This window comes from Pseudomonas sp. GW823-FHT02E01, assembly GCF_058797535.1.
Window position 1 is genome coordinate 1 of the sequence record NZ_JBXAJS010000007.1, and the last position, 56035, is coordinate 56035.

Here is a 56035-nt window from a genome sequence, read left to right on the forward strand (position 1 = left end):
ATGTGAGAGTAGGTCATCGTCAAGATTAAATTCCGAAACCCCTATCTGCGTATGCAGGTAGGGGTTTTGTTTTTGTCCGCGGGAAAGTCACGGCTACTGGATTTCTATGCAATCGCTCGGTGCGTGGCTATCATGCGGGCCTCATTGTGAGGCGAGACCTGCATGCTGACGTTGTTAAAGCTTCTTAAAGATGGCCGATTCCATTCGGGTCAAGCATTGGGTGCTGCCCTGGGCGTCAGCCGTAGTGCTGTGTGGAAGCAGCTTCAGCATTTGGAAGCTGAGCTGGGTTTGTCTATTCATAAGGTTCGTGGGCGCGGCTATCAATTGTCCGCGCCATTGGCGCTGCTCGATCCTGCCGAGATAAGCGCTCAGGCGCTTTCTTGCAACTGGCCCGTCCGGGTTTACGATTCAATCGACTCCACTAATGCCGAGGCGCTGCGCGCTATTGAGCGTGGGCAAGCGGCGCCGTTTGTGGTGGTTTCGGAGCGGCAGACAGCCGGGCGTGGGCGACGTGGTCGCAAGTGGGTTAGTCCATTCGCAGAAAACGTCTATTACAGCCTGGTGCTGCGCATTGATGGTGGGATGCGTCAGTTGGAGGGCTTGAGTCTCGTCGTTGGGCTCGCTGTCTTGCAGACGTTGCGTGAACTCGGTATTGCAGCCGCTGGATTGAAATGGCCTAACGATGTCCTTGTAGGTCAGAAAAAAATCGCGGGGATACTGCTCGAGTTGGTTGGTGATCCTGCAGATGTGTGTCACGTGGTCCTGGGAGTGGGAATCAATGTGAACATGCAGTCCGCTGACGAAGTGGACCAGCAATGGACATCCCTGCGGCTCGAGTCAGGCAAATTGTTTGATCGCAACCAATTGGTCGCGGTGTTGGGGGAGATGCTGCAGCGATACCTGGCTCGTCACCAGGCAGGTGGTTTTTTGGCCATCCAGTCGGAGTGGGAGCAAAATCATCTGTGGCAGGGGCGAAGCGTGTCGTTGATTGCCGGTGTCAATCAAATTGATGGTGAGGTACTTGGTATCGATGGCCAGGGCGCCTTGCGCCTGAAGGTGGATGGTGTGGAGAAAGTCTTCAGTGGTGGTGAGTTGAGCCTGAGGTTGCGTGATGATTCTTGAGCTCGATTGTGGGAATAGTTTCATCAAGTGGCGTGTGCTTGCCGTTGATGCCGGGCAGGTGCTTGGTGAGGGAGTCGTCGATTCCAATCTCGCATTGCTGGAGGGGTTGGGGGGGCTCAAAGGGCTTACCCTCACGTTTTGCCGGCTGGTGAGCGTCAGGACCGCGGAGGAAACCGCTGCGCTTACGTCTTTGCTCAGGGATACCTTTGATGTGCCGGTTGTGTGCGCAACGCCAGCGCGCGAAATGTCAGGTGTGCGCAATGGGTATGAGGAGTTTGAGCGGCTGGGTCTGGACCGGTGGCTTGCAATGCTCGGAGGCTTTCATCTGGCTTCGGGTGCGTGCCTGGTGCTCGACTTCGGTACGGCGGTGACTGCTGACTTTATTGCGGCGGATGGAGAGCACCTGGGTGGTTTCATCTGTCCGGGGATGCCGTTGATGCGAAACCAATTGCGCACCCACACTCGCAAAATTCGTTATGGGGATCTGGCGGCCGAGCAGGCTCTGGAAAGTCTTGTCCCGGGGCGCGCGACTGTCGAGGCTGTAGAGCGTGGCTGTCTGTTGATGTTGCGCGGCTTCGTAATGACTCAGCTTGAGTTGGCGCGCAGCTATTGGGGTGAGGACTTTGTCGTATTCCTCACCGGGGGGGATGCGAGCCTGGTTACTGAGGCCGTGCCTCAGGCCAGGGTTGTTCCGGACTTGGTGTTTGTCGGATTGGCCATGGCCTGTCCCTTGTCCTGAGGTTTTTATGCGTTGGTTGTTTCTGCTGCTGCTTGTCCTCAATGGCTTCTACTACATCTGGCATCAACAAGAGGCTCCTCTGCGCGCGAAGGATGTCACGCCTTTGAGTCTGTATCGCGGGTCTCAACAAGATATCCGCTTGTTGAGCGAAGCAGGTGACGTCTCCAAGGATAAGGGTAAGGCTGTCTCGACAGACAATGGCTGCCTTTATCTGGGTGGCTATACGCGCCAGGAGGCCGCGCAGGCGGTTGAGCGTCGTTTGAGCGGGATGGAGGTCAAGTATCAGTCCCTGCCGAAAGCTGCGACCGAAGGGGCAGGGTATTGGGTGCGTATCGCGCCGGAAAGCCGGCGTTGGCTGGACGATTTGCAGCTGATAAACCTTTCTAAAGAATTCAATGAGTTAAAACATAAAATAATGCCGTGCGAGGGGGTTGCACCCATCGAATAGTTTGCATAGAATGGCGCCCGCTCCACAGCGAACACCGGAAACGGTTAGCGGTGTGAAGCGAGGTCAACGCAGCTAAGCTCAGGTTTTTAATGAGAAAAATGCTTGACAGAAGGCTGGCATGATGTAGAATGCCGGCTCGCTTAGGAGGGGTTCCCGAGCGGCCAAAGGGATCAGACTGTAAATCTGACGTCTACGACTTCGAAGGTTCGAATCCTTCCCCCTCCACCATTTTTAGCGAGAGCTGTAAGCCTCGCGGGTATAGTTTAGTGGTAGAACCTCAGCCTTCCAAGCTGATGATGCGGGTTCGATTCCCGCTACCCGCTCCAAGTTTACAGATTTTGCACAGTGTTACGCTCTTGTAGCTCAGTTGGTAGAGCACACCCTTGGTAAGGGTGAGGTCAGCGGTTCAAATCCGCTCAAGAGCTCCATATAACAAGGCAGATATGAAAATATCTGCCTTTGTTTTAGGTGGTAGTGGTTGCACCTGATTGTGTTTCTGAAGGTTGCCGGTGTCGAGAATGCCGGTGTTGCAACCAGGATTGCCTGGTAAGTGTTGTAAAGTCTTTTTCGGGTCGGCATAATGGTCGGCCTGATTTTGTTTTAGGTCAGTAGCTCAATTGGCAGAGCGACGGTCTCCAAAACCGTAGGTTGGGGGTTCGATTCCCTCCTGACCTGCCAGATTCACTCGGTGTGTCTGGCTTTCTTTTCACAGGATCTTCATAGATGACTCCTAAAGCTGAAGCTCAAGGCTCTCGTTTCGACCTCCTCAAGTGGCTTGTAGTAGTCGCTCTGGTGGTTGTTGGCGTTGTTGGCAATCAGTACTTTTCTGCTTCGCCGATCCTGTACCGCGTACTCGCATTGCTTGCTATTGCTGCTGTAGCTGCCTTTGTAGGCCTGCAGACGGTCAAGGGCAAGTCTTTCTTTGTACTGGTTAAGGAAGCGCGCACCGAAATTCGTAAAGTCGTTTGGCCAACTCGCCAAGAAACCACGCAGACCACGTTGATCGTTGTGGCTGTTGTCCTGGTTATGGCGTTGCTGTTGTGGGGGCTTGATTCCCTGCTCGGCTGGCTTGTTTCCTTGATCGTCGGCTAAGGGTGTCCCGTGGCTAAGCGTTGGTATGTTGTGCATGCTTACTCCGGTTACGAGAAGCATGTAATGCGCTCGCTGATCGAGCGCGTAAAGCTGGCCGGTATGGAAGATGGCTTCGGCGAGATTCTGGTTCCCACTGAAGAAGTGGTTGAAATGCGCAATGGCCAGAAGCGCAAAAGCGAACGCAAATTCTTCCCTGGCTATGTGCTGGTGCAGATGGATATGAACGAGGGTACTTGGCACTTGGTCAAGGATACTCCTCGGGTGATGGGTTTCATCGGCGGTACTGCTGATAAGCCTGCGCCAATCACCGATAAAGAAGCAGAAGCCATTCTGCGTCGCGTTGCCGATGGTAGCGACAAGCCGAAGCCGAAGACGTTGTTCGAGCCGGGTGAGTCGGTGCGCGTCAACGACGGTCCGTTTGCGGACTTTACCGGTGTTGTTGAAGAAGTTAACTACGAAAAGAGCCGGATTCAGGTCGCAGTGCTCATTTTCGGTCGCTCTACTCCGGTGGAGCTCGAGTTCAGCCAGGTCGAAAAGGTCTAGTTGAACAAAAATCCCAACCCCGCAGCCGTAGGCTGTGGGGTTTTGTCGTCACTGGGATAAACGCGCAAGTAACCGGGGAGCCTCTCGAGGCGTTCGAACCCGTAATTGGAGTGCCTCATGGCCAAGAAGATTACCGCTTACATCAAGCTGCAAGTGAAGGCCGCTCAGGCTAACCCAAGCCCACCTGTTGGTCCTGCTCTGGGTCAGCACGGCGTGAACATCATGGAATTCTGCAAGGCTTTCAACGCCCGTACTCAGGGTCTTGAGCCAGGTCTGCCGACTCCAGTGATCATCACTGTCTACAGCGACCGTAGCTTCACTTTCGAAACCAAATCCACCCCTGCTTCGGTTCTGCTGAAGAAGGCGGCCGGTCTGACCAGCGGTTCCGCTCGTCCGAACACCGTTAAGGTTGGCACCGTGACCCGTGCTCAGCTGGAAGAAATCGCGAAAACCAAAAACGCGGATCTGACTGCAGCTGATATGGAAGCAGCCGTGCGTACCATCGCCGGTTCTGCTCGTAGCATGGGCCTTAACGTGGAGGGTGTGTAATGGCTAAGCTGACCAAGCGTCAAAAGGCTATCGCCGGCAAAATCGAAGCAGGCAAGGCCTACAACTTTGTAGACGCTGCTGCCCTGCTGGCCGAGCTGTCGACTGTCAAGTTCAGCGAGTCGTTTGACGTAGCTGTAAACCTGGGTGTTGACCCGCGTAAATCCGACCAGGTCGTTCGTAGCGCTACTGTGCTGCCACACGGCACTGGCAAGACCGTTCGCGTTGCTGTGTTCACCCAGGGTCCAGCTGCTGAAGCCGCTCTGGCTGCCGGCGCTGACCGCGTAGGCATGGACGACCTGGCTGCCGAAATGAAAGGCGGCGACCTGAACTATGACGTAGTGATCGCATCCCCGGATGCAATGCGCGTTGTAGGTCAGTTGGGTCAGATCCTCGGTCCACGTGGCCTGATGCCTAACCCTAAAGTCGGTACCGTAACCCCAGACGTAGCTACCGCGGTTAAAAACGCCAAGGCTGGTCAGGTTCGTTATCGCACCGACAAAAACGGCATCATCCACACTTCCGTTGGCAAGATCGGCTTCGACGCCGTCAAGCTGAAGGAAAACGTTGAAGCCCTGATCGCTGATCTGAAGCGTATCAAGCCAGCTTCCTCGAAAGGCATTTACGTCAAGCGCGTTACCCTGAGCACCACTATGGGCCCAGGTCTGGTCATCGACCAAAGCTCGCTCGACGCGTAAGACGCAGATTGGTGCAAGCGATTGCGCCAATTGAAAAATTGGGGTCCCTGCCTGGCGGGGGCTATCCAAGACCGTAGGCGACGCAAGTCTTAAACCACAAGCCTACGCAGATGGTGCTCCCGGTTCCTTACCGAATCAGACACCAAAACGACATCCGGTTTCGACCAGATGAAACGGTAACAAGCAGGAGTTAAACCCGTGGCAATTAAACTCGAAGACAAGAAGGCCATCGTCGCTGAAGTCAACGAGGCTGCCAAAGTCGCTCTGTCCGCTGTCGTGGCTGATGCCCGTGGCGTAACAGTAGGCGCGATGACCGGACTCCGTAAAGAGGCTCGTGAAGCTGGCGTTTACGTACGTGTTGTACGTAACACCCTGCTCAAGCGCGCTGTTGCTGACACTGAATTCAGTGTCCTCAACGACGTGTTCACTGGCCCTACCCTGATTGCGTTCTCCAAAGAACATCCAGGCGCTGCTGCCCGGATCTTCAAGGAATTCGCAAAGGGTCAGGACAAGTTCGAGATCAAGGCAGCTGCGTTCGAGGGCAAGTTCCTCGCAGCTAACCAAATCGACGTACTGGCAACTCTGCCGACCCGTGACGAAGCAATTTCTCAGCTGATGAGCGTGATTCAAGGCGCTACCAGCAAGTTGGCTCGTACTCTGGCGGCAATTCGCGACCAGAAAGAAGCTGCTGCAGCCTAAGGCTCGTCAACTTCTCGCGTTTTTTGTTTTTTTCGATGGTCGCGTAGGCCGTCCCCAATATCAGGAATTAGATTCATGTCTATCTCTCAGAACGATATCCTTGAAGCAGTTGGCAACATGTCCGTAATGGAAGTTGTTGAGCTGATCAAAGCTTTCGAAGAAAAATTCGGCGTTACCGCTGCTGCTGCATCGGCTGGTCCAGCTGTTGCTGCTGCCGTTGCTGAAGAGCAAACCGAATTCAACGTCATGCTGACCGAAGCTGGCGAGAAGAAAGTTAACGTGATCAAGGCTGTACGTGAACTGACCGGTCTGGGCTTGAAAGAAGCCAAGGCTGTAGTTGACGGCGCACCTGCCATGGTTCTGGAAGCTGTTGCCAAAGACGCAGCTGACAAAGCCAAAGCAGCTCTGGAAGAAGCAGGCGCTAAAGTCGAGCTGAAGTAAGCATCGACTTTGCTCCTCCAGCCCGAGCGTTAAGCGACAGGCTGATGGCTGGTGGCTCTTGCCACCGGCCTTTTTCCGTTATTGGCAGCCGACTGGGTCGGTGCTGATAACGTGCTGTAACCACCCGATGCGGTGGCGCAAACCATGGGGTTTGCACGATTTTCTGGCTGCTCCCGTCGGGAGGGGCCAAACAAGCAGGTGACCAAGCTGGGGAACGCTGATGGCTTACTCATATACTGAGAAAAAACGTATCCGCAAGGACTTTAGCAAGTTGCCGGACGTCATGGATGTGCCGTACCTCCTGGCCATCCAGCTGGATTCGTATCGTGAATTCTTGCAAGCGGGAGCGACTAAAGATCAGTTCCGCGACGTGGGCCTGCATGCGGCCTTCAAATCCGTTTTCCCGATCATCAGCTACTCCGGCAATGCTGCGCTGGAGTACGTCGGTTATCGCCTGGGCGAACCGGCATTTGATGTCAAAGAATGCGTATTGCGCGGTGTAACTTACGCCGTACCTTTGCGGGTAAAAGTGCGCCTGATCATTTTCGACAAAGAGTCGTCGAACAAAGCGATCAAGGACATCAAAGAGCAAGAAGTCTACATGGGTGAAATCCCCCTGATGACTGAGAACGGTACCTTCGTAATCAACGGTACCGAGCGTGTAATCGTTTCCCAGCTGCACCGTTCCCCGGGCGTGTTCTTCGACCACGACCGTGGCAAGACGCACAGCTCCGGTAAACTGCTGTACTCCGCGCGCATCATCCCTTACCGCGGTTCGTGGCTGGACTTCGAGTTCGACCCGAAAGACTGCGTATTCGTGCGTATCGACCGTCGTCGCAAGCTGCCTGCCTCGGTACTGCTGCGCGCGCTGGGCTATACCACTGAAGAAGTGCTGGACGCGTTCTATACCACCAACGTATTCCACGTGAAGGGCGAGACCCTGAGCCTGGAACTGGTGCCTCAGCGCCTGCGCGGTGAAATCGCTGTCCTCGATATTCAGGATGACAAAGGCAAGGTTATTGTCGAGCAGGGTCGTCGTATCACTGCTCGCCACATCAACCAGCTGGAAAAGGCCGGGATCAAAGAGCTGGATGTGCCTCTGGACTACGTCCTGGGTCGCACAACCGCCAAGGTCATCGTGCATCCGGCAACCGGCGAAATCCTGGCAGAGTGCAACACCGAGCTGAACACCGAGATCCTGGCCAAAATCGCCAAGGCTCAGGTTGTTCGCATCGAAACTCTGTACACCAACGATATCGACTGCGGTCCGTTCGTCTCCGACACCCTGAAGATCGACTCCACCAGCAACCAATTGGAAGCGCTGGTAGAGATCTATCGCATGATGCGTCCTGGCGAGCCGCCAACCAAGGACGCTGCCGAGACCCTGTTCAACAACCTGTTCTTCAGCCCTGAGCGCTATGACCTGTCTGCGGTCGGCCGGATGAAGTTCAACCGTCGTATCGGTCGTACCGAGATCGAAGGTTCGGGCGTGCTGTGCAAGGAAGACATCGTCGCGGTACTGAAGACCCTGGTCGACATCCGTAACGGTAAAGGCATCGTCGATGACATCGACCACCTGGGTAACCGTCGTGTTCGCTGCGTAGGCGAAATGGCCGAGAACCAGTTCCGCGTTGGCCTGGTACGTGTTGAGCGTGCGGTCAAAGAGCGTCTGTCGATGGCTGAAAGCGAAGGCCTGATGCCGCAAGACCTGATCAACGCCAAGCCAGTGGCTGCGGCGGTGAAGGAGTTCTTCGGTTCCAGCCAGCTGTCCCAGTTCATGGACCAGAACAACCCGCTGTCCGAGATCACCCACAAGCGTCGTGTTTCTGCACTCGGCCCTGGCGGTCTGACTCGTGAGCGTGCCGGCTTTGAAGTGCGTGACGTACACCCGACTCACTACGGTCGTGTATGCCCGATTGAAACGCCGGAAGGTCCGAACATCGGTCTGATCAACTCCCTGGCCGCTTATGCGCGCACCAACCAGTACGGCTTCCTCGAGAGCCCGTACCGTGTGGTGAAAGACGCCCTGGTCACCGACGAGATCGTGTTCCTGTCCGCCATCGAAGAAGCCGATCACGTGATCGCTCAGGCCTCGGCCACGATGAACGACAAGAAAGTCCTGATCGACGAGCTGGTAGCTGTTCGTCACTTGAACGAATTCACCGTCAAGGCGCCGGAAGACGTCACCTTGATGGACGTATCGCCGAAGCAGGTAGTTTCGGTTGCTGCGTCGCTGATTCCGTTCCTCGAGCACGACGACGCCAACCGTGCGTTGATGGGTTCGAACATGCAGCGTCAAGCTGTACCAACCCTGCGCGCTGACAAGCCGCTGGTAGGTACCGGCATGGAGCGTAACGTAGCCCGTGACTCCGGCGTTTGCGTCGTGGCTCGTCGTGGCGGCGTGATCGACTCCGTCGACGCCAGCCGTATCGTGGTTCGTGTTGCCGATGACGAAGTTGAAACCGGTGAAGCCGGTGTCGACATCTACAACCTGACCAAGTACACCCGCTCCAACCAGAACACCTGCATCAACCAGCGTCCGCTGGTGCGTAAGGGTGATCGGGTTCAGCGTAGCGACATCATGGCCGACGGCCCGTCCACCGACATGGGTGAACTGGCACTGGGTCAGAACATGCGCATCGCGTTCATGGCATGGAACGGCTTCAACTTCGAAGACTCCATCTGCCTGTCCGAGCGTGTTGTTCAGGAAGACCGTTTCACCACGATCCACATCCAGGAACTGACCTGTGTGGCCCGTGACACCAAGCTTGGCCCAGAGGAAATCACTGCCGACATCCCGAACGTGGGTGAAGCGGCTCTGAACAAGCTGGACGAAGCCGGTATCGTTTACGTAGGTGCTGAAGTTGGCGCAGGCGACATCCTGGTCGGTAAGGTCACTCCGAAAGGCGAGACCCAGCTGACTCCGGAAGAAAAACTGCTGCGTGCGATCTTCGGTGAAAAAGCCAGCGACGTTAAAGACACCTCCCTGCGTGTACCTACCGGTACCAAAGGTACTGTCATCGACGTACAGGTCTTCACCCGCGACGGCGTTGAGCGTGATGCTCGTGCCCTGTCGATCGAGAAGTCCCAGCTGGACGAGATCCGCAAGGACCTGAACGAAGAGTTCCGCATCGTTGAAGGTGCTACTTTCGAACGTCTGCGTTCCGCTCTGGTCGGCCACAAAGCCGAAGGCGGCGCCGGTCTGAAGAAAGGCCAGGACATCACCGACGAAGTTCTCGACGGTCTTGAGCACGGCCAGTGGTTCAAACTGCGCATGGCTGAAGATGCTCTGAACGAGCAGCTCGAGAAGGCCCAGGCCTACATCGTTGATCGTCGCCGTCTGCTGGACGACAAGTTCGAAGACAAGAAGCGCAAACTGCAGCAGGGCGATGACCTGGCTCCAGGCGTGCTGAAAATCGTCAAGGTTTACCTGGCAATCCGTCGTCGCATCCAGCCGGGCGACAAGATGGCCGGTCGTCACGGTAACAAGGGTGTGGTCTCCGTGATCATGCCGGTTGAAGACATGCCGCACGATGCCAATGGCACCCCGGTCGACGTCGTCCTCAACCCGTTGGGCGTACCTTCGCGTATGAACGTCGGTCAGATCCTTGAAACCCACCTGGGCCTCGCGGCCAAAGGTCTGGGCGAGAAGATCAACCGCATGGTTGAAGAGCAGCGCAAGGTCGCCGAGCTTCGCAAGTTCCTGCACGAGATCTATAACGAGATCGGCGGTCGTCAGGAAAGCCTCGATGACTTCTCGGATCAGGAAATCCTGGATCTGGCTCAAAACCTGCGTGGCGGCGTTCCAATGGCCACTCCAGTGTTCGACGGTGCCAAGGAAAGCGAAATCAAGGCCATGCTGAAACTGGCGGACCTGCCAGAAAGCGGCCAGATGCAGCTGACCGACGGCCGTACCGGCAACAAGTTCGAGCGCCCGGTTACCGTTGGCTACATGTACATGCTGAAGCTGAACCACTTGGTAGACGACAAGATGCACGCTCGTTCTACCGGTTCGTACAGCCTGGTTACCCAGCAGCCGCTGGGTGGTAAGGCGCAGTTCGGTGGTCAGCGTTTCGGGGAGATGGAGGTCTGGGCACTGGAAGCATACGGTGCCGCTTACACTCTGCAAGAAATGCTCACAGTGAAGTCGGACGATGTGAACGGCCGTACCAAGATGTACAAGAACATCGTGGATGGCGATCACCGTATGGAGCCGGGCATGCCCGAGTCCTTCAACGTGTTGATCAAGGAAATTCGTTCCCTCGGCATCGATATCGATCTGGAAACCGAATAACACGTGACGCGAATCGAGAGCGGGGCAGGATTGCCCGCTCTCTGCTCCGCCAGGAGGAAAGGCCTTGAAAGACCTACTGAATTTGCTGAAAAACCAGGGTCAAGTCGAAGAGTTCGACGCCATCCGTATCGGATTGGCATCGCCTGAGATGATCCGTTCGTGGTCGTTCGGTGAAGTTAAAAAGCCGGAAACCATCAACTACCGTACGTTCAAACCTGAGCGTGACGGCCTGTTCTGCGCCAAGATCTTTGGCCCGGTAAAGGATTACGAGTGCCTGTGCGGTAAGTACAAGCGCTTGAAGCACCGTGGTGTGATCTGCGAGAAGTGCGGCGTTGAAGTCGCGCTGGCAAAAGTTCGTCGTGAGCGCATGGCGCACATCGAACTGGCCTCGCCAGTTGCCCACATCTGGTTCCTGAAATCGCTGCCGTCCCGTATCGGCTTGCTGATGGACATGACCCTGCGTGATATCGAACGCGTTCTCTACTTCGAGAGCTATGTCGTTATCGATCCAGGCATGACCACCCTTGAAAAAGGTCAGCTGCTCAACGACGAGCAGTACTTCGAAGCGCTGGAAGAGTTCGGCGACGATTTCGATGCCCGCATGGGTGCCGAAGCTGTCCGCGAACTGCTGCACGCTATCGACCTGGAGCACGAGATTGGCCGTCTGCGTGAAGAGATTCCGCAAACCAACTCCGAAACCAAGATCAAGAAGCTGTCCAAGCGTCTGAAGTTGATGGAAGCCTTCCAGGGTTCCGGCAACCTGCCAGAGTGGATGGTGCTGACCGTTCTGCCGGTTCTGCCGCCAGATCTGCGTCCACTGGTCCCGCTGGATGGCGGTCGCTTCGCGACTTCCGACCTCAACGATCTGTATCGTCGAGTGATCAACCGTAACAACCGCTTGAAGCGCCTGCTGGATCTGTCCGCTCCGGACATCATCGTGCGCAACGAAAAGCGTATGTTGCAGGAAGCCGTCGACGCACTGCTCGACAACGGTCGTCGTGGCCGCGCTATCACCGGTTCCAACAAGCGTCCTCTGAAATCCCTGGCTGACATGATCAAGGGTAAACAGGGTCGTTTCCGTCAGAACTTGCTCGGTAAGCGTGTTGACTACTCCGGCCGTTCGGTAATTACCGTAGGTCCGACCCTGCGTCTGCACCAGTGCGGTCTGCCGAAGAAAATGGCTCTCGAGCTGTTCAAGCCGTTCATTTTCGGCAAGCTTGAAATGCGTGGTCTCGCTACCACCATCAAGGCTGCCAAGAAGATGGTCGAGCGCGAACTGCCAGAGGTTTGGGACGTTCTCGCTGAAGTGATTCGCGAACACCCGGTTCTTCTCAACCGTGCACCGACTCTTCACCGTCTGGGTATCCAGGCGTTTGAACCGGTACTGATCGAAGGTAAGGCTATCCAGCTGCACCCTCTGGTCTGCGCCGCGTACAACGCCGACTTCGACGGCGACCAAATGGCCGTGCACGTACCGCTGACTCTGGAAGCCCAGCTCGAAGCGCGTGCGTTGATGATGTCGACCAACAACATTCTGTCGCCAGCCAACGGTGAGCCAATCATCGTTCCGTCGCAGGACGTTGTATTGGGTCTGTACTACATGACTCGTGAAGCGATCAACGCCAAGGGCGAAGGTCGTGTGTTCGCGGATCTGCAGGAAGTTGACCGTGTGTTCCGTGCCGGCGAAGCCGCACTGCACGCCAAGGTCAAGGTGCGGATCAACGAAACCGTCAACGACCGTGATGGCGGCAGCGTGACCAACACCCGTATCGTCGACACCACTGTCGGCCGTGCGCTGCTGTTCCAGGTTGTGCCAAAAGGTCTGTCGTACGACGTCGTCAACCTGCCGATGAAGAAAAAGGCGATCTCCAAGCTGATCAACCAGTGCTACCGCGTGGTTGGTCTGAAAGAGACCGTGATCTTCGCTGACCAGTTGATGTACACCGGTTTTGCCTATTCGACCATTTCCGGCGTTTCCATCGGTGTTAACGACTTCGTTATCCCGGACGAAAAAGCCCGCATCATCGGTGCAGCCACCGACGAAGTGAAAGAGATCGAAAGTCAGTACGCCTCCGGCCTGGTAACCCAGGGCGAGAAGTACAACAAAGTGATCGACCTTTGGTCCAAGGCGAACGACGAAGTTTCCAAGGCGATGATGGCTAACCTCTCGAAAGAGAAAGTCATCGACCGTCATGGCGTCGAAGTCGACCAAGAGTCTTTCAACTCGATGTACATGATGGCCGACTCGGGTGCGCGGGGTTCCGCAGCACAGATTCGTCAGCTGGCCGGTATGCGTGGCCTGATGGCCAAGCCGGACGGTTCCATCATTGAAACGCCGATTACTGCGAACTTCCGTGAAGGTTTGAGCGTACTCCAGTACTTCATCTCCACTCACGGTGCTCGTAAAGGTCTGGCGGATACCGCGTTGAAAACGGCGAACTCGGGTTATCTGACTCGTCGTCTGGTAGACGTGGCGCAGGATCTGGTTGTAACCGAGATCGATTGCGGCACCGAACACGGTCTGCTGATGACTCCGCACATTGAAGGCGGTGACGTTGTAGAGCCGCTGGGTGAGCGCGTATTGGGTCGAGTTATCGCCCGTGACGTATTCAAGCCAGGTACCGAGGACGTCATCGTTCCTGCCGGCACTCTGGTAGACGAGAAGTGGGTCGAGTTCATCGAGCTGAACAGCATCGACGAAGTGATCGTGCGTTCGCCGATCAGCTGCGAAACCCGTTTCGGTATTTGCGCCAAGTGCTACGGTCGCGATCTGGCTCGTGGTCACCAGGTGAACATCGGTGAAGCGGTCGGCGTTATCGCTGCCCAGTCCATCGGTGAGCCGGGTACCCAGCTGACGATGCGTACGTTCCACATCGGTGGTGCGGCAAGCCGGACCTCCGCAGCCGACAGCGTTCAGGTGAAGAATGGCGGTACCGTCCGTCTGCACAACCTGAAGCATGTTGAGCGAGTGGATGGTCACCTGGTTGCCGTGTCCCGTTCCGGTGAGCTGGCCATCGCTGATGACTTCGGTCGTGAGCGTGAGCGTTACAAGCTGCCGTACGGTGCCGTGATTTCGGTTAAAGAAGGTGACAAGGTCGAAGCTGGCGCCATCGTGGCCAAGTGGGATCCGCACACTCACCCGATCGTTACCGAAATGAAAGGTACCGTGACCTACGTGGGCATGGAAGAAGGCATCACGATCAAGCGTCAGACTGACGAATTGACCGGTATGACCAACATTGAAGTACTCGACGCCAAAGATCGTCCAGCTGCCGGTAAAGACATCCGTCCTGCCGTGAAGATGGTCGACGACAACGGCAAGGATCTGTTGCTGCCAGGCACTGACGTTATCGCTCAGTACTTCCTGCCAGCCAACGCCCTGGTCGGTGTAGCGGATGGTGCGAAGATCGCGATCGGTGATGTTATCGCTCGTATCCCGCAAGAGACTTCGAAAACTCGAGACATCACCGGTGGTCTGCCGCGTGTTGCCGACTTGTTCGAAGCCCGTCGTCCGAAAGAAGCGTCGATTCTGGCTGAAGTCAGCGGCACCATCGCGTTCGGTAAAGAGACCAAGGGCAAGCGCCGTCTGGTTATCACCCCGAACGACGGTAGCGATCCGTACGAAGAGCTGATTCCGAAGTGGCGTCACCTGAACGTGTTCGAAGGCGAACAGGTAAACCGCGGCGAAGTTATCTCCGACGGTCCGAGCGATCCACACGACATCCTGCGTCTGCTGGGTGTGAGTGCGCTGGCCAAGTACATCGTCAACGAGATCCAGGACGTTTACCGTCTGCAAGGCGTGAAGATCAACGACAAGCACATCGAGACCATCCTGCGTCAGATGCTGCGTAAAGTTGAGATCGCTGAATCCGGCGATTCCAGTTTCATCAAGGGCGACCAGATGGAATTGACTCACGTACTGGTAGAGAACGAGCGTCTGAGCGGCGAAGACAAGTTTGTCTCCAAGTTCACTCGTGTTCTGCTGGGTATCACCAAGGCGTCGTTGTCCACCGAATCGTTCATCTCGGCGGCTTCCTTCCAGGAAACCACTCGCGTACTGACCGAAGCGGCGGTAACCGGCAAGCGCGATTACCTGCGCGGCCTGAAAGAAAACGTGGTCGTGGGTCGTCTGATCCCGGCCGGTACCGGCCTGGCTTATCACAGCGAGCGTAAGCGCCGCCGTGATGCAGACAAGCCGTTGCGCGTCAGCGCCAGTGAAGTGGAAGCTGCACTGACCGAAGCGCTGAACTCGAGCGGTAACTGAGTTCTGCGGTAAATGAGTGTGAGGCCCTGGTCACTCCGTTCATCGAATCGAGACAAATTGTCGAGATTGGATGAGCGGGGAGGGCGGGGCCTTGCCTTGACTGGGGACAAGATCCTCTTTAGACTCTTGTACCCCTAAATTTGGCGGGAACTCGTTCCTGCCATTTTGCTTTTCTTGCAAGACAATAGCGTCGCAAGACAACAGTGGAGCTAGTAGATGGCAACTATCAACCAGCTGGTACGTCAGCCGCGTAAGCGTATCGTCGAGAAATCCGACGTGCCTGCGCTGCAGAACTGCCCGCAACGCCGTGGCGTGTGCACCCGTGTGTACACCACCACGCCGAAAAAACCTAACTCGGCACTGCGTAAAGTATGCCGTGTGCGCCTGACCAACGGTTTCGAGGTTTCCTCGTACATCGGCGGTGAAGGCCACAACCTGCAAGAGCACAGCGTGGTACTGATCCGCGGCGGTCGTGTAAAAGACTTGCCAGGTGTTCGTTACCACACCGTTCGCGGTTCGTTGGATACTTCCGGTGTTAAAGGTCGTAACCAGGGTCGTTCGAAGTACGGTACCAAGCGTCCGAAGTAATCGGCCGTTTTGCAGTTTTTCATTTTATTGAGTCGATAAGAGTAAGGTCGGGCACGCATCCATAGGAGCTGTCCCGGGCTAACCTGAAGACCGTTTGAGGGCTTATCAATGCCAAGACGTCGCGTAGCAGCCAAGCGTGAGATTCTGGACGATCCGAAATACGGAAGCCAAATCCTCGCCAAATTCATGAACCACGTAATGGAAAGCGGCAAGAAAGCCGTTGCCGAGCGTATCGTTTATGGTGCCCTGGATACCGTGAAGGCTCGTAAGGCCGGCACCGATCCCCTGGAACTCTTCGAAAAAGCACTCGACGCCATCGCTCCGCTGGTCGAAGTGAAGTCGCGCCGCGTTGGTGGTGCTACTTACCAGGTTCCGGTCGAGGTTCGTCCTTCCCGTCGTAACGCTCTGGCAATGCGCTGGTTGGTAGACTACGCCCGCAAGCGCGGCGAGAAGTCTATGGCTCTGCGTTTGGCTGGCGAACTGTTGGACGCTGCCGAAGGTAAAGGTGCTGCAGTTAAGAAGCGTGAAGACGTTCACCGTATGGCTGAAGCCAACAAGGCTTTCTCGCACTACCGCTTCTAATTTTAGCGTCACTAATTTTGCGAGGGCTTTATGGCTCGTACAACACCGATTAATCGCTACCGTAACATTGGTATCGTTGCACACGTGGATGCTGGTAAAACCACCACCACTGAGCGCGTCCTTTTTTACACTGGCAAAAGTCACAAAATGGGCGAGGTGCATGACGGCGCCGCGACCACAGACTGGATGGTGCAGGAGCAGGAGCGTGGTATTACCATTACTTCTGCTGCCATTACCGCCTTCTGGCAGGGTTCCGCCAAGCAGCACAAAGACCAGTACCGTTTCAACGTCATCGATACCCCGGGCCACGTAGACTTCACCATTGAAGTTGAACGTTCCCTGCGTGTACTCGACGGCGCGGTCGTTGTGTTCTGCGGTACTTCCGGCGTTGAGCCTCAGTCCGAAACCGTATGGCGTCAAGCCAACAAGTACGGTGTTCCACGTATCGTTTACGTGAACAAGATGGACCGTGCCGGTGCGAACTTCCTGCGCGTGATCGCTCAGATCAAGCAGCGTCTGGGTCACACTCCGGTGCCTATCCAGCTGGCTATCGGTTCCGAGGACAACTTCCAGGGTCAGATCGATCTGATGACCATGGAAGCCGTTTACTGGAACGATGCCGACAAGGGTATGACCCCTCGTCGTGAAGCCATCCCTGCTGAATTGCAGGAACTGGCTGAAGAGTGGCGCAACAACATGGTTGAGGCTGCGGCCGAGGCCAGCGAAGAGCTGATGAACAAGTACCTTGAGGGTGAAGAACTCACCGTCGAGGAAATCAAGGGTGCTCTGCGTCAGCGTACTATCGCTGGTGAGATCGTTCTGGCTGTTTGCGGTTCTTCCTTCAAGAACAAGGGTGTTCCCCTGGTTCTCGACGCCGTTATCGACTACCTGCCGGCTCCAACCGACATTCCTGCCATCAAGGGTACTGACCCGGATGACGAGGAAAAGCAGATGGAGCGTCATGCAGACGACAACGAGCCGTTCTCGGCTCTGGCGTTCAAGATCGCTACCGACCCATTCGTGGGTACCTTGACTTTCGTCCGTGTTTACTCGGGCGTGTTGGCCTCCGGCGACGGCGTGATCAACTCGGTCAAAGGCAAGAAAGAGCGCGTGGGTCGTATGGTGCAAATGCACGCAAACGCCCGTGAAGAGATCAAGGAAGTACGCGCTGGTGACATCGCGGCCCTGATCGGCATGAAGGACGTCACCACTGGTGAAACCTTGTGCAACGCTGACAAGCCAATCATCCTGGTTCGCATGGACTTCCCGGAGCCGGTTATTTCGGTTGCCGTAGAGCCTAAGACCAAGGATGACCAGGAAAAAATGGGTATCGCTCTGGGCAAACTTGCTCAGGAAGACCCGTCTTTCCGCGTCAAGACTGATGAAGAGACTGGTCAAACGATCATCTCTGGCATGGGCGAGTTGCACCTGGACATCCTGGTTGACCGGATGCGCCGTGAGTTCAACGTCGAAGCCAACATCGGTAAGCCTCAGGTTTCGTATCGTGAGCGCATCACGAAGAATTGCGAAATCGAAGGCAAGTTCGTTCGTCAGTCCGGCGGTCGTGGCCAGTTCGGCCATTGCTGGATCCGTTTTGCTCCTGCTGACGAAGGTCAGGAAGGTCTGCAATTCGTGAACGAAGTAGTGGGTGGTGTGGTTCCTAAGGAATACATCCCGGCTATCCAGAAGGGTATCGAAGAGCAGATGAAGAACGGCGTAGTTGCCGGCTATCCGCTGATCGGCCTGAAGGCTACCGTGTTTGATGGTTCTTACCACGACGTCGACTCGAACGAGATGGCGTTTAAGGTGGCTGCTTCCATGGCGACCAAGCAACTGGCCCAGAAGGGCGGTGGTGAGTTGCTCGAGCCGATCATGGCGGTAGAGGTTGTTACGCCTGAAGACTATATGGGTGACGTGATGGGCGACCTTAACCGTCGTCGCGGCATGATTCTGGGTATGGAAGACACGGTCTCCGGTAAGGTGATCCGTGCTGAAGTTCCGTTGGGCGAGATGTTCGGTTATGCGACCGACGTTCGTTCGATGTCTCAGGGTCGCGCAAGCTACTCTATGGAATTCAAAAAATACAATACAGCTCCGTCGCACATCGTCGAAACTGTAACCAAAAAACAAGGCTGATTCAGTCCTTTAGGCAAGGAGTTAATTGTCGTGGCTAAAGAAAAATTTGATCGTTCCCTACCGCACGTCAACGTTGGCACCATCGGTCACGTTGACCACGGTAAAACCACTCTGACCGCAGCTCTGACTCGCGTTTGCTCCGAAGTTTTCGGTTCCGCAATCGTTGATTTCGATAAAATCGACAGCGCGCCAGAAGAAAAAGCTCGTGGTATCACCATCAACACCGCGCACGTCGAGTACAACTCGAAGATCCGTCACTACGCTCACGTTGACTGCCCAGGTCACGCTGACTATGTGAAGAACATGATCACCGGTGCTGCCCAGATGGACGGCGCGATCCTGGTTTGCTCGGCCGCTGATGGTCCGATGCCACAAACCCGTGAGCACATCCTGCTGTCCCGTCAGGTAGGCGTTCCGTACATCGTGGTTTTCCTGAACAAGGCTGACCTGGTAGACGACGCTGAGCTGCTGGAACTGGTCGAGATGGAAGTTCGCGACCTGCTGTCCACCTACGACTTCCCGGGCGATGACACTCCAATCATCATCGGTTCGGCTCGTATGGCGCTGGAAGGCAAAGACGACAACGAAATGGGCACCACTGCCGTTCGTAAACTGGTTGAAACCCTGGACAGCTACATCCCAGAACCAGAGCGTGCTATCGACAAGCCATTCCTGATGCCAATCGAAGACGTATTCTCGATCTCGGGTCGTGGTACTGTTGTGACTGGTCGTATCGAGCGCGGTATCGTTCGCGTTCAAGATGCACTGGAAATCGTTGGTCTGCGTGACACCACCACCACCACCTGCACCGGTGTTGAAATGTTCCGCAAGCTGCTCGACGAAGGTCGTGCTGGCGAGAACTGCGGCGTTCTGCTGCGTGGTACCAAGCGTGACGACGTTGAGCGTGGCCAGGTTCTGGTTAAGCCAGGTTCGGTTAAGCCGCACACCAAGTTCACCGCAGAAGTTTACGTTCTGAGCAAGGAAGAAGGCGGTCGTCACACTCCGTTCTTCAAAGGCTACCGTCCACAGTTCTACTTCCGTACTACTGACGTGACTGGTAACTGCCAGCTGCCAGAAGGCGTTGAAATGGTAATGCCAGGTGACAACATCCAGATGGAAGTTACCCTGATCAAGACCATCGCAATGGAAGACGGCCTGCGTTTCGCTATCCGTGAAGGCGGTCGTACCGTCGGCGCTGGCGTCGTAGCCAAAATCATCGAGTAAGCATCTCTTTTGAGATAGCTTCGATGCTTTGAAAGGCCCCCGCTCAGCGGGGGCTTTTTTATTGGGTTGACACCCATCTGGGGCGTCTATAGAATTGCGCCTCCTTTTAACGGGCGTATTGCGCCCGGTGGGAATAGCAGCCGGAGTCTGAAATCCAATGCAAAATCAGCAAATCCGTATCAGGTTGAAGGCTTTCGACCATCGCCTGATCGACCAATCAACCCAGGAAATCGTGGAAACCGCGAAACGTACTGGTGCTCAAGTGCGTGGTCCAATTCCACTGCCTACCCGTAAAGAGCGGTTCACCGTTCTGGTCTCCCCGCACGTCAACAAAGACGCGCGTGACCAGTACGAGATCCGTACTCATAAGCGTGTTCTGGACATCGTCCAGCCAACGGATAAAACCGTTGATGCTCTTATGAAGCTTGATCTTGCGGCCGGTGTGGAAGTGCAGATCAGCCTCGGCTAAGACTCGGTCTTAGTCGTGTAACGCTCTGAAATGGGCGGCCATAGCGGGTGAAAGCCCCGTACACTCATGAGGTTTACAACATGACTATTGGTGTAGTCGGTCGTAAAGCGGGTATGACCCGTATTTTCACCGAAGAAGGTGTCTCCATTCCGGTCACGGTCATTGAGATCGAACCGAATCGCGTCACCCAGTTCAAAACTGAAGAGACCGATGGCTATCGTGCAGTGCAAGTCACTGTCGGCGAGCGTCGTGCTTCGCGTGTAACAGCAGCTCAGGCTGGCCACTTCGCTAAAGCGAACGTTGCCGCTGGTCGTACCGTAATGGAATTCCGCCTTGAAGAAGGCGAGTACCAGGCCGGCGATCTGATCAACGCTGAAATCTTCGCCGCTGGTCAACTGGTTGATGTAACCGGTCAGTCCAAGGGTAAAGGCTTCCAGGGTACGATCAAGCGTTGGAATTTCCGCGGGCAAGATAACACCCACGGTAACTCCGTATCCCACCGCGTTCCAGGCTCTATCGGCCAGTGCCAGACTCCTGGTCGTGTATTCAAGGGCAAAAAAATGTCCGGTCATATGGGCGCTGAGCGCGTGACCGTGCAGTCCCTCGAAGTAGTGCGCGTGGACGCTGAACGCAATCTGTTGTTGGTCAAGGGCGCTGTTCCTGGCGCTACTGGCGGCAACTTGGTTGTACGTCCAGCAGCCAAGGCTCGCGGTTAAGGGGAAGCTGACATGCAATTAAATGTAAATGACGCTCAAGCGATCGAAGTTTCCGAACTGACATTTGGCGGCGAATTCAACGAGACGCTGGTTCACCAAGCAGTCGTAGCCTACATGGCTGGCGGTCGTCAGGGTTCCAAGCAGCAAAAGACCCGTTCCGACGTTCGTGGTGGCGGTAAGCGCCCATGGCGTCAGAAAGGTACTGGCCGTGCTCGTGCCGGTACTATCCGTAGCCCAATCTGGCGTGGCGGCGGTACCACTTTCGCAGCTCGTCCTCAGGATCACTCCCAGAAGCTGAACAAGAAGATGTACCGCGCAGCAATGCGTTCCATCCTTGCTGAGCTGGTGCGTACTGATCGTCTGGTCGTGGTTCAGGATTTCGCCGTTGAAACGCCGAAAACCAAAGACCTGCTGGGCAAACTGAACAACATGAGCCTGACCGACGTTCTGATCGTGTCCGACGCTGTTGATCAGAACCTGTACCTGGCTGCTCGTAACCTGCCACACGTAGATGTACGTGACGTGCAAGGTTCCGATCCAGTTAGTCTGATCGCATACGACAAGGTGTTGATCACCGTGTCGGCCGTGAAGAAATTCGAGGAGCTGCTGGGATGAACCAGGAACGCGTATTTAAAGTTCTGCTTGGCCCGCACGTTTCCGAGAAGGCTACGGTTCTGGCAGACAAGAAAGGCCAGTTCGTTTTCAAGGTTGCTACCGACGCAACCAAGCTGGAAATCAAGAAGGCCGTCGAAAGCCTGTTCAGCGTGAAAGTAGAGCGTGTTACTACCCTGAATGTTCTGGGTAAGAGCAAGCGCACTGCTCGCGGTCTGGGCAAGCGTAATGACTGGAAGAAGGCAGTTATCTCCCTTCAGCCAGGCCAAGATCTCGATTTCAGCAGCAGTGCTGAGTAAGGAAGGGGTGCATCATGGCAATCGTTAAATGCAAACCGACTTCCCCTGGCCGCCGTTTTGTGGTCAAGGTGGTCAACCAGGAGCTGCATAAAGGCGCTCCTCACGCACCGCTGCTCGAGAAGAAATCGAAGACTGGTGGTCGTAACAACAATGGCCGTATTACCACTCGTCACATCGGTGGTGGTCATAAGCAGCATTACCGTATGGTCGATTTCCGTCGCAACGACAAAGATGGCATCGTCGCCACTGTCGAGCGTATCGAATACGATCCAAACCGTACTGCTCACATCGCACTGCTCTGCTACGCAGACGGCGAGCGCCGCTACATCATCGCCCCTAAAGGCGTGAGTGCTGGCGACACGCTGATCGCAGGCGCTCTGGCTCCAATCAAGCCAGGTAACGCTCTGCAACTGCGCAACATTCCAGTCGGTTCTACCGTACACGGCATCGAACTGAAGCCAGGTAAAGGCGCACAGATCGCTCGTTCCGCTGGTGCTTCGGCTCAGCTGATCGCTCGTGAAGGCGTGTACGTTACCCTGCGTCTGCGTTCCGGTGAAATGCGTAAAGTCCTGGCTGAATGCCGTGCGACCCTGGGCGAAGTCTCGAACTCCGAGCACAGCCTGCGTTCGCTGGGTAAAGCTGGTGCCAAACGCTGGCGTGGCGTTCGCCCAACCGTTCGTGGTGTTGCCATGAACCCGGTTGACCACCCACATGGTGGTGGTGAAGGTCGTACCTCTGGTGGTCGTCATCCGGTATCGCCATGGGGCTTCCCGACTAAGGGCGCGAAGACTCGTGGTAATAAGCGTACCGACAAAATGATCGTCCGTCGTCGCAAGTAAATAGAGGGATACGACAGTGCCACGTTCTCTGAAAAAAGGTCCTTTTATCGATCTTCACCTACTGAAGAAGATCGAAGTGGCGGCGGAAAAGAACGATCGCAAACCGGTGAAAACCTGGTCGCGTCGTTCGATGATCCTGCCACAAATGGTCGGTCTGACCATCGCAGTACACAACGGTCGTCAGCACGTCCCAGTTCTCGTGAACGAAGACATGGTCGGCCACAAACTGGGCGAGTTCGCCGGTACCCGCACTTATCGCGGGCACGTGGCAGACAAGAAAGCCAAGCGTTAAGGGGTTAGGAAATGGAAGTAGCCGCTAAGTTGTCGGGCGCTCGAATCTCCGCCCAGAAAGCCCGCTTGGTCGCCGACCAGATCCGCGGGAAGAAGGTGGGCGAAGCGCTCAACCTGTTGGCTTTCAGCAGTAAGAAAGCCGCCGAGATCATGAAGAAAGTGCTGGAGTCGGCCGTAGCCAACGCCGAGCATAACGAAGGCGCAGACGTTGATGACCTGAAGGTCAGCACTGTTTTCGTCAACGAAGGGCGTTCGCTGAAGCGCATCATGCCACGTGCCAAAGGCCGTGCTGATCGCATCGTCAAGCGGTCTTGCCATATCACTGTCAAGGTTGCTGACAAGTAACGGAGTCGAAGAGATGGGTCAGAAAGTACATCCCATTGGCATTCGCCTGGGAATCGTCAAGGAGCACACCTCCGTCTGGTACGCAGACGGTCGGACTTATGCGGACTATTTGCTCGCAGATCTGAATGTGCGTGAGTACCTCCAAGACAAACTAAAAAGCGCGTCCGTAAGCCGTATCGATATCCATCGTCCGGCCCAAACTGCACGCATCACCATCCACACCGCTCGTCCAGGTATCGTTATCGGGAAGAAAGGTGAAGATGTTGAGAAACTGCGTCAGGACCTGACCAAGCAAATGGGTGTGCCTGTGCACATCAATATCGAAGAGATCCGCAAGCCGGAGCTCGACGGTATGCTGGTTGCGCAGAGCGTAGCTCAGCAGCTGGAGCGTCGCGTAATGTTCCGTCGCGCTATGAAGCGCGCAGTACAGAACGCCATGCGCATTGGTGCCAAAGGCATCAAAATCCAAGTGAGCGGTCGTCTCGGCGGTGCTGAAATCGCACGTACTGAATGGTATCGCGAAGGTCGTGTGCCATTGCACACCCTGCGTGCCGACATCGACTATGCCAACTACGAAGCTCACACCACTTACGGTGTGATCGGTGTAAAGGTTTGGATCTTCAAAGGCGAAGTAATTGGTGGTCGCCAAGAAGAACTGAAACCACAAGCACCAGCGCCTCGTAAAAAAGCTGCTAAGTAAGGGGTACGCCAAATGTTGCAACCAAAGCGTACGAAGTTCCGCAAGCAGATGACTGGTCACAACCGTGGCCTGGCATTGCGCGGTAGCAAAGTCAGCTTCGGCGAGTTCGCGCTGAAGTCTGTTGCTCGTGGTCGTCTCACCGCTCGTCAGATCGAGTCAGCGCGTCGTGCTCTGACCCGTCACGTAAAACGTGGCGGCAAGATCTGGATCCGTGTATTCCCGGACAAGCCGATCTCCAAAAAGCCTCTCGAGGTTCGGATGGGTAAAGGTAAGGGTAACGTGGAATACTGGGTTGCCCAGATTCAGCCAGGCAAAGTCCTGTATGAAATCGAGGGTGTTTCTGAAGAGCTGGCGCGTGAGGCTTTCGCCCTGGCTGCTGCAAAGCTGCCGCTCGCCACCTCCTTTGTTAAACGGACGGTGATGTGATGAAAGCGAATGAACTTCGTGAAAAATCCGCACAGCAGCTGAACGAGCAACTGCTCGGCCTGCTGCGCGACCAGTTCAATCTGCGTATGCAGAAAGCAACTGGCCAGTTGGGGCAGTCTCATCTGCTCTCGCAAGTTAAGCGTGACATCGCTCGCGTGAAGACTGTGCTCAACCAGCAGGCAGGTAAGTAATCATGGCTGAAGCCGAAAAAACTGTCCGTACGCTGACTGGCCGTGTTGTCAGCGACAAGATGGACAAAACCATCACCGTTCTGATCGAGCGTCGCGTTAAGCACCCGATCTACGGTAAATACGTTAAGCGTTCGACTAAGCTGCACGCGCACGACGAAACCAATCAGTGCCACATCGGCGACAAAGTCACTATTCGTGAAACTCGTCCTTTGGCCAAGACCAAGTCTTGGGCGCTGGTTGATGTTCTCGAACGCGCTGTGGAAGTCTAAGGACTAGGGGTCGGAGAAATTATATGATTCAGACTCAATCCATGCTCGATGTGGCCGATAACAGCGGCGCTCGCCGCGTTATGTGCATCAAGGTGCTGGGTGGCTCCCATCGTCGTTACGCTGGTATCGGTGACATCATCAAGGTTACCGTCAAGGAAGCAATTCCTCGCGGTAAAGTGAAAAAAGGCCAAGTGATGACTGCTGTTGTAGTCCGCACTCGTCACGGCGTACGTCGTGCTGATGGCTCCATTATCCGCTTTGATGGCAACGCTGCTGTTCTGTTGAACAACAAGCAAGAGCCGATCGGCACCCGTATCTTTGGGCCAGTGACCCGTGAACTTCGTACTGAGAAGTTCATGAAGATCGTCTCGCTCGCCCCAGAAGTGCTGTAAGGAGATCCGACATGCAAAAGATTCGTCGTGACGACGAGATCATCGTGATCGCCGGCAAAGACAAAGGTAAGCGCGGTAAGGTGCTTAAGGTTCTCGCTAACAACCGTTTGGTTATTGGTGGTCTGAACCTGGTCAAGCGTCATACCAAGCCTAACCCGATGTCGGGCGTGCAGGGCGGTATCGTCGAAAAAGAAGCTCCACTGGATGCTTCTAACGTCGCCATTTTCAACGGCGAAACCAACAAGGCTGACCGCGTTGGTTTCAAAGTAGAAGACGGCAAGAAAATTCGTGTCTTCAAGTCGACCCAAAAAGCGGTTGATGCTTGAACACTGCTAGGTAGATGAGACCATGGCACGACTAAAAGAGATTTACCGGAAGGAAATTGCTCCGAAACTTAAGGAAGAACTTAAGCTTTCGAACGTGATGGAAGTTCCGCGCGTTACCAAAATCACCCTGAACATGGGTCTGGGCGAAGCGATCGGCGACAAAAAAGTCATCGAGCACGCTGTTGCTGACCTGGAAAAGATCACCGGCCAGAAAGTCGTTGTGACCTACGCTCGCAAATCCATCGCTGGCTTTAAAGTCCGTGAAGGTTGGCCGATCGGCGTCAAAGTGACCCTGCGCCGTGAGCGTATGTACGAGTTCCTGGATCGTCTGCTGTCGATCTCCCTGCCTCGGGTTCGCGACTTCCGCGGCCTGAATGCCAAGTCCTTCGATGGTCGTGGCAACTACAGCATGGGCGTGAAAGAGCAGATCATCTTCCCGGAAATCGACTACGACAAGATCGATGCTCTCCGCGGTCTGGACATCACCCTGACCACCACTGCCAAGAACGATGATGAAGGCCGCGCTCTGCTGCGTGCGTTCAAATTCCCGTTCCGCAACTGATTGGAGTAGGACCATGGCCAAGATGAGCATGAAAAACCGCGAGCTGAAGCGTCAGCTCACGGTTGCCAAGTACGCCAAGAAGCGTGCAGCACTGAAAGCTATCATCGTTGATCTGAACGCAAGTCCAGAAGCGCGTTGGGAAGCTACAGTAGCCCTGCAGAAGCAGCCACGTGACGCAAGCGCTTCGCGCATGCGTAACCGCTGCCGCCTGACCGGTCGTCCACACGGCGTTTACCGCAAGTTCGGCCTCGGCCGTAACAAGCTGCGTGAAGCTGCCATGCGTGGTGACGTACCGGGTCTGGTTAAAGCCAGCTGGTAAGTACTGTCAAAGTCTCGGTGTCCAGGATCGCAAGATCCTGACCACCGGTGGCCTTGAATCTGGATCAAGCCCCTTTTGGGGCTTGATTCATTTCCGGGGTGTGTCTAGAATACCCGGCTCGCCTGAGCCCGTGTTTTTCATGCTCGGAGATTCTCGGCGACACGTAATAGCCGCAAGGCTAATTTTTTTGTATTAGGAGCGTCTAGCCCATGAGTATGCAGGACCCGTTAGCGGACATGCTAACTCGTATCCGTAATGCCCAGATGGCTGAAAAGTCCGTCGTAAGCATGCCATCTTCCACGTTGAAGGTAGCTGTTGCCAAAGTCCTGAAGGACGAAGGTTACATTGCGGGTTATCAGATCAGCAGCGAAATCAAACCACTGCTGTCCATCGAGCTGAAGTACTTCGAAGGCCGTCCGGTTATCGAAGAAGTGAAGCGCGTTAGCCGTCCAGGCCTGCGTCAGTACAAGTCCGTCGATGATCTGCCAAAAGTTCGTGGCGGTCTCGGTGTGTCTATCGTCTCCACCAACAAGGGTGTGATGACTGATCGTGCTGCGCGCGCTGCCGGTGTCGGCGGCGAAGTTCTTTGCACTGTGTTCTAAGGGGGGATAAGCATGTCTCGCGTCGCTAAGAACCCCGTTAAGCTGCCAGCCGGTGTCGAAGTAAAATTCGCAGGCCAACAGCTTTCGGTGAAGGGTGCCAAGGGCACTCTCGAACTGAACATCCACTCGTCCGTTGAGATCGTTGAAGAAGCTGGTGAGCTGCGTTTCGCTGCTCGCAATGGCGATCAACAGACTCGCGCGATGGCTGGTACCACTCGTGCGTTGGTAAACAACATGGTCCAGGGCGTAAGCCAAGGCTTCGAGCGCAAGCTCCAGCTGGTCGGTGTTGGTTACAAAGCGCAAGCAAAAGGCACAGTGCTGAACCTGGCTCTTGGCTTCTCGCACCCAGTGGATTACGAACTGCCGGAAGGCATCACCGCTGAGACTCCTAGCCAGACCGATATCCTGATCAAGGGCATCGACAAGCAGCTGGTAGGTCAAGTGGCCGCCGAGATCCGCGACTTCCGTCCACCAGAGCCGTACAAAGGCAAAGGTGTGCGCTACGCGGACGAAGTCGTCCGTCGTAAAGAAGCCAAGAAGAAGTAGGGCATAGCAAATGACCGACAAAAAAGTTACTCGACTGCGTCGCGCTCGCAAAGCACGCCTGAAAATGCACGAACTCGAAGTCGTGCGTCTCTGCGTGTTCCGCTCTTCGCAGCACATCTACGCCCAGGTCATTTCGGCCGACGGCAACAAAGTCCTGGCAAGCGCCTCGACTTTGGATAAAGAACTGCGTGATGGTGCCACCGGCAACATCGACGCGGCCACTAAGGTTGGCCAGCTGGTCGCTACGCGTGCTAAGGCCGCTGGCGTCTCGCAAGTGGCTTTCGACCGCTCTGGCTTCAAGTACCACGGCCGCGTTAAAGCGCTGGCTGATGCTGCTCGTGAAGCTGGGCTGGAGTTCTAAGTTATGTCAAATAACGACCAAAAGCGCGACGAAGGCTACATCGAGAAGCTGGTTCAAGTTAACCGCGTAGCCAAAACCGTTAAAGGCGGCCGTATCTTCACTTTCACCGCGTTGACCGTGGTTGGTGATGGTAAGGGCCGTGTTGGCTTCGGCCGTGGCAAGTCGCGTGAAGTGCCTGCTGCGATCCAGAAGGCAATGGAAGCTGCTCGCCGCAACATGATCCAGGTTGATCTGAACGGCACCACCCTGCAGTACGCAATGAAGTCCGCTCACGGCGCTTCGAAGGTGTACATGCAGCCTGCTTCTGAAGGTACCGGTATCATCGCTGGCGGCGCTATGCGTGCTGTCCTCGAAGTTGCTGGCGTTCAGAACGTTCTGGCCAAGTGCTACGGCTCGACTAACCCTGTAAACGTGGTTCACGCCACTTTCAAGGGTTTGAAAGCAATGCAGTCTCCTGAATCCATTGCCGCCAAGCGTGGCAAAAGCGTCAAGGAGATCTTCTGATCATGGCTACCGTAAAAGTAACGCTGATCAAAAGCATGACCGGCCGCATCCCTAACCACAAACTGTGCGTTAAGGGTCTGGGTCTGCGTCGCATCGGTCACACTGTAGAAGTCCAGGATACTCCCGAGAATCGCGGGATGATCAACAAGGCTTACTACATGCTGCGTGTCGAGGGTTAATCGATGAAACTCAATGATCTGAGTCCAGCGCCGGGTTCCCGTCGCGAAAAGCATCGTCCGGGCCGTGGTATCGGTAGCGGTTTGGGTAAGACTGGTGGCCGTGGTCACAAAGGTCAGACCTCCCGCTCCGGTGGCACCATTGCTCCAGGCTTTGAAGGCGGTCAACAGCCGCTGCATCGTCGCCTGCCGAAGTTCGGTTTCGTTTCCCTGAAAGCCATGGATCGCGCAGAAGTGCGTTTGTCCGAGCTGGCTAAAGTGGAAGGCGACATCGTCACCGTGCAGTCCCTGAAAGATGCCAACGTGATCAATGTCAACGTACAGCGTGTGAAAATCATGCTGTCCGGTGAAGTGACTCGCGCTGTCACTATCGGCAAGGGAATCGGCGCCACCAAGGGTGCGCGTGCGGCTATCGAAGCAGCTGGCGGCAAGTTCGAGGAATAAATGGCTAAGCAAGGTGCTCTCTCTGCGCTCGGCAAAGGCGGTATGTCTGAACTCTGGGCTCGTCTGCGTTTTCTGTTCCTGGCGATTATCGTCTACCGAATAGGCGCACACATCCCGGTTCCAGGTATCAACCCGGACCGACTCGCGGACCTGTTTCGACAGAATGAGGGGACCATTCTTAGCTTGTTCAACATGTTTTCCGGCGGCGCGCTGGAGCGGATGAGCATCTTTGCACTGGGGATCATGCCGTACATCTCGGCATCGATCATCATGCAACTGATGACCGCCGTCAGCCCGCAGCTGGAGCAGTTGAAGAAGGAAGGTGAAGCTGGCCGTCGCAAGATCAGCCAGTACACCCGCTACGGCACTGTCATCCTCGCCCTGGTTCAGGCTATCGGCATGTCCGTTGGCCTGGCGGGGCAGGGTGTTGCGTTCACTGGTGACTTTGGCTTCCATTTCGTCGCGGTATCCACATTTGTGGCTGGTGCGATGTTCATGATGTGGCTGGGTGAGCAGATTACTGAGCGTGGTGTTGGCAACGGTATCTCGATGTTGATTTTCGCAGGTATCGTCGCCGGTCTTCCGAGAGCGATCGGGCAGTCTTTCGAGTCTGCACGTCAGGGTGATATCAACATCTTCGCCCTGGTTGCCATCGGTTTGCTGGCAGTAGCGATTATCGGTTTCGTGGTGTTCATTGAGCGTGGTCAGCGTCGTATTGCTGTTCACTACGCCAAGCGTCAGCAGGGCCGCAAGGTCTTCGCTGCGCAGACCAGCCACTTGCCGCTGAAGGTGAACATGGCCGGTGTTATTCCGGCTATTTTCGCGAGCAGCATTTTGCTGTTCCCGGCTTCGTTGGGTGCCTGGTTCGGTCAGTCTGAAGGTATGGGCTGGTTGCAGGACATCTCGCAGTCGATCGCTCCTGGTCAGCCGTTGAATATTCTGCTGTTTAGTGCAGGGATTATTTTCTTCTGCTTCTTCTATACGGCGTTGATGTTCAATCCGAAAGACGTAGCGGAAAACCTGAAGAAGTCCGGTGCCTTTATTCCGGGCATCCGTCCAGGTGAGCAGTCTGCGCGCTACATTGATGGCGTTCTGACTCGCTTGACCATGTTCGGTGCTCTTTACATGACGGCCGTCTGCCTGTTGCCCCAGTTCCTGGTGGTTGCAGCCAACGTACCGTTCTACCTTGGCGGGACCTCGTTGCTGATCGTCGTCGTGGTTGTGATGGACTTCATGTCCCAAGTACAATCGCACCTCGTTTCGCACCAGTACGAATCCCTGATGAAGAAAGCCAACCTGAAGGGTTACGGCAGCGGCATGCTGCGCTGACCCATAAGGTTCGAGGAGTTGGTGATGAAAGTTCGTGCATCGGTGAAAAAGCTGTGCCGTAACTGCAAGATTATTCGCCGCGAAGGTGTTGTTCGAGTAATTTGCAGCGCGGAACCGCGTCACAAACAGCGCCAAGGCTGAGTGTGATTGTGCTTCAAGCCCGGCAGCTAGTGCGCTGCCGGGTTGATTATTTGTTATTACAGCGATATTATCTCGCGCCCTATTTCTTGGCTTCCGGGGCGTAGGTAGCTGTCAATTGGAGTCCCACTGAATGGCCCGTATTGCAGGCGTTAACATTCCAGATAACAAGCATACTGTTATCTCGCTGACCTACATCTATGGTGTTGGTCGCACTACTGCACAGAAAATTTGTGCAGAGACTGGGGTAAACCCAGCAGCAAAGATCAAAGATCTGAGCGACGAGCAAATTGAACAGCTGCGTGGCGAAGTGGCGAAGTTCACCACTGAAGGTGACCTGCGTCGCGAAATCAACATGAAAATCAAGCGCTTGATGGACCTCGGTTGCTATCGCGGTCTGCGTCATCGTCGCGGTCTTCCAGTACGCGGTCAGCGTACCAAGACCAACGCGCGTACCCGTAAAGGTCCGCGTAAGCCGATCCGCAAGTAATCGCCCCAGCGAATCGACAGGAATTTAATCATGGCAAAACCTGCTGCTCGTCCTCGTAAAAAAGTTAAAAAGACAGTGGTTGATGGCATCGCCCACATCCATGCATCTTTTAACAACACCATCGTGACCATCACCGACCGTCAAGGTAACGCTCTTTCCTGGGCTACCTCCGGTGGTTCGGGTTTCCGCGGTTCCCGCAAGTCCACCCCGTTTGCTGCTCAAGTAGCTGCTGAACGTGCTGGTCAAGCTGCGCTGGAATACGGCCTGAAAAACCTCGACGTCAACGTCAAAGGTCCAGGTCCAGGTCGTGAATCCGCAGTCCGCGCTTTGAACGGCTGTGGCTACAAGATCGCCAGCATCACCGACGTGACGCCAATCCCGCACAACGGGTGCCGTCCGCCGAAGAAGCGCCGCGTGTAATCCAGGAGATTGTAAAGAATGGCTCGTTACATTGGTCCAAAATGCAAACTCGCTCGTCGCGAAGGCACCGATCTCTTCCTGAAGAGCGGCGTGCGCGCGATCGAATCGAAGTGCAACATTGAAGCAGCACCTGGTATCCACGGCCAACGCCGCGGTCGCCAGTCCGACTACGGCACCCAACTGCGTGAAAAGCAGAAGGTCCGTCGTATCTACGGCGTTCTCGAGCGTCAATTCAGCGGCTACTACAAAGAAGCTGCTGGCAAGAAAGGTGCAACCGGTGAAAACCTGCTGCAACTGCTCGAATGCCGTCTGGACAACGTTGTATACCGTATGGGCTTTGGTTCGACTCGTGCCGAATCCCGTCAGCTGGTATCGCACAAGTCGATCAGCGTAAACGGTCAGACCGTTAACGTTCCGTCCTACCAGGTTCGTGCTGGTGACGTGGTTGCTGTTCGCGAGAAAGCAAAAAATCAACTTCGCATTGTCCAAGCTCTCGATCTGTGTGCCCAACGTGGCCGCGTAGAATGGGTAGAAGTAGACACTGAGAAGAAGTCGGGCGTTTTCAAGAACGTTCCAGCTCGCAGTGATCTGTCCGCCGACATCAACGAAAGCCTGATTGTCGAGCTCTACTCCAAGTAAGGGCTAGAAAATAGGTGCATCCATGCAGATTTCGGTAAATGAGTTCCTGACACCCCGCCACATTGATGTGCAGGTTGTCAGTCCAACCCGCGCCAAGATCACTCTCGAGCCTCTCGAGCGTGGCTTTGGCCATACCCTGGGCAACGCGCTGCGCCGCATCCTGTTGTCCTCAATGCCCGGCTGTGCAGTAGTCGAGGCCGAGATTGACGGTGTGCTCCACGAGTACAGCGCCATCGAAGGTGTACAGGAAGACGTAATTGAAATCCTGTTGAACCTTAAAGGTCTGGCTATCAAGCTGCACGGTCGTGACGAAGTTACGCTGACCTTGTCGAAGAAGGGTTCGGGGGTGGTTACCGCTGCCGATATTCAGCTGGATCATGATGTCGAGATCGTTAATCCCGATCACGTAATCGCTAACCTGGCGTCTAACGGCGCCCTGAACATGAAGCTCGTAGTAGCTCGTGGTCGTGGTTATGAACCGGCAGACTCGCGTCAGAGCGATGAAGACGAAAGCCGCAGCATCGGTCGCTTGCAGCTTGACTCTTCGTTCAGCCCGGTTCGCCGTATCGCATACGTGGTGGAAAACGCCCGTGTCGAGCAGCGTACTAACCTGGACAAGCTGGTTATTGATCTGGAAACCAACGGTACTCTGGATCCTGAAGAGGCAATTCGCCGCGCTGCAACCATCCTGCAACAGCAGTTGGCTGCGTTCGTCGACCTCAAGGGTGACAGTGAGCCAGTGGTTGTCGAGCAGGAAGACGAGATCGATCCGATCCTGCTTCGCCCGGTTGACGATCTGGAACTGACTGTACGTTCGGCTAACTGCCTTAAGGCGGAAAACATCTACTACATCGGTGACCTGATTCAGCGTACCGAAGTAGAGCTGTTGAAGACTCCGAACCTGGGCAAGAAATCCTTGACTGAAATCAAGGACGTTCTGGCCTCCCGCGGTCTGTCCCTCGGCATGCGCCTCGACAACTGGCCGCCTGCAAGTCTTAAGAAGGACGACAAGGCGACTGCCTGATCGTCGTAATCACCGAACGTAGTGTTTGGTAAGGAATGAACCATGCGTCATCGTAAAAGTGGTCGTCACCTGAGCCGCACCAGCTCGCACCGCAAGGCCATGTTCCAAAACATGGCGGTGTCGCTGTTCGAGCACGAGCTGATCAAAACTACTCTGCCAAAAGCTAAAGAACTGCGCCGCGTTGCCGAGCCGCTGATCACTTTGGCCAAGACAGATAGCGTTGCTAACCGCCGTCTGGCTTTCGACCGTACTCGTTCGAAAGCTATCGTTGGTAAGCTCTTCAACGACCTGGGCAAGCGTTACGCTACCCGTGAGGGTGGCTACCTGCGCATCCTCAAGTGCGGTTTCCGCGCTGGCGACAACGCGCCTATGGCGTACGTCGAGTTGGTTGATCGTGCTACTGCTGGCGAAGCTGTATCTGCCGAGTAAGACGTCAGTCTGAAACAAAGAACCGGGCCTAGTGCCCGGTTTTTTGTGCCTGTAAGAAACGCGCCCTCTGTACAAGCGCCTCCCGCGTCCTCGTCGTCATTATGTGATGGGGATGATCATTAGTTTTTATCTATCGATGTCTGCAAGTTAATGAATTTGTAGCTGTCATATTGATGATCAATACTCCTTCTCAGCCGATAGCCGGCAGTTCAAGACCGACAGAGGAAGGAAGATCGCATGAGCCAAAACAAAACGCTTACCACCGCCAGTGGCGCTCCTGTTGCCGATAACCAGAATTCCCGTTCCGCCGGCCCTCGTGGCCCGCTGCTGCTCGACGACTTTCACCTGATCGAGAAGCTTGCCCACTTCAACCGTGAAAACATCCCTGAGCGCCGTGTACACGCCAAAGGCTCGGGTGCCTACGGTACGTTCACCGTGACGCGCGATATCACTCAATACACCAGCGCGAAGCTGTTTGAGACAGTCGGCAAGCAAACCCCGACTTTCCTGCGGTTTTCCACCGTGGGTGGTGAGCGGGGTTCGGCTGATACCGAGCGTGATCCGCGCGGGTTCGCCTTGAAGTTTTATACCGAGGAAGGCAACTGGGACATCGTCGGCAACAACACCCCCGTGTTCTTCATTCGCGATCCACTGAAGTTCCCGGACTTTATCCACACCCAGAAGCGTTTGCCGCAAAGCAACCTGAAGAGTGCCCAGGCGATGTGGGACTTCTGGTCGCATTCGCCCGAGGCGCTGCACCAGGTCACCATCCTGTTCTCCGACCGGGGTATCCCTGATGGATACCGTCACATGCATGGCTTCGGCAGCCACACTTACAGCCTCATCAACGCTCAAGGTGAGCGTCACTGGGTGAAGTGGCACTACAAGACCAGGCAGGGGATCAAGAACCTTGCTCCAGCGGAGGCAGCGCGCCTGGCGGGCACTGATCCGGATTACGCCCAGCGCGACCTGTTCAATGCCATCGAGCAGGGTGATTTCCCGAAATGGCGCGTATGCATCCAGATCATGAGCGAAGCTCAGGCAGCGGCGCACTACGAGAACCCCTTTGATGTCACCAAGACCTGGTCGCAGAAAGAGTTTCCACTGATTGAAGTCGGAGAGCTGGAGCTCAATCGCAATCCGCTGAACTACTTTGCTGAAGTCGAGCAAGCGGCATTCGGTCCCAGCAACATGGTCCCAGGTGTTGGCTTATCGCCTGACCGCATGCTGCAAGGTCGAGTATTCGCTTACGCGGATGCTCACCGCTACCGTGTTGGCACCAATCACCAGCAATTGCCGGTTAATGCGCCTCGCAGTCCGGTGAACAGCTACCAGCGTGATGGTTCGATGGCGTTTGGCAGTAACGGCGGTGCAGCACCAAACTACGAGCCGAACAGCTACGTTGAGTCGCCGAAGCAAGCGCCTCGCTATGCAGAGCCGCCATTGGCACTGAGCGGTGCGGCTGATCGTTACGATCACCGCGAGGATACCGACTACTACAGCCACGCCGGCGCGTTGTTCCGCTTGATGACTGGGGAGCAGCAATCATTGCTGGTTAGCAACATCGCCGGTGCGATGGCGGGTGTATCGAGTGATGTGGTTGATCGCCAGTTGCAGCATTTCTACAAGGCTGACCCGGCGTATGGAGAAGCAATCGCAAAGCTGCTCAACGTACAGCTTAACGAAGTCTAAATGAGAAGCAGAACCGCCCTTGTTTGGGCGGTTTTTGCGTTATTTCAGCCGGTTTTCTCAGAATATCTTCGCTTTTATTGCGTCTTGCGAGTGACGATAAGGGCATGTTGGTTCAAACTACAACTTTAAAGCAGGGAGATGTAGGGCGATGCAAGGCCACCCAGATGTGATGGATTACCTCAACACGTTGCTGACCGGCGAACTGGCCGCGCGTGATCAATATTTCGTCCACTCGCGGATGTATGAGGACTGGGGTTTCACCAAGCTCTACGAACGAATCAACCACGAGATGGAAGAGGAAGCAGGGCACGCTGACGCCCTGATGCGCCGGATTCTGATGCTCGAGGGCACGCCGCGCATGCGTCCGGACGATCTCGACGTCGGCACCACGGTGACAGAGATGCTCGAAGCGGATTTGCGCCTGGAATACAAAGTACGGGCTGCGTTGTGCAAGGGCATCAAGCTCTGCGAACAACACAAGGACTACGTCAGCCGCGAAATGCTGCGGGTTCAATTGCATGACACCGAAGAAGATCACACCTACTGGCTCGAGAAGCAGTTGGGTCTGATCAAGTTGATCGGGCTAGAGAACTACCTGCAATCCCACACCTGATTGCTGCGAATAAAAAAAGCCCCTGTCACTGATGAAGTGACAGGGGCTTTTTCATGGGGGCGGTCAAGCCCGATCACGCTCCAGCAGCGGCTTGAGGTAGTAACCGGTGTGGGACTGCTTCATCTCTGACACTTCTTCCGGGGTGCCGACGGCAATGATCTGCCCGCCCTTGGAACCACCCTCCGGACCCAGGTCCACCAGCCAGTCAGCGGTCTTGATCACGTCCAGGTTGTGTTCGATCACCACCACGGTGTTGCCGTGGTCGCGCAGGCGATGCAACACGTCCAGCAGTTGCTGGATATCCGCGAAGTGCAGACCGGTGGTAGGTTCGTCCAGGATGTACAGGGTCTTGCCGGTATCGCGCTTGGACAGCTCGCGGGACAGTTTCACCCGTTGGGCTTCACCGCCGGACAGCGTGGTCGCCGATTGCCCCAGCTTGATGTACGACAGGCCGACGTCCATCAATGTTTGCAGCTTGCGCGCCAGGGCCGGTACGGCATCGAAGAACACCCGTGCTTCCTCGATGGTCATCTCGAGGGTTTCGTGGATGCTCTTGCCCTTGTACTTGATCTCAAGGGTTTCGCGGTTGTATCGCTTGCTCTTGCACACGTCGCAGGGCACGTAGATGTCCGGCAGGAAGTGCATCTCGACCTTGATCAGGCCGTCGCCCTGACAAGCTTCGCAGCGGCCACCCTTGACGTTGAAGGAGAAACGCCCCGGACCATAGCCCCGGGAGCGGGACTCCGGTACGCCAGCGAACAACTCGCGGATCGGCGTGAACAAACCGGTGTAGGTCGCCGGGTTGGAGCGCGGTGTACGGCCGATCGGGCTCTGGTCGATGTCGACGACCTTGTCCAGGTGCTCCAGGCCCTTGATGCTGTCGTGTACGGCCGCTTCGAGGGTAGTGGCGCCATTCAGCGCCGTGGCGCTCAAAGGGAACAGGGTGTTGTTGATCAGCGTCGACTTGCCGGAGCCGGACACGCCGGTCACACAGGTCAGCAGGCCGATCGGAATCTCCAGGTCGACATTGCGCAGGTTGTTGCCGCGCGCGCCCTTGAGCGACAGCGTCAGCTTCTTGTTGCGCGGTGTACGTTTGGCCGGGACTTCGATCTTCACCCGGCCCGACAGGTATTTACCCGTCAGCGAGTCCGGGTGAGCCATGACCTCGGCCGGTGTGCCTTCGGCGACGATATGCCCGCCGTGCACGCCAGCGCCCGGGCCGATGTCCACCACGTAGTCGGCCAGGCGGATTGCGTCTTCGTCGTGCTCGACCACGATCACCGTGTTACCGATATCGCGCAGGTGCTTGAGGGTGCCCAGCAGCCGGTCGTTATCGCGCTGATGCAGGCCGATGGAGGGTTCGTCGAGGATGTACAGGACGCCCACCAGGCCGGCGCCAATCTGGCTCGCCAGACGAATACGCTGGGCCTCGCCACCGGACAAGGTGTCCGCGCTGCGATCCAGCGACAGGTAGTCGAGGCCGACGTTGACCAGGAACTGCAGGCGCTCGCGGATTTCCTTGAGGATCTTGTCGGCAATTTCGCCACGTCGTCCGGTGAGCTTGAGCCCGCCAAAATAATCGGACGCATCGCCGATCGGCAGGTTGGTCACTGCCGGCAGGGTTTTCTCGCCGACCCACACATGCCGCGCTTCACGCCGCAGGCGGGTGCCACGGCAATCCGGGCACGACTGGGTGCTGAGGAACTTGGCCAGTTCTTCGCGCACCGATGCCGATTCGGTTTCGCGGTAACGGCGTTCCAGGTTCGGCACGATGCCTTCGAACGGGTGCGAGCGTTTGACGATATCGCCACGGTCGTTCAGGTATTTGAAGTCGACGTTTTGCGAACCGCTGCCGTGCAGGATGAATTTCTGCTGATCGGCCGGCAATTCGTTGAACGGAACTTCCAGACTGAACTTGTAGTGCGAGGCCAGCGAGCCGAGCATCTGGAAGTAGTAGACGTTACGCCTGTCCCAGCCACGAATCGCCCCTTCGGCCAGGGTCAGTTCGCCATTGACCAGGCGTTTGATGTCGAAGAACTGCTTCACCCCCAGACCATCGCAGGTCGGGCAAGCGCCGGCAGGGTTGTTGAAGGAGAACAGCTTGGGTTCCAGTTCGCTGATCGCGTGGCCGCAGATCGGGCAGGCGAAGCGTGCGGAGAAGATCATCTCTTCACCCGGCTCGTCGTCCATCGGCGCCACCAGGGCGATGCCGTCCGCCAGTTTCAGCGCGGTCTCGAAGGATTCGGCCAGGCGTTGTTGCAGGTCGGCGCGAACCTTGAAGCGGTCGACCACGACATCGATGGTATGTTTTTTCTGCTTGTCGAGCTTGGGAGCTTCGTCCAGCTCATAGAGCTTTCCATTGATTCTGGCGCGGACAAAACCCTGCGCGCGCAGCTCTTCGAAAACCGACAGGTGCTCGCCTTTGCGCTCGCGGATGACCGGCGCCAACAGCATCAGCTTGCTGCCCTCCGGTTCGGCGAGGACCAGGTCGACCATCTGGCTGACGGTCTGCGCTTCAAGCGGGATGTCGTGATCCGGGCAACGGGGAATACCCACACGTGCATAAAGCAGGCGCAGGTAGTCGTAGATTTCGGTGATAGTGCCGACCGTCGAGCGCGGGTTGTGCGAGGTCGACTTCTGTTCGATGGAGATCGCCGGCGACAGGCCTTCGATAGTGTCGACGTCGGGCTTTTCCATCATCGACAGGAACTGCCGGGCGTAGGCCGATAGCGATTCGACGTAGCGGCGCTGACCTTCGGCGTACAGGGTATCGAAAGCCAGGGACGACTTGCCGGAGCCGGACAGGCCGGTGATGACGATCAGCTTGTCCCGTGGCAGGGTCAGGTCGATGTTCTTCAGGTTGTGGGTTCGAGCCCCACGAATCAGGATCTTGTCCAAGGTGGCCTCGCTCGGCGGGCGTCGAAAACGTAGGAGTATACGGCCAAATACTGGATGGATGCACACTATCGAATGCTGCTATTGCTGCCTTGCATGAAAGCTCTGTCATCTACACGCGGCAAAGCGTCGCGATATACCCTGCCAATCGATGGGACTGGTAGAATCGCCGCCGGTTCACATGAGGTTTTTCCATGCACGATCCCCACAGCGAGCGCATGAGCGGCAGCGAGACCCGCGCGGCAAGCGGTCTGGCCCTGGTGTTCGCCTTCCGTATGCTTGGCATGTTCATGGTGTTGCCGGTTTTGGCGACCTATGGGATGGACCTGGCCGGAGCCACGCCGGCCCTGATCGGTCTGGCGATTGGCGCTTATGGCCTGACCCAGGCAGTTTTCCAGATTCCTTTCGGTTTCATTTCCGACAGGATCGGTCGCCGCCCGGTGATTTACCTGGGCCTGATCGTGTTTGCCCTCGGCAGTCTGCTGGCGGCCAATGCCGATTCGATCTGGGGCGTGATCGCCGGGCGAATCCTGCAAGGTGCCGGGGCGATTTCAGCCGCGGTCATGGCCTTGTTGTCAGACCTGACCCGGGAGCAGCATCGGACCAAAGCCATGGCCATGATCGGCATGACCATCGGTCTGTCGTTCGCCGTCGCCATGGTGGTCGGCCCGTTGCTGACCCGCGCTTTTGGTCTGTCCGGGTTGTTCCTCGCCACGGGCGGCATGGCGCTGCTCGGCATTGTGATCGTCATGTTCATGGTGCCGCGCTCTACCGGGACATTGCAGCATCGCGAGTCCGGTGTTGCGCGCCAGGCATTGATGCCGACGCTCAAGCACCCGGACCTGCTACGGCTGGACCTGGGTATTTTTGTGTTGCACGCGATGTTGATGTCCAGCTTCGTCGCCTTGCCGCTGGCGCTGGTCGAGAAAGCCGGGCTGCCAAAAGAGCAGCACTGGTGGGTGTACCTGACCGCGTTGCTGATTTCTTTCTTCGCCATGATCCCGTTCATTATCTACGGCGAGAAGAAACGCAAAATGAAACGAGTTTTACTCGGTGCCGTCGTGACGCTGATGTTCACTGAGCTATTCTTCTGGCAGTTCGGCGACAGCTTGCGGGCTCTGGTGATCGGTACGGTGGTGTTCTTCACCGCGTTCAATCTGCTGGAAGCTTCGTTGCCATCGCTGATCAGCAAGGTTTCACCGGCCGGCGGCAAGGGCACGGCGATGGGGGTTTATTCCACCAGCCAGTTCCTCGGGTCGGCATTGGGCGGCATTCTAGGCGGTTGGCTGTTCCAGCATGGCGGTCTGTCGGTTGTGTTCCTCGGATGCGCCGGTCTGGCTGCCCTCTGGCTGGCCTTTGCTGTTACCATGCGCGAACCTCCCTACGTCACGAGCCTGCGCTTGCCGTTGTCGCCCGAGGCGATCCGCGAAGCGGGTCTGGTCGAGCGCCTGAAGGCGGTCGTAGGGATAACAGATGCAGTCATCGTCGCGGAAGAGGCGGCGATTTACATCAAACTGGACACCGAACTATTGGATCGCACCACCCTTGAGAGCCTGGTGAACAACCCGGCCGGGGCAGCGTGCGTAGCCTAGGAGAACGTTATGGCCCGTGGGGTTAACAAAGTCATATTGGTCGGCACTTGCGGCCAGGATCCCGAAGTTCGCTACTTGCCTAACGGTAACGCCGTGACCAACCTGAGTCTGGCGACCAGCGAACAGTGGACCGACAAGCAAACCGGTCAGAAAGTTGAAAAGACCGAATGGCACCGTGTGTCGATGTTCGGCAAGGTTGCAGAAATCGCTGGCGAATACCTGCGTAAAGGTTCTCAGGTCTACATCGAAGGCAAGCTGCAGACCCGCGAGTGGGAAAAAGACGGTATCAAGCGTTACACCACCGAAATCGTGGTCGACATGCAAGGCACCATGCAACTGCTGGGCGGCCGTCCACAGGGCGACCAGCAGGGCCAGGGCGGTGGTAACAACTACCAGCAGTCCGCGCCACGCCAGCAGGCTCCACGTCCACAGCAGTCGGCGCCGCAACAGTCGCGCCCGGCTCCACAGCAGGCCGCTCCTCAGCCGGCTCCGGATTTCGACAGCTTTGATGACGATATCCCGTTCTGAGGAACCGTAGAGACTTTTTTGTAAAGTTTCTTTGGAAAACCCCCGCCTTGCGGGGGTTTTCTCGTTTTTGGGCTGTAAAAAATTTCTTGACTAGATTTTACTAGGCTCATACCTTGAATTTACGTAAGGAATTCGAGGTGAGTATGCAACTGTCAGTGAGAAGGTTTCAGGGAGAGGGCGGAGAGAGATTTTCCGTCCTCGTAGATGACTCTGGCATGCCCCTCTACTACCCAGCCCTGTACGTGACTGCCGAGCTGCGTGGTGCCTCGCTTTCCATCAATACAATCGACAACGCTCTGTCTGCACTGAAAGCGATGTACGCCTGGCAGGATTACTACGGGCTTGATTTGGAGTCGCGTTTTAAGCGGAGCGAGCTGCTGTTGCCTCATGAAATTCACTCGCTTCGGGATTTCATGCAGAAACCGTTGGCTGATACCCGCCCGAGAGATGGAAAGGTCGTGCCGATCAAGGGCCGACAAAGACGAGTGAGCAAGGGCAATCAATACAACCGCATGACGGTGATCTCTGGATATGTTCGATTCCTTGCCGACAGGCTGTACCCGGTGTCTCAATCGAGCGGGGAGGCTATCCTATCTATGGTCGCTCGGATCAAAGCCAATCGACCGAAGATTGGCGACAAGGTTGAGCAAGACAGGTCTGATATCCATCTGGATGATGCCGTTTTGGATGCCCTTGAGGAGACCCTTCGACCAGGTAACGAATCAAACCCGGTTGCCGATCATGGTCTCCAGGTTCGCAATGCATTGATGTTTGCTCTCCTGCGCCTTACTGGCATGAGGCGCAGCGAGTTACTGAACCTCAGAATGGAAGATTTCGATTTTGCGAAGAACACGCTCAAGGTTGTGCGGCGAGCAGATTCTCCTGACGACCCGAGAACTTATCAACCATTGGTGAAAACGAGGGAGCGAACGTTTCCTCTAATTCCTGAGCTCATGGATCGAATTCATGAGTACATTTCGAAATGCCGCAGCAAGGTTCCGGGCGCGCGCAAACACGGATATCTGTTCGTTATCCACCGCTCCGGTCGTACCCAGGGTTGGCCTCTTTCAAACTCTGGGTTCGGAAAGTTCATTGCTACTTTGTCTAGCCTTGCTGATGAGTTTTCTGAGCTGCACACGCACGCACTTCGTCACCACTGGAATTATATGTTTTCACAGCGAAGCGATAAGAATGGCATGTCTGATGAACGTGAGCAAAAACTTCGCTCGTACTTGATGGGCTGGAGTGAGACCTCTAGTACAGCGGGTACTTATAACAAGCGTCATATAAAAGAAGAGGCAGGTAAAGCTGTGATTGGGTTGCAAAACAAACATTTGGGGAAGCCTGCCGATGCTCACAAGTAATCTTGCTGCGAGCCTGTACGAGCGCGTTGAGTTCATTTCTAAGGATGGCTATGAGGTTGATATTAACTCGAATTACTGGAGGTTAAGCAAGGATATTGCATTCAATCTCGATACACTGCCTAGCTTTCTGGAGCCTGAGTTCAAGAGGGCATTCAGGCAGGTCTTGGCGATCTATGGCGAAACAAGCTCTGCACAGTACACCATGGCTGTGTATCGCCGCTTCAAAGTTTACTGTGAAGGGACTTCTAGCCTGCCACTGCTGAGCCCGGAGTCAATGATTTCCCATCGTTCGAACCTGGCAGATAGCGAGTGGGAACTGAGTTCCTTGCGTGCGCTCCTTCGTACTTGGATCAGTCTTGGTTATTCAGGCGTACCCTCTGAAACGTTGAAGATGATGGAAGGTTGGAGGATTAAAGGGAACGAGAAAGGCTACGCTGTGCAATCAATGTGTCCTGAGAGCGGGCCTCTTACTGACATTGAGATGGAAGCCATTGTCTCGAAAGTTATCGAATGCTATGCAAATGGAAAGCTTGAGCTTACTGATACCTGCTATGCGATGACTTTGTCGCTGACTGGACGGCGCCCAGCGCAGATCACGGCATTGAAGCTAAAAGATCTGATCTCAGTAGGGGGGCTCTACTTTATTAACTTTCCGCGAGCCAAGCAACGTAATAGTGGCTGGCGTGCTTCGTTTTCGAGGTATCAGATCGTAGAGGATCTGTGGGAGTTACTTAATAAACAAGCAGATTATGTTCAGGCTGTCTTTTCTGAATATGTGGAGGGGCCGATTTCGCGGGATCTGGTCTTGGAGTTTCCCCTGTTTCCGAATATCAAAAATTACGATGCTGTTGAGAGCCTGAAATCGCAACTTTCTGGTGATTTCTTACATGCTCGGGTGTCTCAAGTTGGTTATGCCTTGACAAAGGTTCGAGAAGTAATTGGTGTGATCAGTGAGCGAACAGGGGCGATTACCAGCATCAATCCCTACCGCTTCCGCTACACCCTTGGAACTAACCTCGCAAGGGAAGGCAGGGGCGAATACGTCATCGCCGAAGCTCTCGACCACTCAGATATCCAAAACGCTGGTGTGTATGTGAGGAACATTCCGGAGATTGTCGAGCGTATCGACAAGGCTGTAGCTCTGCAGCTCGCTCCTCTGGCGCAAGCTTTCCAGGGCGTTCTAGTTGTGAACGAAACCAAAGCGCGTCGTGGCAATGATCGTTCCAGCAGGATATGTAGTGCCGGTGGCAACGTGGGTAGTTGCGGTAGCTTTGGATTCTGTGGCGCGCTTGCTCCTGTGGCTTGTTACACCTGCTCTCACTTTCAGCCATGGTTGGATGGGCCACATGAGCTTGTATTGGATGAACTCATTCGTGAGCGTGACAGCGTTTATGAAGGCACAGGCGACCTGAAGATCGCATCTGTCAACGACAGACTCATTCTTGCAGTCAGTGATGTAGTAACCCGTTGCAACGCAATGAAGAGCGATCTCGCCAATGTCTAATGTTTTCCTGTTTGTCCCCAAAGCCCAGCTCTCCAGCCGGCAGCACCTGGACGAGTTCATTCTCATGTGCCGGGACAGGCTTACAGTTTTTGGCGCCGATCTCGATTGGTACAGTAATGCGTGGCCAGGTGTGGGTAACTTCACAAAGAAAGGCGCACCATCCCGTGGTTATTCCGAGGATCAGCTCCTTAACGCCGGCATCATTCCGTTCGCCAAAGCCTACGTTCGTTACCAGCAGGGACATAATCCGAACAAGCTCAAAAACGAGTTCAAGGCGATCCGTTGCATTGAAGCTGCTTTGCTTGAAATCAAAGGTTCCGCTGACATAACGCTAACTGACATTAGTGTCTTGGATGAGGCCGCGAAAGTAGCGCGCACTTATGATGCCTCGTCGTATCAAGCTGGCATCAGCCTAGTGAAGCTAGTCGAATTTTTGAATGAAAGCCGCATCATTCCAGCGCCAATCGCTTGGAAAAATCCCATCAAAAAGCCAAAAGAGATTCATCGTACGGATGATGTTGCCAAGCTGCGGCGCGAGGAAAAAATGCCTCACGACTACATGCTCGAAGCAATGGCTGAGATGTTCAACAACGACCTGCAAGGCGCGCGTGATCGCTTCACTACGTCGATCTTTGCGCTGTGCATGTGCGCACCGTCCAGGATTACAGAAGTTCAGGATCTTCCAGTGAACTGCTTGTATCGGGAGATTGACGCAAAGGGCATCGAGCGCACGGGGCTGAGGTTCTACGCCGGCAAGGGATATGAATCCGACATCAAGTGGATACCCACCCCGATGGTGCAAATCGCCGAGGAAGCAGTTCGTCGTCTCACCGAAATGTCTGAGCCAGGCCGCAAGCTTGCGAAGTGGCTTGAAAGCCATCCAGACAAGTTTTACCGCCACGAAAATTGCCCGAATGTAGGGGAGAATCAGCAACTAACGAATGAGCAAGCCTGCCAAGCTTTAGGTGTCTCGGCGAGTGGAAATGCTAGAGACGCCCTCAAAACCGCGTTTCGGGGGTACGAGCCATACGGCGAAATATATGCCCGTAAAGGGTTTGTGACGCTTTCATTTCTCAATGGCTTCATGCACAGCAAGCTGCCAAAGGGGTGGCCATGGCTTAATAAAGAACGGCACATCAAGTATTCCGAAGCCCTTTGCTGCTTTCGTCAGAATGAACTGCGGTTGGATATGCCGCCTCGGCCTATCATTGTCTGGGCGCCAGGGAAGAGTACGTTCACCTCTGACATCAACTACATCGATGGCCAAGAGCGCAGCATTTGGGAGCGGAATGGCTACAAGAACCCTGACGGTACTCCCATCTCCATGACATCTCACCAAGTTCGCCACTACCTGAACACACTGGCCCAACGCGGCAGCCTAGGCCAGTTGGACATCGCCAAATGGTCAGGGCGAGCCAACATCCACCAGAACGCTACCTATAACCACATGACAGCTGATGAGCATGTCGAGATGGCCAGGGAAGCGGGGATTGGTGTCGCGTTGACCAAGATTAGGGAGAACACACCAGTAACGTTGGCTGACCTCGACGCCGTGGGTGAGGGGATTGCACACATCACAATTTTCGGCTTTTGCGTGCATGACTACTCAATGGTGCCGTGCCAGAAGCACCGTGACTGCCTGAATTGCACCGAGCAAGTTTGCGTCAAGGGTGATGCCGGCAAGCTCGAAAGGCTCAAAAGCCATCGTGAAAGTATCCGCATTCAGCTTATTAAGGCTCAGGCGGCGAACGAAGACGGTATCTACGGTGCCGACCGCTGGAGTCAGCATCAGATCAAAACTCTGGAACGGGTGGATCAACTAATCGTGATTTTGGAGTCAAAGGACACTCCTGACGGCACCATCATTCGGTTGAGCAATGACCAAGAGTTCAGCCCGCTGAAGCGTGCTATCGCCGCCCGGTCAACTGCGCCAAGCCTACCTGCTCCTAAAGTCCAAGAGCCGGACATGGACGAGCTACGTGCGTTGATGGGGATGTAAGCCATGGCAAAGCATTTGAGTCCAAAAGACCTAAATCTGATTGTCAGCCTGATTGACGGCTGGGAGGGAAAGCTTGCCTGGGAGGCGCTCTGCGATGCTATTGAGCCGTTGATAGGGACGCGGCCTACTCGGCAAACCCTGAATTCACACGAGAAGATCAAGAGCGCGTTCACTCACCATAAGGCCAGGCTGAAGTCCGGTTTTGTTTCAACCAAGCGACCAGCGAGCCTCAGCATCGCCGAGCAGAGAATTCGTCGGCTTGAGGCTGAAAATCACCGACTAGAGCGTGAGAACGAACGGTTGTTGGAGCGGTTCATGCGTTGGCAGTACAACGCCCATAAATTCAACGTGTCGGCGGACAAGCTTGATGCTCCGCTGCCGTTTGTTGACCGTGACTCCTCAGAGGCGAAATCCTGATGGCTAACGGGCAGCAGATTGCTGAACAAAACCACGCTGCATTTCTTGCCTGGGCAACCTCGAAGTCAGATGGAGACTTCAGAGAGTACGTCCACCGGGGCAAGTTGAAACGTTCTGAGATCGCTGCCGAATGCGGGTTTGGGAAGAGCGCGCTCACGCAGAACCCAGCCATCCGTGCAGCCCTGGAAACCCTTGAGAACGAGCTTCGAGCTGCTGGGGTGTTGGCGCCACTAGTGGCCTCGTTGCCAGCCGGGCAAAAAGCCGAGCCTCCACTGAGAGATGGGGATGCGAAACAGCGGCGACAGGACAGTCAGCGCCTGAACTCATTGGAGCAGGAAAACGCAGCCCTTCGGGCCGAGCTCCAGGCCGCTAAGCAGATGCTGGATCGCCATACGCTGATGACTGAATTTCTCGAAGAAACCGGAAGGATGCCTAGATGAATGCCATCGCCCCTGTGCTGATCAACATCAGCGTGCGCATCACCAGCATCCGTTCTGCTAACCGTAAAGGGTGCATCGCTTTCGGTCATCGCATGGATGTTATTCGGGGCATCAATGACCGGTCGAGACCTGTGGTTATCAAGGTGGCGGACGCTATCGCCAAGCTCTCTGACATCGCTGTGGGCGCCATCTTCGAGGTCTATGGCGAAGTCACCACTATCCTGAGGACTCATGGCGCGTTTGCGATCAATGAAATGACCGTTAATGCCCAGGATATTCGCCTTATTCGCCCGAGCGGCTCTCAAGTAATCCAGTGGTTAGGTGACAACGTCAGAGGGGTTGGTGAGGTTAAGGCCACTCGGCTTTGGGATACTCTGGGAGAGCGGCTTTATGAAGTGCTCGATCATGCTGATCACGAAGCCCTAATGCTGATCATCCCGACTGAAGATGTTCGAGAGGGCATGTTCAAGCGTTGGGCTGAAGACGGAGATGCTAAAACACTCCGCTTCGTCCAGGACAAGCAAATCCCACTAGGCCTAGCCAGGAAAGCAATTCGGTTCCACAAGAAGAACACGATCTCCGCGCTGACCAGTGATCCGTATCGGCTTCTCAGTTTCGCAGGGGTATGGGGGCTGGTGGATGGCATCGCCAGAGATAGCTTTGGCGTGAGCATTGATGATGATCGAAGGATTGCTGCGGCATTGGAGGAGGCTCTGTATCGAGCTTCTGAGAAAGGCCACACATGCAGCTCACTTAGAGATCTTCAGGCCACCGTCGGGCAACTGATCAGACCCCATTCAGCTCCAAGCGCGGCGCTGGCAAAGGCCTTGTTGGCGGGCTCGTCAGCCGGTCAGTTTGTATGCAAGGAGCTCGATCACCTGGGTGTGATGCTATTTGCACCTGGTTCATGGTTGATGGAGCGACGTTGTGCTCAGTTCATCCGAGACCTGATCGTTACCCCGTCGTTGCAGCCACAGCTGTTCGCTGTGGATGTAAGCGAGGTCATCAAGCAGTTTGAGGCGGGGGAGAGGGTGCATCTGGGGCTTCCTGCATTTGGTTTGAACCAAGCTCAGAAGCTCGCAGTAGCTACCTCGTTTGCCAAACGCTTCAGCATCATCACTGGCGGTGCCGGAGTAGGAAAAACCACTGTACTAAAGGCTCTGTATAAAGCCCTCGATACGACAGGTCGACCTCGATTCCAAATGGCGCTATCTGGCCGAGCCACCGCTCGTATGATTGAAGCTACGGGTGAGGAAGCGCGGACTATTGCAGGCTTTCTGGCGAAGGTGACCGATAAAGAAATGGGGCCGGCGCCAATCATCGTCATTGATGAAGCGTCGATGCTTGATCTTGTCACGTTCTACCGTCTGGTTCAGAAACTACCACCTGAAAGTCAGGTGATCCTGGTTGGCGACCCTTACCAACTACCACCCATTGGAGCCGGGCTTATCCTGCACGTGCTGTGCAGCATGCCCGGAGTGCCGACCACTGAACTAATCGAGGTTAAGCGTCAGTCGAAAGAGTCCGCCATACCTTTGGCATCCCGCCAGATTCGCGATGGAATACAGCCGACATTCAGCTCTAACGAGGCAGATGACGTCGTGTTTTTGCCTTGCTCCGATGATCAAATCATTTCGACTGTTATCCGGCTCTATGAGCAAGATTCGGTAAATACACAGATTCTTTCAGCCACCAGATCCTGTGCCTTTGCTGGGGTCGAGGCGATCAATCGAACCTGCCATATCAAATACGCTGACCACAGCAGCCCCTTACTTGCGGAGAACCCTGAAACAGGTGAGATCGAGGCAACAGGCTTGTGTGTCGGGGATCTGGTTATGTACACCGCAAACGACTGGGTGCGGAACCTGCAAAACGGATCGCTTGGCCAGATTGATGAGGTGTTTGATAAACTGCAATCAGTAGACCTGGGGGATGAGGACAAGCCTCGAATCGCCATGGCGCTGGGTATGGCGACCTTCGATGGTGTTCAACATTACATTCTGGACACCGACGTCGATTCAATAGAGCTTGCGTACTCCATCACGGTGCACAAGGCACAGGGGTCACAATTCAAGAGGGTTATCATCCCAGTCCGTAAATCGCGCATCCTCGACCGAACCTTCGTCTACACGGCAGCTACCAGGGCTCAGATTCAGGTTGTCTTCGTAGGCGATCTTGGTGCCGTAGAAGAGGCTATCAAGTTCCCACCGAAAGCATTCTCCAGGCAGGTTGGTCTACGTGCGCTGCTGGAGGCGGAGCTGTCTGCGCTGATTGCGTAGATGCTCTAGTGGGGGGCACGGCTTACGACTTTGGGAAGAAACCTGAAGAATGGCTGTCTAGGACGCCTGACTGAAGTGGTTGACGAGGCGCGCAAGATCAATATCGGCAGCAAGGAAAAACCAGTCTTCCGATACGCTGTAGGTCTTGCCGAACTCGAGTGCGTCGTTCAATACCTTTTTGAGTCAGATATGGAGGGCTAATAGGGTCAGCAGCATAGGTATCTGCTGGTTTCAATTTGTAACCTTCCACAAATCAGCCACGGTCGACTTGGGTAGTTGGAGTTTTTCGGCGGTTTCTCGCTGAGTCATCCCAAACTGCCTACATTCTTGAACTGCCAGCTGCTTTTCCAATCGACTGTTCGCCCGAGACGCTACCGCACCATCCTCTACCTGGCTAGTTAGCTTTTCCAAGCCACCCTGGCTTTTAAATTCCGCTAGCTCTTCCTCTACAAATTTCAGTATTTGCTCTGGCGTTTTACCGTTATTAGCCACTGCGCGGAGCACCATCAAAGTCACAGTGTCAAGCCCAGCCGCTAAAGCGATTTCATCAAGCTTGCTGAGTGTCACATCCGACTTGGCCCGTTCGATCCTAGACAAAAATGTACGGCCTGCTGCAGATGCTAGGTCGCTCTGAGCGAGGTGTTTGGTGGCTCTAATCGCTCGTAAAACGGCTGCTAAGCCTTGGCTCAGTGACATAGGAGCTCCTCGAAAGGCGAGGATGTAGCCACGTTGCGTTGCCCGGATCGACGCTATATAGTGTGCACCCGGGCAATCTATTCGCCGCCGGATATCGTTGGCAGTGGCAAGCACCGTCAAGCGGGGGCGGCATGGGTACGGAACATATCACATGTATTGTCAGAGGCTTTTTGATTGGAACTCGAAGACATCCAAGCAGCCGGTGAGCTCCTTTCCACCAATGGAGAGCCTCGGTTTGGTTCTACGGAAAGCCAAGAGAGCTTGATTCAGCTGGTACAGAGCCGCTTTCCGAACAAGGGCTTTTGCATCGTCCAGCAGTGGACGATCGTGCGCGCGATAGCGAGCGATGGGGATCTCACCAAAATCCGCGTTCATGGCCACCTGCCGCTGTTTGTTTTCGCCGAAAAAGTCATCTTAGACAGCCGAGGACGCTTCGATTACGGAAACTGGGTTCGCAGCACCATGGCCATTTCATTTCAAGATGGATTTCTCTTTGAAACCAAAAACACGGTGTACGTTTTGATGGCGGACGGCGACGAAAAGTCGGCCAGTCTCGCCTCGATACTATCTCTTTATCAATAATGTCAGCTGCAACTGCGGTCTGTAGATCCACGGGAATGAGAAATGTTTAGAAGTCATGAAACCGTTGCCGAGGGCACTCCTAATTTCTTCGGGGATGGGTATTCGAACTGGCGAATGTTTGAACGCCACTTGGCTCATGCTTGGTATCACGTTGTCCTCGAAGAGCGATTGGAGGGCAGGGTATGGACACGCACCATGATGATTAGTGACGTCGATATGCTCGAAGAAATACTTTCCCAACAAACCAGCGATTTTGTCGTTACGGAAATTCAGGTCGTCACGCCTGGGTGGATGAACAAAGCCGGCAAATGGATTATGGAGGGGCTTTCGGGGTTGCTGGTGGGATATGACTCCACGGGACGTCGGGTTTGTCTCCACAACATAGATGACGAAAAAGCTTATACCGATGCGCCTGGACAACTGATCGACGCCCATTCCCTGAAGGGAATGCGAGTTATTTTTTGATCTGATCTCGTACATTTGCAGCGATGAAATGATCGCGTAGCGCCCATTGGCTGGAGACTCATTTGTTTAGAACGACTCGGGGAGACCTACAGGGCGGGCCTGATGAGGAGCTGCTTCTTTGGAAAACCATTGACCTTTCCTTCAGTACGTACTCCTTTTTTGTAGAGGGTGTAGGTTCGATTAATGGAAAGATCGGGCCGTGTAGGAAGCTTGTGAGTGACGAAGAGACTCTTCTGGAGCTATGGCTAGGCGAGTCGGATTTTTTGGTTAACCAAGTGTCACTGATTTCGCCACCCTGGATGAACCATCAAGGTCAATACCTGATGGAACCTCTTACCAAAATCATACTGCGAAATACTGAAAGAGAGCCGCCCATCTATGAATTCGTGACAGAGACCGGGCAGATTTACACCAGTGTCCAAGCGTAGTAACGAGGGGGATGGAAATCAAAGAGGAAGGAAATGCATTAGGAGGACATTTTGTCTGAAGTTATTAACGTGGAGTTCCATAGTAAGTGGCTGACCGACTTTGAGTTGATTCGTCTGGTGCGAGCAACAAATCAAAAGTACACCATTGTCATCACGGCATTTATCAGTGGTGCGATGATCATAGACGACACATGCTTGGGTGTGGTCTTTGGCCATCTGGATAAGGATGACTTAGGCCGTCACGCTGATTGCTCGATCATCCAAACAGGAAAAATCCAATCGGCTCGAAAGGAAGGCCGGTTCTGGGTGTTATCAACGCATGAAGGACACTACGTTGTAGGTACCTTCAAGCGAGGCGGCGGAAGAGCTAGCCTGCTCCAGTTCCTCAAGTCCGGTGAACGCCTCTGACGATGCTTAGATCTCAAAGGAAATGGTTGATCGCAGGGAAAATCGCGTCTTCCATTTAGCACCAAGAGTTAGTTTTGTGGGTATCAGCACGATAGCCACCAGAGCTTGGCTCGGGCGAGGCACCTCAGCCACGTCAGATCATTAAAGTGGATGGAGATCTAACATGCTCGACACGAGCGACGCAGGCCGTCATGACCGCCACCTGACTGACTTTCAACTCAAAAGGATCATTTGCGCCCAACAATGGCCTTACGATTCACCGATCACTGGGTACCTAAGTGACGCGCTATTCGTAGGCAATACGTGCATCGCCATAGTTTTTGATCACGCACGAAAAGGGCCGCGTGAGTGGTTTCAGGATGGGCATATGATTCGAACCTCGCACATCTTATCTGTGCGTAAGGAAGGGAGGTTCTGGGTGTTGACCACCCTGAACAGTTTGTACGTCGTGGCCAGCTTCAAGCGTCAGATGGGTAGGTCGACGTTCAGGCAATTGGACGCCTTTGGACGGCTGAAAGCTTGTGTTGGGTAAGGGCATTATCTTGAATACTAAGCACTGGTGTCGGTCGGCTTCAGGCCGAGCATTTCCGACTTCCATTCTGGAAAGCGCACATGCTTGTGATGAAGACCGCATGCCTTTCTGGTCTTCTCGCACCTGATGCGTAATTGCATGGACTTGACCACCCTTTGCATTCGACTTGACCAGTCGTTTGCATCGGACTTGATCAGCACACTGGGTGTCATTGACCGACAGAAGTCGACCCAATAGACAGTGATGCGAGAAAATCAATCTGTCGCCTTTTCGGCGTCACACTTCTTCACGATTCCGCTCCCCAAAATGCTCAGTGCTGTCAATGAGATCGGGTCGGAAACGTTCCAAAACATGGCGATCCTGAGCCTCACTGGACTGATGTACGCCTCGATCTGTGCTCCCGCGACCTTGGGCCGTTAACTACCTTGAGCGGCATCTTGCGGAGTACGCTGAGCCGGGAAACAACGCGCTATCACCTGACCAGTTGACACCAGTCCCATTTTTTAGCGTACCGTAATGGCCATCCACTACTACTCGGTAACTCGGCGCTAGGGTGACTATGGGGCCGGCTCCCGGGCTTTCTTTTAGGATGACCATCACTCATGGATGATCTCGGTTTCGACTTCGGTAATGCTGTTCAGTGGTTCCCGCAGGAGCAGGAGCAGCCGTACGTGCTGGTTAGGATGACACCCCAGCAGGTGGCCCTTTTAGAGGCCGCGATGGCCGAGCCATTGCGTCGTTGCTACATCACCGATGAGGTGCTTCACGCTGCGGCGGATCGCCATGGACTTACGCTTTCAGACGTGCTGGCGAGCAAGCTTCCGGATGCCGGCGCGACCATGGCGGGAGACTTCGGCGAGGTGCTCGGTTACTTCTATCAGTCCGCCATGGAGTATCCGGGTACCGCCATTGGCCCCAAGAAGTGGCGGCTCAAGCAGGACAGAACCAAACCAGCGCCCAAGTCGGATGTCATTCACTTCATCATGCCCCAACGTCCAGCCGCCAGTGCTGAAGATCAGGTGCTCTGCGCTGAGGTGAAGGTCAAATCCACTGCCGCCTCATCAGACCCAATCGGCTCAGCTATCACAGACTGCGCAAAGGATCGTACCAGCCGGCTCGCGAGTACGCTGGTGTGGTTGCGTGAGCGCGCGATGACTGAGGATCTCGGTGACGTCGACATTCCGCTTCTCACCCGGTTTATCAACGCGGTTGATCATCCGCCCGTTGCCCTACGGTACAGGGCCGTCGCCGTCATCTGTGAGAATTTTGTGACTGCTGAACTCAGCAATGCCCCCGCCACGGCCAGCGACGAGTACACGCTCGTGGTGATCTCAGTACCGAATCTGCACACCACCTACAACGCAGCTTTTGAAGCTGCCAGGGCGTCGGTGCTTTGACATGAGGGCCTCTCTCCAGACTTGGATCAATGACGCAGACATGGCCCGGCATCTGGGTCAGTTTTCCGTAGCCGCATTACCCATTGAACTTGCTCGGATCGGGAGTCGTCTTGCCGACTACTACATCTCGCTCGTAGGGGAGCTGTTCGACAGGGTCAACTCCGCGAACACCCCCAGTGACGACTGGGCACAGCTGGGTAACGCCTTCCTTCAGTTTTCGAAAGAGATCCCTGCTGAGCAGGTAGAAGCGCTTGGTATCTCGAAAGACGAAGCAGCGCTGTTCGCCGCTGCAGCGTTTTACTTTGGCGATTTTCCAGCGTCGGCCTGCCTCGCCATGCGGCAGTCGGCTCGGCCCGCTGATCCTGAAAGCCCATGGGCAGCGTGCTACGACTTTCTGGCCCGCCCGAGCAACCTGGGGTCTCAGACTGCCATCGAGGTGCGGGAGCAACTGCGCAACGGCGACCTGCTCGGGCTTGGCCGCAACGTTGAGGCGAGTGCCGCCGAGGCACAAAGCGCGTTGGCGGATGGGCCGGACACGTGGGTGGCGGCAGCCTTGCTTAGTCGGCTGTTGGCTCGTTTCGAAGCATCGAACATCCGGGCTGTCCTGCCAGAGGGCGGTAATGCGTTCTGGACGCCTCTAATCAATTCCTTCATTGATCGCAAACCATCGACCTGGGAATTTTTCCCCTCCCAGATACAGGCTATCGGTAGGGGACTGCTCGGCAACGCCGAGAGCTATTCCTTGCAGATGCCAACGGGAGCTGGCAAAACCACGCTCTGCGAAACGTTGCTGTACTGGCACCTGAAGCGCAATCCCACGCAGGTCGCGATCATGATCGTGCCTTACCGGTCGCTGGCCTCGGAGCTCCGCCACTCTCTGGTGCGTCAGCTCAACGGCTTGGGTATCGCGGCACGCTGCGCATATGGCGGGACAATTCCGTCGGGAGACGAGGTGCATGGTCTTGATCACATCAACGCGCTTATCGCGACCCCTGAGTCGCTGTCCGGAATCCTCAGTGCTGACCCAGCGTTCGCCCAACGGATATCACTGGTCATTTGCGATGAAGGGCATTTGCTCGACAGCTCCGGCAGGGGTATTGGTCTGGAGCTGTTACTCGCGCGGATGAAGGCCCGCCAGGTCAATCCGATCCGCTTCGTGTTCATGTCTGCCATCATCCCGAACATTGAGGAAGTCAATGCGTGGCTTGGCGGCAGCGAGGACACCGTCATCCGTAGCAGCTACCGACCGGCGATCGCCGAATTTTCCGTCCTTCGATCCGCTGGTAGCGGAGTGGGTAGGTCTGTTCGCCTGGACATGCATCCCCATGCTCAGCAACGGCAATACTCGATCCATGGCTTCCTGGATCGAAACACTTTCCAGTACGTGAACCCCGGTACAGGGCGCACGAAGACTTATGGTTTTTCGTCAACCAAGACCCTGGCAGTTGCTGCTGCCCGGAAGGTTTTGCCTATGGGAACCACGGCGATATTCGCCGCAAACAAGCGTGGCGATCAGGGTGCGATTGGTTTGGCGGAAGAGCTCATCAAGCAGTTGGAGTGCCCATTACCGTTACCCAAGCCCATTGATCATGCGGATCTTGAAGCGCTGCGTACGCGCGTCGACTACCTCGAAGCTGAATTTGGTGCCGGTTGGATAGGCGCGAGGTCGCTGAGCAATGGGGCTGTGCTGCACCACGGTGATATCCCCCAGGAGACACGAGAGGTTTTGGAGGGGCTCCTGCGCGATCGGCGAGTCCAGCTGGTCATCTGTACCAGCACGCTCGCAGAAGGAGTGAACCTGCCGATCCGCTCGCTTGTGCTGTATTCGGTGCAGCGCCGTGTTGGTAGCGGGCGACCTGAGAACATGCTCGCCCGCGACATCAAGAACCTGGTCGGTCGAGCCGGTCGTGCCGGCGCCAATACCAAGGGGCTGGTGATCTGTGCGAATCCCGATCAGTGGTGGTTGGTGCTTCCCGTCGCTACTGCCGGGGCTGGGGAGCCTGTCAGGGGGTCGCTGCGTACCCTGATTGGAGAGCTTGAGGTGTTCCTGAGCACCCACCGTATCGCGCTCGACAATCAGTTCCTGGAGAGCCAGCCTTACAGCCATCCGCTTATTGATGGAGTGGATGCAACGCTCATTGAGCTGATCGCGGAAGAGATCGGGGACGCTGAGTTTCTAAGGGTGGCTATCGACCTGTCCGACCATACGTTTGCTGCCCACCAGCTGCCTGCCGGCTCTGCCGTTACGCTGCGGAGGGTCTTTGAGTTGCGCGCTCAGCGTCTGATTTCGCTCAGGGCCCAAGGCAAGATCGCTTGGCTTCAGGATACTGGAGCCAAGGTGCGTCTTCTGGAGTTCGTTGAACAGGTTCTATTGTCGAGCAGGGCGGACTGGGCGAGCCCTGTCGATCCTGCATCGGACGACCTTCTTTCAGCGATTCTGGGCTGGGCCTGGCAGGATACAGAGCTCCAATCAGACGTGCGCGTGGCATTCAGGCTGGACAATGGTCAGGATCTTGAAACCGTCAGACCCACGTTCTTCGGGATTATCTGGCAGTGGATACGTGGTGCAACGTTTGCCGAGATCGCCCAATCAGCGCGGATGGAAGTCGACGAGATCCTGGGGATTCACGCGCGTGCCGTCACGTATTCATTGCAAACACTGGTCGAGCAGGGTGTCTCCCTTCTTGCTCGACTTTTGCTCGAACGTGGCATTGCGGTGAACGAGGGTGTACTGGCATTCGTCGAGCATCTCAAGTTTGGTGCGCCCTCGCGTTTCGGGGTTCTGTTGGCTAGTGGTGGGGTACGGCATCGGAAAGCGTATGTCGCGCTGGGTAATGCGATACAAGCCCTAACCCCTCCTGTCCAACCTGTGAATGCCAAGGCAGTGGCGCTGCGGTCACTCGAAAATTATCCAGATGTTTGGCGTGACG

General features: G+C 55.4%; 60 protein-coding genes and 4 tRNA genes (1 of these 64 cut by a window edge). 62 read left to right on the forward strand and 2 right to left on the reverse strand.

Translation table 11 applies throughout. The annotated features are described in order from the left end of the window. Positions 1-162: 162 nt before the first annotated feature. The 49 genes from birA (at position 163) to bfr (ending at position 35579) form a co-directional block, all read left to right on the forward strand. Positions 163-1122 (forward strand): bifunctional biotin--[acetyl-CoA-carboxylase] ligase/biotin operon repressor BirA, encoded by a 960-nt coding sequence (birA, locus tag AC1RDQ_RS17905; RefSeq protein ID WP_223499866.1) that lies wholly within the window; start codon positions 163-165, stop codon positions 1120-1122. Beyond that, entirely contained in the window at positions 1112-1861 is a 750-nt protein-coding gene (locus AC1RDQ_RS17910; protein ID WP_218498434.1) for a pantothenate kinase, read from the forward strand. The genes birA and AC1RDQ_RS17910 overlap by 11 nt, the downstream gene beginning before the upstream one ends. 7 nt (positions 1862-1868) lie before the next feature. Then, positions 1869-2309: a hypothetical protein gene (locus AC1RDQ_RS17915; protein ID WP_090451701.1), complete on the forward strand. Its 441-nt coding sequence runs from the start codon at positions 1869-1871 to the stop codon at positions 2307-2309. Positions 2310-2452: 143 nt separating this feature from the next. After that, a tRNA-Tyr gene (locus tag AC1RDQ_RS17920) sits at positions 2453-2537 on the forward strand. Between the two features lie 24 nt (positions 2538-2561). Beyond that, positions 2562-2635, forward strand: a tRNA-Gly gene (locus AC1RDQ_RS17925). A gap of 26 nt (positions 2636-2661) precedes the next feature. Further along, positions 2662-2737: transfer RNA gene (locus AC1RDQ_RS17930), tRNA-Thr, on the forward strand. Between the two features lie 174 nt (positions 2738-2911). Next, positions 2912-2987 (forward strand) — tRNA-Trp (locus tag AC1RDQ_RS17935). 45 nt (positions 2988-3032) lie between these two features. Further along, positions 3033-3401 (forward strand): preprotein translocase subunit SecE, encoded by a 369-nt coding sequence (gene secE / locus AC1RDQ_RS17940; protein ID WP_007984402.1) that lies wholly within the window; start codon positions 3033-3035, stop codon positions 3399-3401. Between the two features lie 9 nt (positions 3402-3410). Further along, complete coding sequence (nusG, locus tag AC1RDQ_RS17945) at positions 3411-3944, forward strand: transcription termination/antitermination protein NusG (RefSeq protein ID WP_007984405.1); 534 nt, start codon at positions 3411-3413, stop codon at positions 3942-3944. Between the two features lie 117 nt (positions 3945-4061). Continuing rightward, positions 4062-4493, forward strand: a complete 432-nt coding sequence (gene rplK, locus AC1RDQ_RS17950; RefSeq protein ID WP_007933726.1) for a 50S ribosomal protein L11 — start codon at positions 4062-4064, stop codon at positions 4491-4493. Continuing rightward, entirely contained in the window at positions 4493-5188 is a 696-nt protein-coding gene (gene rplA, locus AC1RDQ_RS17955; RefSeq protein ID WP_003186095.1) for a 50S ribosomal protein L1, read from the forward strand. The genes rplK and rplA overlap by 1 nt, the downstream gene beginning before the upstream one ends. Positions 5189-5386: 198 nt before the next feature. Continuing rightward, positions 5387-5887: a 50S ribosomal protein L10 gene (gene rplJ / locus AC1RDQ_RS17960; RefSeq protein ID WP_007970413.1), complete on the forward strand. Its 501-nt coding sequence runs from the start codon at positions 5387-5389 to the stop codon at positions 5885-5887. Between the two features lie 75 nt (positions 5888-5962). Then, positions 5963-6328 (forward strand): 50S ribosomal protein L7/L12, encoded by a 366-nt coding sequence (gene rplL / locus AC1RDQ_RS17965; RefSeq protein ID WP_007970414.1) that lies wholly within the window; start codon positions 5963-5965, stop codon positions 6326-6328. Between the two features lie 220 nt (positions 6329-6548). After that, positions 6549-10622, forward strand: a complete 4074-nt coding sequence (rpoB, locus tag AC1RDQ_RS17970; RefSeq protein ID WP_007984407.1) for a DNA-directed RNA polymerase subunit beta — start codon at positions 6549-6551, stop codon at positions 10620-10622. 64 nt (positions 10623-10686) lie between these two features. Continuing rightward, on the forward strand, positions 10687-14886 hold the full coding sequence (rpoC, locus tag AC1RDQ_RS17975; RefSeq protein ID WP_008053876.1) for a DNA-directed RNA polymerase subunit beta': 4200 nt from the start codon (positions 10687-10689) through the stop codon (positions 14884-14886). 216 nt (positions 14887-15102) lie between these two features. Further along, positions 15103-15474 carry a 30S ribosomal protein S12 gene (gene rpsL / locus AC1RDQ_RS17980; RefSeq protein ID WP_003186084.1) on the forward strand — a complete coding sequence of 124 codons (372 nt, stop codon included), beginning with the start codon at positions 15103-15105 and terminating at the stop codon, positions 15472-15474. Positions 15475-15582: 108 nt separating this feature from the next. Then, complete coding sequence (gene rpsG / locus AC1RDQ_RS17985; RefSeq protein ID WP_007994653.1) at positions 15583-16056, forward strand: 30S ribosomal protein S7; 474 nt, start codon at positions 15583-15585, stop codon at positions 16054-16056. A 30-nt stretch (positions 16057-16086) separates the two neighbouring features. Then, positions 16087-18192: an elongation factor G gene (gene fusA / locus AC1RDQ_RS17990; protein ID WP_057713099.1), complete on the forward strand. Its 2106-nt coding sequence runs from the start codon at positions 16087-16089 to the stop codon at positions 18190-18192. A gap of 30 nt (positions 18193-18222) precedes the next feature. Further along, positions 18223-19416: an elongation factor Tu gene (gene tuf, locus AC1RDQ_RS17995; RefSeq protein ID WP_008053875.1), complete on the forward strand. Its 1194-nt coding sequence runs from the start codon at positions 18223-18225 to the stop codon at positions 19414-19416. Between the two features lie 157 nt (positions 19417-19573). Then, positions 19574-19885, forward strand: a complete 312-nt coding sequence (gene rpsJ, locus AC1RDQ_RS18000) for a 30S ribosomal protein S10 (RefSeq protein WP_003186070.1) — start codon at positions 19574-19576, stop codon at positions 19883-19885. Between the two features lie 80 nt (positions 19886-19965). Beyond that, positions 19966-20601: a 50S ribosomal protein L3 gene (gene rplC / locus AC1RDQ_RS18005; protein WP_007955641.1), complete on the forward strand. Its 636-nt coding sequence runs from the start codon at positions 19966-19968 to the stop codon at positions 20599-20601. A gap of 12 nt (positions 20602-20613) precedes the next feature. Further along, positions 20614-21216 (forward strand): 50S ribosomal protein L4, encoded by a 603-nt coding sequence (gene rplD, locus AC1RDQ_RS18010; RefSeq protein ID WP_003228735.1) that lies wholly within the window; start codon positions 20614-20616, stop codon positions 21214-21216. Next, on the forward strand, positions 21213-21512 hold the full coding sequence (gene rplW, locus AC1RDQ_RS18015; RefSeq protein WP_002555488.1) for a 50S ribosomal protein L23: 300 nt from the start codon (positions 21213-21215) through the stop codon (positions 21510-21512). The genes rplD and rplW overlap by 4 nt, the downstream gene beginning before the upstream one ends. Positions 21513-21526: 14 nt before the next feature. Continuing rightward, positions 21527-22351: a 50S ribosomal protein L2 gene (gene rplB, locus AC1RDQ_RS18020; protein WP_008018194.1), complete on the forward strand. Its 825-nt coding sequence runs from the start codon at positions 21527-21529 to the stop codon at positions 22349-22351. 16 nt (positions 22352-22367) lie between these two features. Continuing rightward, positions 22368-22643, forward strand: coding sequence for a 30S ribosomal protein S19 (rpsS, locus tag AC1RDQ_RS18025; protein WP_002555486.1), 276 nt, complete (start codon positions 22368-22370; stop codon positions 22641-22643). Positions 22644-22654: 11 nt separating this feature from the next. Further along, complete coding sequence (gene rplV, locus AC1RDQ_RS18030; protein ID WP_003103908.1) at positions 22655-22987, forward strand: 50S ribosomal protein L22; 333 nt, start codon at positions 22655-22657, stop codon at positions 22985-22987. 13 nt (positions 22988-23000) lie between these two features. Further along, on the forward strand, positions 23001-23687 hold the full coding sequence (gene rpsC, locus AC1RDQ_RS18035) for a 30S ribosomal protein S3 (RefSeq protein ID WP_007970424.1): 687 nt from the start codon (positions 23001-23003) through the stop codon (positions 23685-23687). A 12-nt stretch (positions 23688-23699) separates the two neighbouring features. Beyond that, positions 23700-24113 carry a 50S ribosomal protein L16 gene (gene rplP / locus AC1RDQ_RS18040; protein WP_003228729.1) on the forward strand — a complete coding sequence of 138 codons (414 nt, stop codon included), beginning with the start codon at positions 23700-23702 and terminating at the stop codon, positions 24111-24113. After that, complete coding sequence (rpmC, locus tag AC1RDQ_RS18045) at positions 24113-24304, forward strand: 50S ribosomal protein L29 (protein ID WP_002555481.1); 192 nt, start codon at positions 24113-24115, stop codon at positions 24302-24304. Before rplP ends, rpmC begins: the two co-directional genes overlap by 1 nt. 2 nt (positions 24305-24306) lie before the next feature. Beyond that, the gene (gene rpsQ, locus AC1RDQ_RS18050; protein WP_003176419.1) at positions 24307-24573 is read left to right on the forward strand and encodes a 30S ribosomal protein S17; all 267 of its coding nucleotides are present in this window, start codon (positions 24307-24309) and stop codon (positions 24571-24573) included. A 23-nt stretch (positions 24574-24596) separates the two neighbouring features. Continuing rightward, positions 24597-24965, forward strand: coding sequence for a 50S ribosomal protein L14 (rplN, locus tag AC1RDQ_RS18055; RefSeq protein ID WP_002555479.1), 369 nt, complete (start codon positions 24597-24599; stop codon positions 24963-24965). 11 nt (positions 24966-24976) lie between these two features. Further along, complete coding sequence (gene rplX / locus AC1RDQ_RS18060) at positions 24977-25291, forward strand: 50S ribosomal protein L24 (RefSeq protein ID WP_003176416.1); 315 nt, start codon at positions 24977-24979, stop codon at positions 25289-25291. A gap of 22 nt (positions 25292-25313) precedes the next feature. Continuing rightward, positions 25314-25853, forward strand: coding sequence for a 50S ribosomal protein L5 (rplE, locus tag AC1RDQ_RS18065; protein ID WP_003210069.1), 540 nt, complete (start codon positions 25314-25316; stop codon positions 25851-25853). Between the two features lie 13 nt (positions 25854-25866). After that, the gene (gene rpsN, locus AC1RDQ_RS18070) at positions 25867-26172 is read left to right on the forward strand and encodes a 30S ribosomal protein S14 (protein WP_003176414.1); all 306 of its coding nucleotides are present in this window, start codon (positions 25867-25869) and stop codon (positions 26170-26172) included. A 209-nt stretch (positions 26173-26381) separates the two neighbouring features. Further along, positions 26382-26774 (forward strand): 30S ribosomal protein S8, encoded by a 393-nt coding sequence (rpsH, locus tag AC1RDQ_RS18075; RefSeq protein WP_003186040.1) that lies wholly within the window; start codon positions 26382-26384, stop codon positions 26772-26774. A gap of 12 nt (positions 26775-26786) precedes the next feature. Further along, positions 26787-27320 carry a 50S ribosomal protein L6 gene (gene rplF / locus AC1RDQ_RS18080; RefSeq protein ID WP_003176412.1) on the forward strand — a complete coding sequence of 178 codons (534 nt, stop codon included), beginning with the start codon at positions 26787-26789 and terminating at the stop codon, positions 27318-27320. 10 nt (positions 27321-27330) lie between these two features. After that, positions 27331-27681 (forward strand): 50S ribosomal protein L18, encoded by a 351-nt coding sequence (gene rplR / locus AC1RDQ_RS18085; RefSeq protein WP_003186037.1) that lies wholly within the window; start codon positions 27331-27333, stop codon positions 27679-27681. A gap of 3 nt (positions 27682-27684) precedes the next feature. After that, positions 27685-28185: a 30S ribosomal protein S5 gene (gene rpsE / locus AC1RDQ_RS18090; protein ID WP_003186035.1), complete on the forward strand. Its 501-nt coding sequence runs from the start codon at positions 27685-27687 to the stop codon at positions 28183-28185. A gap of 2 nt (positions 28186-28187) precedes the next feature. Then, positions 28188-28364, forward strand: coding sequence for a 50S ribosomal protein L30 (gene rpmD, locus AC1RDQ_RS18095; RefSeq protein ID WP_003176408.1), 177 nt, complete (start codon positions 28188-28190; stop codon positions 28362-28364). Between the two features lie 3 nt (positions 28365-28367). Further along, positions 28368-28805 carry a 50S ribosomal protein L15 gene (gene rplO / locus AC1RDQ_RS18100; protein ID WP_003228720.1) on the forward strand — a complete coding sequence of 146 codons (438 nt, stop codon included), beginning with the start codon at positions 28368-28370 and terminating at the stop codon, positions 28803-28805. After that, a complete protein-coding gene (gene secY, locus AC1RDQ_RS18105; RefSeq protein ID WP_003210064.1) occupies positions 28806-30134 on the forward strand; it encodes a preprotein translocase subunit SecY in 1329 nt (442 codons plus the stop codon). 24 nt (positions 30135-30158) lie between these two features. Further along, entirely contained in the window at positions 30159-30275 is a 117-nt protein-coding gene (gene rpmJ / locus AC1RDQ_RS18110; RefSeq protein ID WP_002555468.1) for a 50S ribosomal protein L36, read from the forward strand. Between the two features lie 130 nt (positions 30276-30405). Next, positions 30406-30762, forward strand: coding sequence for a 30S ribosomal protein S13 (gene rpsM / locus AC1RDQ_RS18115; RefSeq protein WP_009045849.1), 357 nt, complete (start codon positions 30406-30408; stop codon positions 30760-30762). Between the two features lie 30 nt (positions 30763-30792). Next, a complete protein-coding gene (gene rpsK / locus AC1RDQ_RS18120) occupies positions 30793-31182 on the forward strand; it encodes a 30S ribosomal protein S11 (protein WP_002555466.1) in 390 nt (129 codons plus the stop codon). Positions 31183-31200: 18 nt separating this feature from the next. Next, a complete protein-coding gene (gene rpsD / locus AC1RDQ_RS18125; protein WP_003176404.1) occupies positions 31201-31821 on the forward strand; it encodes a 30S ribosomal protein S4 in 621 nt (206 codons plus the stop codon). Positions 31822-31843: 22 nt separating this feature from the next. Then, positions 31844-32845, forward strand: a complete 1002-nt coding sequence (locus AC1RDQ_RS18130; RefSeq protein WP_007970428.1) for a DNA-directed RNA polymerase subunit alpha — start codon at positions 31844-31846, stop codon at positions 32843-32845. A gap of 42 nt (positions 32846-32887) precedes the next feature. Further along, positions 32888-33274, forward strand: a complete 387-nt coding sequence (rplQ, locus tag AC1RDQ_RS18135; protein WP_007970429.1) for a 50S ribosomal protein L17 — start codon at positions 32888-32890, stop codon at positions 33272-33274. Between the two features lie 237 nt (positions 33275-33511). Further along, positions 33512-34966, forward strand: coding sequence for a catalase (locus AC1RDQ_RS18140; RefSeq protein ID WP_150814487.1), 1455 nt, complete (start codon positions 33512-33514; stop codon positions 34964-34966). Positions 34967-35114: 148 nt separating this feature from the next. Next, positions 35115-35579: a bacterioferritin gene (bfr, locus tag AC1RDQ_RS18145; RefSeq protein WP_492587810.1), complete on the forward strand. Its 465-nt coding sequence runs from the start codon at positions 35115-35117 to the stop codon at positions 35577-35579. A 63-nt stretch (positions 35580-35642) separates the two neighbouring features. Here the strand turns inward: bfr and uvrA are convergent, their stop codons facing one another. Beyond that, positions 35643-38477: an excinuclease ABC subunit UvrA gene (gene uvrA, locus AC1RDQ_RS18150; RefSeq protein WP_057713101.1), complete on the reverse strand. Its 2835-nt coding sequence runs from the start codon at positions 38475-38477 to the stop codon at positions 35643-35645. Positions 38478-38668: 191 nt separating this feature from the next. On the opposite strand from uvrA, the gene AC1RDQ_RS18155 reads away from it, so the two are divergent. From AC1RDQ_RS18155 to AC1RDQ_RS18190, 8 genes are all read left to right on the forward strand, one after another. After that, the gene (locus AC1RDQ_RS18155; RefSeq protein WP_492587811.1) at positions 38669-40066 is read left to right on the forward strand and encodes an MFS transporter; all 1398 of its coding nucleotides are present in this window, start codon (positions 38669-38671) and stop codon (positions 40064-40066) included. Between the two features lie 9 nt (positions 40067-40075). Then, positions 40076-40594 (forward strand): single-stranded DNA-binding protein, encoded by a 519-nt coding sequence (locus AC1RDQ_RS18160; RefSeq protein ID WP_007984430.1) that lies wholly within the window; start codon positions 40076-40078, stop codon positions 40592-40594. Positions 40595-40737: 143 nt separating this feature from the next. Further along, positions 40738-41958 (forward strand): tyrosine-type recombinase/integrase, encoded by a 1221-nt coding sequence (locus AC1RDQ_RS18165; protein ID WP_490604291.1) that lies wholly within the window; start codon positions 40738-40740, stop codon positions 41956-41958. Further along, positions 41945-43462, forward strand: coding sequence for a site-specific integrase (locus tag AC1RDQ_RS18170; RefSeq protein WP_492587812.1), 1518 nt, complete (start codon positions 41945-41947; stop codon positions 43460-43462). Before AC1RDQ_RS18165 ends, AC1RDQ_RS18170 begins: the two co-directional genes overlap by 14 nt. Next, positions 43455-45461 carry an integrase gene (locus AC1RDQ_RS18175; RefSeq protein WP_492587813.1) on the forward strand — a complete coding sequence of 669 codons (2007 nt, stop codon included), beginning with the start codon at positions 43455-43457 and terminating at the stop codon, positions 45459-45461. The genes AC1RDQ_RS18170 and AC1RDQ_RS18175 overlap by 8 nt, the downstream gene beginning before the upstream one ends. 3 nt (positions 45462-45464) lie before the next feature. Next, entirely contained in the window at positions 45465-45878 is a 414-nt protein-coding gene (locus AC1RDQ_RS18180) for a hypothetical protein (RefSeq protein WP_490603118.1), read from the forward strand. Continuing rightward, complete coding sequence (locus AC1RDQ_RS18185; protein ID WP_492587814.1) at positions 45878-46318, forward strand: VPA1267 family protein; 441 nt, start codon at positions 45878-45880, stop codon at positions 46316-46318. The genes AC1RDQ_RS18180 and AC1RDQ_RS18185 overlap by 1 nt, the downstream gene beginning before the upstream one ends. After that, positions 46315-48597 (forward strand): AAA family ATPase, encoded by a 2283-nt coding sequence (locus AC1RDQ_RS18190; RefSeq protein ID WP_492587815.1) that lies wholly within the window; start codon positions 46315-46317, stop codon positions 48595-48597. Before AC1RDQ_RS18185 ends, AC1RDQ_RS18190 begins: the two co-directional genes overlap by 4 nt. Positions 48598-48828: 231 nt before the next feature. Here AC1RDQ_RS18190 and AC1RDQ_RS18195 read toward each other — a convergent pair whose 3' ends face one another. Beyond that, positions 48829-49293, reverse strand: a complete 465-nt coding sequence (locus tag AC1RDQ_RS18195) for a helix-turn-helix domain-containing protein (RefSeq protein WP_492587816.1) — start codon at positions 49291-49293, stop codon at positions 48829-48831. A 174-nt stretch (positions 49294-49467) separates the two neighbouring features. Between AC1RDQ_RS18195 and AC1RDQ_RS18200 the strand changes: the two genes are divergently transcribed. From AC1RDQ_RS18200 to AC1RDQ_RS18220, 5 genes are all read left to right on the forward strand, one after another. Next, positions 49468-49875, forward strand: coding sequence for a DUF6957 family protein (locus tag AC1RDQ_RS18200; protein ID WP_492587817.1), 408 nt, complete (start codon positions 49468-49470; stop codon positions 49873-49875). 42 nt (positions 49876-49917) lie between these two features. Further along, entirely contained in the window at positions 49918-50340 is a 423-nt protein-coding gene (locus tag AC1RDQ_RS18205) for a hypothetical protein (RefSeq protein ID WP_090326209.1), read from the forward strand. 479 nt (positions 50341-50819) lie between these two features. Then, on the forward strand, positions 50820-51176 hold the full coding sequence (locus AC1RDQ_RS18210) for a hypothetical protein (protein ID WP_492587818.1): 357 nt from the start codon (positions 50820-50822) through the stop codon (positions 51174-51176). Between the two features lie 1134 nt (positions 51177-52310). Beyond that, on the forward strand, positions 52311-53105 hold the full coding sequence (locus AC1RDQ_RS18215; RefSeq protein WP_207848959.1) for a Hachiman antiphage defense system protein HamA: 795 nt from the start codon (positions 52311-52313) through the stop codon (positions 53103-53105). Positions 53106-53145: 40 nt separating this feature from the next. Then, positions 53146-56035, forward strand: the 5' portion of a protein-coding gene (locus AC1RDQ_RS18220) for a DEAD/DEAH box helicase (RefSeq protein WP_492587819.1). It continues 56 nt past the right edge of the window; the window shows 2890 of its 2946 coding nt (coding positions 1-2890); the start codon lies at positions 53146-53148; the stop codon falls past the right edge of the window.

Excerpts from the sequence above, each read along its gene's own strand:
- rplB (WP_008018194.1), top strand. The coding sequence starts at position 21,527 with ATGGCAATCGTTAAATGCAAACCGACTTCCCCTGGCCGCCGTTTTGTG.
- rplA (WP_003186095.1), top strand. The coding sequence starts at position 4,493 with ATGGCTAAGCTGACCAAGCGTCAAAAGGCTATCGCCGGCAAAATCGAA.
- bfr (WP_492587810.1), top strand. The coding sequence starts at position 35,115 with ATGCAAGGCCACCCAGATGTGATGGATTACCTCAACACGTTGCTGACC.
- rpsC (WP_007970424.1), top strand. The coding sequence starts at position 23,001 with ATGGGTCAGAAAGTACATCCCATTGGCATTCGCCTGGGAATCGTCAAG.
- AC1RDQ_RS18205 (WP_090326209.1), top strand. The coding sequence starts at position 49,918 with ATGTTTAGAAGTCATGAAACCGTTGCCGAGGGCACTCCTAATTTCTTC.
- rplR (WP_003186037.1), top strand. The coding sequence starts at position 27,331 with ATGACCGACAAAAAAGTTACTCGACTGCGTCGCGCTCGCAAAGCACGC.
- rplC (WP_007955641.1), top strand. The coding sequence starts at position 19,966 with ATGACTATTGGTGTAGTCGGTCGTAAAGCGGGTATGACCCGTATTTTC.
- AC1RDQ_RS18185 (WP_492587814.1), top strand. The coding sequence starts at position 45,878 with ATGGCTAACGGGCAGCAGATTGCTGAACAAAACCACGCTGCATTTCTT.
- rpsE (WP_003186035.1), top strand. The coding sequence starts at position 27,685 with ATGTCAAATAACGACCAAAAGCGCGACGAAGGCTACATCGAGAAGCTG.
- rplQ (WP_007970429.1), top strand. The coding sequence starts at position 32,888 with ATGCGTCATCGTAAAAGTGGTCGTCACCTGAGCCGCACCAGCTCGCAC.
- rpmJ (WP_002555468.1), top strand. The coding sequence starts at position 30,159 with ATGAAAGTTCGTGCATCGGTGAAAAAGCTGTGCCGTAACTGCAAGATT.
- AC1RDQ_RS18215 (WP_207848959.1), top strand. The coding sequence starts at position 52,311 with ATGGATGATCTCGGTTTCGACTTCGGTAATGCTGTTCAGTGGTTCCCG.
- AC1RDQ_RS18180 (WP_490603118.1), top strand. The coding sequence starts at position 45,465 with ATGGCAAAGCATTTGAGTCCAAAAGACCTAAATCTGATTGTCAGCCTG.
- fusA (WP_057713099.1), top strand. The coding sequence starts at position 16,087 with ATGGCTCGTACAACACCGATTAATCGCTACCGTAACATTGGTATCGTT.
- rplL (WP_007970414.1), top strand. The coding sequence starts at position 5,963 with ATGTCTATCTCTCAGAACGATATCCTTGAAGCAGTTGGCAACATGTCC.
- AC1RDQ_RS18155 (WP_492587811.1), top strand. The coding sequence starts at position 38,669 with ATGCACGATCCCCACAGCGAGCGCATGAGCGGCAGCGAGACCCGCGCG.
- AC1RDQ_RS17910 (WP_218498434.1), top strand. The coding sequence starts at position 1,112 with ATGATTCTTGAGCTCGATTGTGGGAATAGTTTCATCAAGTGGCGTGTG.
- rplK (WP_007933726.1), top strand. The coding sequence starts at position 4,062 with ATGGCCAAGAAGATTACCGCTTACATCAAGCTGCAAGTGAAGGCCGCT.
- rpmD (WP_003176408.1), top strand. The coding sequence starts at position 28,188 with ATGGCTACCGTAAAAGTAACGCTGATCAAAAGCATGACCGGCCGCATC.
- AC1RDQ_RS18160 (WP_007984430.1), top strand. The coding sequence starts at position 40,076 with ATGGCCCGTGGGGTTAACAAAGTCATATTGGTCGGCACTTGCGGCCAG.
- birA (WP_223499866.1), top strand. The coding sequence starts at position 163 with ATGCTGACGTTGTTAAAGCTTCTTAAAGATGGCCGATTCCATTCGGGT.
- rplO (WP_003228720.1), top strand. The coding sequence starts at position 28,368 with ATGAAACTCAATGATCTGAGTCCAGCGCCGGGTTCCCGTCGCGAAAAG.
- rpsM (WP_009045849.1), top strand. The coding sequence starts at position 30,406 with ATGGCCCGTATTGCAGGCGTTAACATTCCAGATAACAAGCATACTGTT.
- rplV (WP_003103908.1), top strand. The coding sequence starts at position 22,655 with ATGGAAGTAGCCGCTAAGTTGTCGGGCGCTCGAATCTCCGCCCAGAAA.
- rpsJ (WP_003186070.1), top strand. The coding sequence starts at position 19,574 with ATGCAAAATCAGCAAATCCGTATCAGGTTGAAGGCTTTCGACCATCGC.
- AC1RDQ_RS18140 (WP_150814487.1), top strand. The coding sequence starts at position 33,512 with ATGAGCCAAAACAAAACGCTTACCACCGCCAGTGGCGCTCCTGTTGCC.
- AC1RDQ_RS18170 (WP_492587812.1), top strand. The coding sequence starts at position 41,945 with ATGCTCACAAGTAATCTTGCTGCGAGCCTGTACGAGCGCGTTGAGTTC.
- rpsK (WP_002555466.1), top strand. The coding sequence starts at position 30,793 with ATGGCAAAACCTGCTGCTCGTCCTCGTAAAAAAGTTAAAAAGACAGTG.
- AC1RDQ_RS18165 (WP_490604291.1), top strand. The coding sequence starts at position 40,738 with ATGCAACTGTCAGTGAGAAGGTTTCAGGGAGAGGGCGGAGAGAGATTT.
- rplP (WP_003228729.1), top strand. The coding sequence starts at position 23,700 with ATGTTGCAACCAAAGCGTACGAAGTTCCGCAAGCAGATGACTGGTCAC.
- rpsQ (WP_003176419.1), top strand. The coding sequence starts at position 24,307 with ATGGCTGAAGCCGAAAAAACTGTCCGTACGCTGACTGGCCGTGTTGTC.
- rplD (WP_003228735.1), top strand. The coding sequence starts at position 20,614 with ATGCAATTAAATGTAAATGACGCTCAAGCGATCGAAGTTTCCGAACTG.
- rpsN (WP_003176414.1), top strand. The coding sequence starts at position 25,867 with ATGGCCAAGATGAGCATGAAAAACCGCGAGCTGAAGCGTCAGCTCACG.
- secE (WP_007984402.1), top strand. The coding sequence starts at position 3,033 with ATGACTCCTAAAGCTGAAGCTCAAGGCTCTCGTTTCGACCTCCTCAAG.
- rplE (WP_003210069.1), top strand. The coding sequence starts at position 25,314 with ATGGCACGACTAAAAGAGATTTACCGGAAGGAAATTGCTCCGAAACTT.
- AC1RDQ_RS18130 (WP_007970428.1), top strand. The coding sequence starts at position 31,844 with ATGCAGATTTCGGTAAATGAGTTCCTGACACCCCGCCACATTGATGTG.
- rpsH (WP_003186040.1), top strand. The coding sequence starts at position 26,382 with ATGAGTATGCAGGACCCGTTAGCGGACATGCTAACTCGTATCCGTAAT.
- rpsL (WP_003186084.1), top strand. The coding sequence starts at position 15,103 with ATGGCAACTATCAACCAGCTGGTACGTCAGCCGCGTAAGCGTATCGTC.
- rplF (WP_003176412.1), top strand. The coding sequence starts at position 26,787 with ATGTCTCGCGTCGCTAAGAACCCCGTTAAGCTGCCAGCCGGTGTCGAA.
- AC1RDQ_RS18175 (WP_492587813.1), top strand. The coding sequence starts at position 43,455 with ATGTCTAATGTTTTCCTGTTTGTCCCCAAAGCCCAGCTCTCCAGCCGG.
- AC1RDQ_RS18195 (WP_492587816.1), bottom strand. The coding sequence starts at position 49,293 with ATGTCACTGAGCCAAGGCTTAGCAGCCGTTTTACGAGCGATTAGAGCC.
- rplN (WP_002555479.1), top strand. The coding sequence starts at position 24,597 with ATGATTCAGACTCAATCCATGCTCGATGTGGCCGATAACAGCGGCGCT.
- rpsD (WP_003176404.1), top strand. The coding sequence starts at position 31,201 with ATGGCTCGTTACATTGGTCCAAAATGCAAACTCGCTCGTCGCGAAGGC.
- rplX (WP_003176416.1), top strand. The coding sequence starts at position 24,977 with ATGCAAAAGATTCGTCGTGACGACGAGATCATCGTGATCGCCGGCAAA.
- rpoB (WP_007984407.1), top strand. The coding sequence starts at position 6,549 with ATGGCTTACTCATATACTGAGAAAAAACGTATCCGCAAGGACTTTAGC.
- secY (WP_003210064.1), top strand. The coding sequence starts at position 28,806 with ATGGCTAAGCAAGGTGCTCTCTCTGCGCTCGGCAAAGGCGGTATGTCT.
- rpsG (WP_007994653.1), top strand. The coding sequence starts at position 15,583 with ATGCCAAGACGTCGCGTAGCAGCCAAGCGTGAGATTCTGGACGATCCG.
- AC1RDQ_RS17915 (WP_090451701.1), top strand. The coding sequence starts at position 1,869 with ATGCGTTGGTTGTTTCTGCTGCTGCTTGTCCTCAATGGCTTCTACTAC.
- AC1RDQ_RS18190 (WP_492587815.1), top strand. The coding sequence starts at position 46,315 with ATGAATGCCATCGCCCCTGTGCTGATCAACATCAGCGTGCGCATCACC.
- rpmC (WP_002555481.1), top strand. The coding sequence starts at position 24,113 with ATGAAAGCGAATGAACTTCGTGAAAAATCCGCACAGCAGCTGAACGAG.
- rplW (WP_002555488.1), top strand. The coding sequence starts at position 21,213 with ATGAACCAGGAACGCGTATTTAAAGTTCTGCTTGGCCCGCACGTTTCC.